38 protein-coding genes and 1 pseudogene (1 of these 39 running past the window's edge) are annotated in these 57,671 nt (G+C 63.5%); 24 read left to right on the forward strand and 15 right to left on the reverse strand.

Translation table 11 applies throughout. The features are described from left to right. A partial coding sequence (locus tag HBO24_RS26775) for a condensation domain-containing protein (protein ID WP_170060682.1) occupies nt 1-1,711 on the reverse strand: 1,711 nt, incomplete at its 3' end. Further along, complete coding sequence (locus tag HBO24_RS26780; RefSeq protein ID WP_170060683.1) at nt 1,704-13,997, reverse strand: non-ribosomal peptide synthase/polyketide synthase; 12,294 nt, start codon at nt 13,995-13,997, stop codon at nt 1,704-1,706. The genes HBO24_RS26775 and HBO24_RS26780, both read right to left, overlap by 8 nt. Nucleotides 13,998-14,193: 196 nt before the next feature. Between HBO24_RS26780 and HBO24_RS26785 the strand changes: the two genes are divergently transcribed. Both HBO24_RS26785 and HBO24_RS26790 read left to right on the forward strand, forming a co-directional pair. After that, entirely contained in the window at nt 14,194-14,445 is a 252-nt protein-coding gene (locus tag HBO24_RS26785; RefSeq protein ID WP_057439099.1) for a type II toxin-antitoxin system HicA family toxin, read from the forward strand. Continuing rightward, entirely contained in the window at nt 14,442-14,807 is a 366-nt protein-coding gene (locus tag HBO24_RS26790; protein WP_057439100.1) for a type II toxin-antitoxin system HicB family antitoxin, read from the forward strand. Before HBO24_RS26785 ends, HBO24_RS26790 begins: the two co-directional genes overlap by 4 nt. A gap of 1 nt (nt 14,808) precedes the next feature. On the opposite strand, the gene HBO24_RS26795 is transcribed toward HBO24_RS26790, so the two are convergent. Further along, complete coding sequence (locus tag HBO24_RS26795; RefSeq protein WP_169961242.1) at nt 14,809-15,981, reverse strand: MFS transporter; 1,173 nt, start codon at nt 15,979-15,981, stop codon at nt 14,809-14,811. A 142-nt stretch (nt 15,982-16,123) separates the two neighbouring features. On the opposite strand from HBO24_RS26795, the gene HBO24_RS26800 reads away from it, so the two are divergent. Continuing rightward, complete coding sequence (locus HBO24_RS26800) at nt 16,124-16,708, forward strand: TetR/AcrR family transcriptional regulator (protein WP_170060684.1); 585 nt, start codon at nt 16,124-16,126, stop codon at nt 16,706-16,708. A gap of 33 nt (nt 16,709-16,741) precedes the next feature. Here the strand turns inward: HBO24_RS26800 and HBO24_RS26805 are convergent, their stop codons facing one another. From HBO24_RS26805 to HBO24_RS26820, 4 genes are all read right to left on the reverse strand, one after another. Next, the gene (locus tag HBO24_RS26805) at nt 16,742-18,262 is read right to left on the reverse strand and encodes an MDR family MFS transporter (protein WP_170060685.1); all 1,521 of its coding nucleotides are present in this window, start codon (nt 18,260-18,262) and stop codon (nt 16,742-16,744) included. Next, nucleotides 18,252-19,403: an HlyD family secretion protein gene (locus HBO24_RS26810; protein WP_170060686.1), complete on the reverse strand. Its 1,152-nt coding sequence runs from the start codon at nt 19,401-19,403 to the stop codon at nt 18,252-18,254. The genes HBO24_RS26805 and HBO24_RS26810 overlap by 11 nt, the downstream gene beginning before the upstream one ends. Continuing rightward, nucleotides 19,400-20,878 (reverse strand): TolC family protein, encoded by a 1,479-nt coding sequence (locus tag HBO24_RS26815; RefSeq protein ID WP_170060687.1) that lies wholly within the window; start codon nt 20,876-20,878, stop codon nt 19,400-19,402. Before HBO24_RS26815 ends, HBO24_RS26810 begins: the two co-directional genes overlap by 4 nt. A gap of 114 nt (nt 20,879-20,992) precedes the next feature. Beyond that, nucleotides 20,993-21,739, reverse strand: a complete 747-nt coding sequence (locus tag HBO24_RS26820; protein ID WP_057439104.1) for a helix-turn-helix transcriptional regulator — start codon at nt 21,737-21,739, stop codon at nt 20,993-20,995. A 162-nt stretch (nt 21,740-21,901) separates the two neighbouring features. Here HBO24_RS26820 and HBO24_RS26825 point away from each other — a divergent pair, with 162 nt between their 5' ends. The 4 genes from HBO24_RS26825 to HBO24_RS26840 all read left to right on the forward strand — a co-directional run bounded on the left by HBO24_RS26825 (nt 21,902) and on the right by HBO24_RS26840 (nt 26,271). Then, nucleotides 21,902-22,702, forward strand: coding sequence for a glucose 1-dehydrogenase (locus tag HBO24_RS26825; protein WP_057439105.1), 801 nt, complete (start codon nt 21,902-21,904; stop codon nt 22,700-22,702). Then, a complete protein-coding gene (locus HBO24_RS26830) occupies nt 22,695-24,521 on the forward strand; it encodes a glycoside hydrolase family 15 protein (protein ID WP_170045254.1) in 1,827 nt (608 codons plus the stop codon). The genes HBO24_RS26825 and HBO24_RS26830 overlap by 8 nt, the downstream gene beginning before the upstream one ends. A gap of 165 nt (nt 24,522-24,686) precedes the next feature. Then, entirely contained in the window at nt 24,687-25,301 is a 615-nt protein-coding gene (locus HBO24_RS26835) for a GNAT family protein (protein ID WP_262153095.1), read from the forward strand. Nucleotides 25,302-25,338: 37 nt separating this feature from the next. Then, complete coding sequence (locus HBO24_RS26840) at nt 25,339-26,271, forward strand: alpha/beta hydrolase (RefSeq protein WP_170045255.1); 933 nt, start codon at nt 25,339-25,341, stop codon at nt 26,269-26,271. Here the strand turns inward: HBO24_RS26840 and HBO24_RS26845 are convergent. Continuing rightward, on the reverse strand, nt 26,241-27,209 hold the full coding sequence (locus HBO24_RS26845; protein WP_115127916.1) for a DJ-1/PfpI family protein: 969 nt from the start codon (nt 27,207-27,209) through the stop codon (nt 26,241-26,243). The two genes, HBO24_RS26840 and HBO24_RS26845, sit on opposite strands and share 31 nt — an antisense overlap. Nucleotides 27,210-27,299: 90 nt before the next feature. On the opposite strand from HBO24_RS26845, the gene inhA reads away from it, so the two are divergent. Further along, nucleotides 27,300-27,980, forward strand: a complete 681-nt coding sequence (inhA, locus tag HBO24_RS26850) for an isonitrile hydratase (protein ID WP_169990418.1) — start codon at nt 27,300-27,302, stop codon at nt 27,978-27,980. A gap of 534 nt (nt 27,981-28,514) precedes the next feature. On the opposite strand, the gene HBO24_RS26855 is transcribed toward inhA, so the two are convergent. Continuing rightward, a complete protein-coding gene (locus HBO24_RS26855) occupies nt 28,515-29,144 on the reverse strand; it encodes a LysE family translocator (RefSeq protein WP_170060688.1) in 630 nt (209 codons plus the stop codon). A gap of 159 nt (nt 29,145-29,303) precedes the next feature. Here HBO24_RS26855 and HBO24_RS26860 point away from each other — a divergent pair, with 159 nt between their 5' ends. The 15 genes and pseudogenes from HBO24_RS26860 to HBO24_RS26935 all read left to right on the forward strand — a co-directional run bounded on the left by HBO24_RS26860 (nt 29,304) and on the right by HBO24_RS26935 (nt 48,924). Continuing rightward, nucleotides 29,304-29,819: a sigma-70 family RNA polymerase sigma factor gene (locus HBO24_RS26860; protein WP_057959063.1), complete on the forward strand. Its 516-nt coding sequence runs from the start codon at nt 29,304-29,306 to the stop codon at nt 29,817-29,819. Beyond that, the gene (locus HBO24_RS26865) at nt 29,806-30,774 is read left to right on the forward strand and encodes a FecR domain-containing protein (protein ID WP_169961246.1); all 969 of its coding nucleotides are present in this window, start codon (nt 29,806-29,808) and stop codon (nt 30,772-30,774) included. The genes HBO24_RS26860 and HBO24_RS26865 overlap by 14 nt, the downstream gene beginning before the upstream one ends. Before the next feature lie 98 nt (nt 30,775-30,872). Next, the gene (locus HBO24_RS26870; protein ID WP_170060689.1) at nt 30,873-33,356 is read left to right on the forward strand and encodes a TonB-dependent receptor; all 2,484 of its coding nucleotides are present in this window, start codon (nt 30,873-30,875) and stop codon (nt 33,354-33,356) included. 397 nt (nt 33,357-33,753) lie between these two features. Then, nucleotides 33,754-35,193 (forward strand): annotated as a pseudogene (locus tag HBO24_RS29745) (undecaprenyl-phosphate glucose phosphotransferase). Continuing rightward, nucleotides 35,193-36,656 (forward strand): mannose-1-phosphate guanylyltransferase/mannose-6-phosphate isomerase, encoded by a 1,464-nt coding sequence (locus HBO24_RS26885; protein ID WP_170060691.1) that lies wholly within the window; start codon nt 35,193-35,195, stop codon nt 36,654-36,656. Before HBO24_RS29745 ends, HBO24_RS26885 begins: the two are co-directional and overlap by 1 nt. Then, the gene (locus tag HBO24_RS26890) at nt 36,656-37,567 is read left to right on the forward strand and encodes a glycosyltransferase (protein ID WP_057439113.1); all 912 of its coding nucleotides are present in this window, start codon (nt 36,656-36,658) and stop codon (nt 37,565-37,567) included. Before HBO24_RS26885 ends, HBO24_RS26890 begins: the two co-directional genes overlap by 1 nt. Before the next feature lie 6 nt (nt 37,568-37,573). Beyond that, a complete protein-coding gene (locus tag HBO24_RS26895) occupies nt 37,574-38,395 on the forward strand; it encodes a polysaccharide biosynthesis/export family protein (protein WP_057439114.1) in 822 nt (273 codons plus the stop codon). A 76-nt stretch (nt 38,396-38,471) separates the two neighbouring features. Continuing rightward, nucleotides 38,472-40,451: an exopolysaccharide transport family protein gene (locus HBO24_RS26900; protein WP_057439115.1), complete on the forward strand. Its 1,980-nt coding sequence runs from the start codon at nt 38,472-38,474 to the stop codon at nt 40,449-40,451. Further along, the gene (locus tag HBO24_RS26905; RefSeq protein ID WP_170060692.1) at nt 40,451-41,629 is read left to right on the forward strand and encodes a glycosyltransferase; all 1,179 of its coding nucleotides are present in this window, start codon (nt 40,451-40,453) and stop codon (nt 41,627-41,629) included. The genes HBO24_RS26900 and HBO24_RS26905 overlap by 1 nt, the downstream gene beginning before the upstream one ends. Then, nucleotides 41,629-42,969 (forward strand): beta-xylosidase, encoded by a 1,341-nt coding sequence (locus tag HBO24_RS26910; protein WP_170060693.1) that lies wholly within the window; start codon nt 41,629-41,631, stop codon nt 42,967-42,969. The genes HBO24_RS26905 and HBO24_RS26910 overlap by 1 nt, the downstream gene beginning before the upstream one ends. Nucleotides 42,970-42,994: 25 nt before the next feature. Beyond that, nucleotides 42,995-44,209 (forward strand): glycosyltransferase family 4 protein, encoded by a 1,215-nt coding sequence (locus HBO24_RS26915; protein ID WP_170060694.1) that lies wholly within the window; start codon nt 42,995-42,997, stop codon nt 44,207-44,209. Further along, the gene (locus HBO24_RS26920; protein WP_170060695.1) at nt 44,200-45,303 is read left to right on the forward strand and encodes a glycosyltransferase family 1 protein; all 1,104 of its coding nucleotides are present in this window, start codon (nt 44,200-44,202) and stop codon (nt 45,301-45,303) included. Before HBO24_RS26915 ends, HBO24_RS26920 begins: the two co-directional genes overlap by 10 nt. Continuing rightward, entirely contained in the window at nt 45,303-46,700 is a 1,398-nt protein-coding gene (locus HBO24_RS26925) for an O-antigen ligase family protein (protein WP_057959056.1), read from the forward strand. Before HBO24_RS26920 ends, HBO24_RS26925 begins: the two co-directional genes overlap by 1 nt. Further along, nucleotides 46,697-47,518: an acyltransferase gene (locus HBO24_RS26930; protein WP_057439120.1), complete on the forward strand. Its 822-nt coding sequence runs from the start codon at nt 46,697-46,699 to the stop codon at nt 47,516-47,518. The genes HBO24_RS26925 and HBO24_RS26930 overlap by 4 nt, the downstream gene beginning before the upstream one ends. After that, a complete protein-coding gene (locus HBO24_RS26935) occupies nt 47,518-48,924 on the forward strand; it encodes a lipid II flippase MurJ (RefSeq protein ID WP_115127903.1) in 1,407 nt (468 codons plus the stop codon). Before HBO24_RS26930 ends, HBO24_RS26935 begins: the two co-directional genes overlap by 1 nt. 479 nt (nt 48,925-49,403) lie before the next feature. Here HBO24_RS26935 and HBO24_RS26940 read toward each other — a convergent pair whose 3' ends face one another. The 6 genes from HBO24_RS26940 to HBO24_RS26965 all read right to left on the reverse strand — a co-directional run bounded on the left by HBO24_RS26940 (nt 49,404) and on the right by HBO24_RS26965 (nt 57,267). After that, nucleotides 49,404-51,824 carry a TonB-dependent siderophore receptor gene (locus HBO24_RS26940; RefSeq protein ID WP_170060696.1) on the reverse strand — a complete coding sequence of 807 codons (2,421 nt, stop codon included), beginning with the start codon at nt 51,822-51,824 and terminating at the stop codon, nt 49,404-49,406. Nucleotides 51,825-51,906: 82 nt separating this feature from the next. Continuing rightward, a complete protein-coding gene (locus tag HBO24_RS26945) occupies nt 51,907-52,866 on the reverse strand; it encodes a FecR family protein (protein WP_115127901.1) in 960 nt (319 codons plus the stop codon). Beyond that, the gene (locus tag HBO24_RS26950; RefSeq protein WP_170060697.1) at nt 52,863-53,378 is read right to left on the reverse strand and encodes a sigma-70 family RNA polymerase sigma factor; all 516 of its coding nucleotides are present in this window, start codon (nt 53,376-53,378) and stop codon (nt 52,863-52,865) included. Before HBO24_RS26950 ends, HBO24_RS26945 begins: the two co-directional genes overlap by 4 nt. Nucleotides 53,379-53,507: 129 nt before the next feature. Further along, a complete protein-coding gene (locus HBO24_RS26955; RefSeq protein ID WP_170060698.1) occupies nt 53,508-54,062 on the reverse strand; it encodes a DUF4174 domain-containing protein in 555 nt (184 codons plus the stop codon). A gap of 164 nt (nt 54,063-54,226) precedes the next feature. After that, nucleotides 54,227-54,859: a glutathione S-transferase gene (locus HBO24_RS26960; protein ID WP_169961257.1), complete on the reverse strand. Its 633-nt coding sequence runs from the start codon at nt 54,857-54,859 to the stop codon at nt 54,227-54,229. A 50-nt stretch (nt 54,860-54,909) separates the two neighbouring features. Continuing rightward, nucleotides 54,910-57,267: a DNA polymerase II gene (locus HBO24_RS26965; protein ID WP_169961258.1), complete on the reverse strand. Its 2,358-nt coding sequence runs from the start codon at nt 57,265-57,267 to the stop codon at nt 54,910-54,912. A 229-nt stretch (nt 57,268-57,496) separates the two neighbouring features. On the opposite strand from HBO24_RS26965, the gene HBO24_RS26970 reads away from it, so the two are divergent. Then, on the forward strand, nt 57,497-57,671 hold the 5' portion of the coding sequence (locus HBO24_RS26970; protein ID WP_170060699.1) for a TonB-dependent receptor. The gene runs 2,048 nt beyond the window's last position; 175 of the gene's 2,223 nt are visible here — the first part of the coding sequence; its start codon is at nt 57,497-57,499; the stop codon falls past the right edge of the window.

Raw genomic sequence — 57,671 nt, forward strand, 5'->3', positions numbered from 1 at the left:
CGCTGCGTTGCACCGCAATTCCCACCAGTACATCAGGGCCGACACCGGCCGCGATCAGGCGATGGGCCAGGCGGTTGGCCTGCTGGTTGAGTCGGGCAAAGGTCAATGACTGGGTGTCGAAGACCAATGCTACGGCATCCGGGGTGCGGGCGGCCTGGGCTTCGATCAGGTGGTGGATGGCGCTGTCGCGAGGGTAGTCGGCAGTGCTGGCGTTCCAGGTTTGCAACGCCAGGTGCTGTTCAGCGGCGTTGAGCATCGGCAGTTGACCGATGCGCTGCCGTGGATCATCGACCATGCCCTGCAACAATCTCTGCCAATGCCGCGCCATGCGTTCGACGGTCGAGGCGTCAAAGATATCGGTGGCATAGGTGAGGACCGCCGACAGGCCATCAGGGCCGTCGAAGGTATTGAGGGTCAGGTCAAACGGCGCACTGAGGTTCTCCGAGTCGACTGGCGTGCACAGCAATCCGCCCAGGGGTTGGCCATCGGCAAACCGGCCAGTTTCCATCTGATGGTTGAACATCACCTGGAACAGCGGCGTGTGCAGGCTGTTGCGCTCGGGCTGCAGCGCCTCCACCAACTGCTCGAACGGCAGGTCTTGCCAGGTCTGGGCCTCGTGGGCCGCCGCCTTCACCGTCTGCACAAAGTCCGCAAAGGGCTGCTGGCTGTCGAGCGTGGCCTGCATCACCTGGGTATTGACGAAAAAGCCGATGACCCGCTCGGTCTCGGCCCGGTTGCGGTTGGCGGTGGGTACGCCGACGCGAATGTCAGACTGGCCGCTGTAGCGGTGCAACAGCACCTGGAACGACGCCAGCAACAACATGAACGGTCTCACCACTTGCTGCTGCGCCAGGCCCTTGAGGCCGTCGCTCAAGGCACGATCCAACGCCAGCGGCAGCGTCGCCCCACGCTGGTCCGGTGGCCCCAGGCGTGGGCGATCCACCGGTAGTTCAAGCAAGACGTGCTCGCTGCCCAATTTACCGCGCCAGTAATCCAGTTGCCGGCGCCCTTCCCCGGCCTCCAGCCATTGCCGTTGCCAGGCGGCATAGTCAGCGTATTGAATGATCGGTGCCGGCAACGCGCAAGGCGTGCCCGTGACCTGGGCAATGTACAGCGCCAGCAGCTCATCGATCATGATCTGCATCGACCAGCCATCGGTGATGATGTGATGCAACGTCAGTACCAACACGTGCTCATCGTCCGCCAGGCGCAACACCGCGGCGCGCAGCAGCAGATCGTGTTCCAGATCGAACGGCTGGCTGCTCTGCACCTGGACAAACGCCTTGATTACGGACTCGGGGTCGCCTGCCGGGGCAGCCTGCACCGCAAGCTCCACGGCTTCGATGGGCCGCATGATGCATCGCACCTGCTCGCCTTGCTGCACAAATCCGGCGCGCAGCCCTTCATGGCGCGCCAGCACCTGCGACAGGCTGCGTTGCAGCGCCTCGACATCCAGCTCCCCCTTCAAATGCAGCGCCGTACAGATGTTGTAGGCACTGCCCGTTGGGTCGAACTGCCAGAGAAACCATTGCCGCTGCTGGGCATACGACAGTTGCTGGGGCCCGGCTTCGCTAGCCGGCACAATCGGGAAACGCGCGACGTTGACGCCCTGCTGCTCCAGCTTGCGGAACAGTTGCGCACGCTTGGGTGCGCTCAAGTCCTTGATACGCGCCACCAGTTCTGCGGTTTTGGCCCCGCCTTGCTTAAGCATTGGTTTCCTCCAGGTTTTCCTGCTCCAGCTCATCAAGGGCATCGAAGATCAGGTCAAAGTCATCATCCAGGCCATCGTCCCGGGTCGCATCGACCAGCGATTGGGCCAAGGCCCCGAGGCTGTCCTGCGCGTAAAAGTCCTTCACGGCCACGTCTACCCCAAGCACTGCCCGCACACGGGACAGCATCACCACCACTTGCAGGGAGTGCCCGCCCAGGTCGAAGAAGTTGTCGCCAAGCCCCACGCGCTCGACCTTGAGCACCTCTTGCCAGATCCCGGCCAGTTGCTGCTCAAGTTCCGAAACCGGCGCCACATAGGCTTTTTGCGTCTGGCTGACATCCGGTGCCGGCAAGGCCTTGCGGTCCAGTTTGCCGTTGGGGGTCAAGGGCATCTGCGCGACGAATACCAGGTGCGCAGGGATCATGTAGTCGGCCAGATGCTGCTTGAGCCCGGCCTTGATCAACTCGCGCAACGCCGTATGTTGCTCGGTGCTGTCCGTCGATTCGGCGAGCACTACGTAACCCACCAGTTGCGGGCCGCTGGGTCCATCGAGGGCCACCACGGCCGCTTCGCGCACAGCATCCTGGGCCTGTATGCGCGCTTCGATTTCCCCCAGTTCGATCCGGAAGCCGCGAATTTTCACCTGGTGGTCCAAGCGCCCGAGGTATTCGATCACCCCTTCGGCGCGATAGCGCGCCAGGTCGCCGGTGCGGTACAAGCGCTGGCCGGGCGCACCGAACGGGTCGGGTAGGAAACGTTCGGCAGTCAGGCCTGGGCGCTGGAAGTAGCCGCGCGCCAGGCCATCACCGCCGATCAACAGCTCACCGGGCACGCCGACCGGGGCCAAGGCACCGTCCTGGCTGACGATGTACAGGCCGGTGTTGTCGATCGGCCGCCCCAGCCATGGCTGGCCGTCGAGACGATGGGCGGCTGACCAAATGGTGGTTTCGGTTGGCCCATAGAGGTTCCATACCGCTCCACCGAGGGCGAGCATGCGTGCCGCCAGTTCATCGGCCAGGGCTTCGCCACCGCAGAGCAAGGTGCAGCCCTGCAACGCCGCCACCTGCGGGCTGTCGAGCAACATGCGCCAGGTCGAGGGCGTGGCTTGCAGGGTGTTGACACGCTGGGTAGCCACGGTGGCGAGGATCGCGTCCGGGTCGAGGGTGGTGTCTTTGTCCACCAACACCGCACAGGCGCCAACGGTCAGCGGCAGGTAGATCTCCAGGCCGAAGATATCGAACGAGAAGGTGGTCAGAGACAGGATCCGCTCTCCCACCGCAAGCCCCGGCTGGCGGGCCATGCTCGCAATGAAGTTGCCCAGGGCGCCATGGGGCACCATTACCCCTTTGGGCTTGCCGGTTGAACCGGAGGTGTAGATTGCATAGGCAAGGTTGCCCGGCCCGGCCGATGGCTGCGGGTTGTGGCTCGGATAGCCCGCGAACCAGCCCGCCTCACCGTCCAGCACCAGCGCCTCAACACCGCCTGGAATTGGCAGCGCCCCCAGCAGCGGCGCCTGGGTAATCAGCAACCTCAGGCCGCTGTCTTGCATCATGTACGCCAGGCGATCAGCCGGGTATGCCGGGTCCAGCGGCACATAGGCGCCACCGGCCTTGAGTATCGCCAGCAGGCTGATGATCATCGGCAAGCCGCGCTCCACCGCGATCCCCACCAGACGATCCGGCCCGACACCTTCAGCCAGCAACCGATGCGCCAGTTGGTTGGCCTGTTCGTTGAGCTCGCGATAGGTCAGCGACTGCTGGCCGAACACCAGGGCGACGGCATCGGGAGCGCGCTCAGCCTGGGCCTCGAACAGTTGGTGGATGCATTGCCCGCGCGGGTAATCGACCGCCGCCGGGTTCCATTGCGCGACCATCTGTTGTTGCCGCGCAGCGCCTTGCATCGACAAATCACCCAGCGCCAGCTCGGGCTGATCGAGCATACCCAGCAGCACGTGGCTGAAATGCCCGCTGAGCTCGCTGATGGTGTCGGCGCTAAAGTGCCCATGGCTATAGCGGTAATGCACACTCAGGGTCTGCCCCAGGCTGACCGACAGGCTCAACGGATAATGGGTCTGCTCATGACTCTGCACTTCGCCGAACACCAAGCCTTGCGGCGCGCCGCGCTTGAGGGTTTCGGCCACCGGGTAGTTCTCAAATACCAGCAGGCTGTCGAACAGTGCGTCACCGCTCTGCCCGGCCCAACGCTGGATATCGAACAACGGCGTGTGCTCATGCTCGCGCAGGGCCAGGTTTTGTCCCTGCACGACCTGTAACCATTGGCTGACGGTTTGCTCGGCGCGCGGGCTGGCAACCACCGGCAAGGTATTGATGAACAGCCCAACCTGCTGCTCGATACCCGGCAAGTCAGCCGGGCGACCGGCGACCGTGGCACCAAACGCCACGCAGTCCTGCCCAGTGTAGCGCTGCAACAGCAACAGCCACGCGGCCTGCACCAAGGTGTTGGAGGTGACTTTTTGCTGGCGGGCAAACTCGCTCAGGCGGCGGGTTTGCTCCCCATCCAACATCAAGTGATGGTCGCCGTGACCGGCGGCGGCCTGCCCCTGGCCACTGACCGTCTGTGCCAGCAGGGTCGGCTCCTCCAGTGCCGTCAGGTTGGCGCTCCAGAATTGTTCACTGGCCTGTTGATCCTGGCGTTGCAGCCAGGCGATGTAATCGCGATAGCGCCCAACGGACGGTCCCGGCGCCTGGCCGTCATAACGCTGCAGCACCTCACCCAGGAGTTGCGAATTGCTCCAGCCGTCCATCAGGATGTGATGGTTGGTGTAAAGCAGTTCGCAACGACGGTCATCCACGCGCACCAGTACCAGGCGTAATAGCCCAGGCCGGTTCAAGTCAAAACCCTGAGCCAGTTCGGCAGCAGCCAGCGCTTGCAGCGCAACTGATTGATCGTCGCGCGCGCGCCAGTCGAGCACGGTAAAGGGCACATCAAGCTGCTTGTGCACCACCTGCATCGGCTGCGGCAAACCGCCCTGCCAGGCAAAGGCCGTGCGCAGAATGGCGTGCCCATCGACCACCGCCTGCCACGCTGCGCGAAAGCGTTCTGGGTCCAGGCCGTCCACCGATACTTGCATCTGATTGACGTAATCGCCGCCGCTTTGCTCCAGCAAGCTGTGGAACAACATGCCTTGCTGCATGGCCGAGAGCGGGTAGATGTCTTCGATGGCTTCAGGCGCGCCGGCAAGCACATCCACGTGGGCCTGTGTCAACGCCGCCAGCGGGAAGTCCGACGGTGTCACGCCGTGATGACCGGTTGTGGTGCAGTGCTCGATCACAGCCTTGAGCTCTACAGCCAGGGCATCGGCCAGTGGCTGGATGGTCGCTGCGTCGAACATCTGCTGGCTGAACGTCCAGCCCAGGCACAATTGGCCTTCAAATACCTGGCCGTTGAGGGTCAACCAGTTACCCAGTGGTGCGTCCGGATGCTGCTCAACCCCGGCATGCTCGCCACTGGGCACAAACAACGCCGTTTGCTCGCCTTCAACGGTGCTGTCGAATTGGCCCAGATAGTTGAAGGTGATACGCGGCGCCGGCAGTGCCGCCAGGGTTTGCTGCACGGCAGCGTCACCCAGGTAACGCAAGGCGCCAAAGCCTGCGCCCCGGTTGGGAATGGCGCGCAGTTGTTCCTTGACCTGCTTGATTGAATCTCCCAGCGCCTCGGCAGGCGCCAGACGCACCGGGAACAGGCTGGTGAACCAACCCACGGTGCGGGTCAGGTCCTGATTGTCGAACAGCTCTTCACGGCCATGGCCTTCGAGCTGGATCAGCACCTCGCTGCGTCCCGTCCAGCGCGTGATGACTCGCGCCAGCGCGGTCAGCAGCAGATCGTTGACCTGGGTGCGGTAGGCCGCTGGCGCATCCTGCAACAGGCGCCGGGTCAGCTCGGCATTCAGGCGTGTATCAAGCGTGACGCCGTCGCGACTGCGCAAGCTGGCATCCGGCTTGGCGCCCGGCAGATGGTTGTCGGTTGCGCCCAGTGATTGCCAAAACGAAATCTCGGCTTGCAGCGCGGGACTGCGGGCAAGACCTTGCAGTTGCTCAGCCCAAGTTTTGAACGCGGTGGTCTTGGCCGGTAATCCCAGGGCGGGCTGACGGTAAGCGTCCTGCAGATCTTGCAAGAGGATGCGCCATGACACGCCGTCGACTACCAGGTGGTGAATCGCCACCAGTAAGCGCTGGCTGCCATCGGCACGCTCAAACAACACCGCGCGCAGCAGCGGGCCTTGTTGCAGGTCCAGGCTGGCCTGGGCCTGATCGGCCACCGCCTGGAGCTGGGTTTCATCGTTGACCCGATGCTGCCACAGCAGCTCAGGGTTCGACGCCTCGCCATGGCTGGCGACCCACTGCTCGCCGTCGCGGTAGAAATTCAGGCGCAAGGCATCGTGATGGCCGACCAGCGCCTGCAAGGCCTGGGCGAGTCGTGCGCCGTCCAGGGGGTGCTGGGGCGCAAGCAGCACGGATTGGTTCCAGTGATGGCGCTGGGGAACATCCTCCTCGAAGAACGCCTGCTGCACCGCCAGCAACGGCATGACGCCGGCCACCGGCCCTTGGTCGATGGTCGGCACGCCTTCACCGCTGCGCGTTACGCTGGCCAAACCTTGAATCGTTTGCTGCTCGAACAACGCTTTGGCAGTGAAGTGCAGCCCCGCCTGACGGGCGCGGCTGACCACCTGCATCGACAGGATCGAATCGCCTCCCAGCTCGAAGAAGTTGTCGTTCAAACCCACGCGCGGCAGGTTCAACACTGTTTGCCAGATATCGGCCAGTTGCTGTTGCAGTGCCGTGACCGGTGCCACGTAGTCCTGTTGCAACAGGCTGGCGTCCGGTGCCGGCAGGGCCTTGCGGTCGAGTTTGCCGTTGGAGGTCAGTGGCAAGTGGTCGAGCACCATCCAATGGGTCGGCACCATGTAGTCCGGCATGCTCGCCTTGAGACTGGCCTTGAGGCGCTCGCACAACGAGCGCTCGGCCTGCGCCGGCACGATATAGGCCACCAGTTGCTGGGTGCTTGCGCCTTGATGGGCCAGGACCACCGCGTCACGCACACCGGATTGTTGCAACAGGCGCGATTCGATTTCGCCCAGCTCGATGCGAAAACCACGGATCTTCACCTGATGGTCGATCCGCCCGCAGTAATGCACCACGCCCGCTGCGTCGCGGCGTGCAAGATCGCCAGTGCGATACACGCGGCTGCCGGCCACGGCGGCTAAAGGATCGGGAATAAAACGCTCGGCGGTCAGTGCCGGACGCTGGTGATAACCCTGGGCCAAACCTTCACAGGCAGCGAGACACAACTCACCCACCACGTCATCGGGCACCGGGTTGGCGTCGCGGTCGAGCACATACAGCGCTCGCCCCGGTAAGGCACGACCAATCGGTACGCCATTGGCTTCATCGACATCCTCGAGCTGGCACAAGTGGGTGCTGGACACTACCGTGGCCTCGGTCGGGCCGTAGGTATTGAGCAAGCGCACGCCGCCAAGGCCTGCGGCGTGCCAGAGCTTGAGCCCCTCCACCGACATCGCCTCACCCCCCACGTGCACCTGGCGCAGTCGCCCGCGACTGCGCTGCAGGTCCGCCGCCCAGTCCTGGGCCAGCAGGAACCAATAGGCTGCCGGCAAATCGGCCAAGGTCACGCCGTGTTCGATGATCTGCTCGTACAAGGTCGCCGTGTCCCAGGTTTCATCGCCGCGCAGCACCAGGCAGGCGCCTTCGCACAGCGGCGGGAAGCACTGTTCGACAAAACCGTCGAAGCTGAATGTTGCAAATTGCAGTACCCGATCCTGGGGCGTGAGCTGTGAGTACTCGGCGGCTATCGTGCAGAATTCGCGCAGCGCGCCATGGGCGATGGACACGCCCTTGGGCTGCCCGGTGGAACCGGAGGTGTAGATCACATAGGCCAGATGCTCGGCCTGCGCCAGGTTGGCCAGGTTGGTGCGTGGGTAGTCGCGCTCCGAACCGTCGAGCAGCAGGCACGGCACGCGTGCATCGGCCAGGACGTCGTCGAGTACGCCGGGTTGGCGCAGCAGCAGGTCCATTGCGCTGTCATCAATCATGTAGGCCAGGCGCTGGGCTGGGTAATCGGGGTCCAGTGGCACGTAGGCGGCGCCTGCCTTGAGGATCGCCAACAGGCTGGCAATCATCGCCCCACCGCGACGCACCGCCAGCCCGACGCGCTGGCCGGGCATTACGCCCTGCTCACGCAAGCGATGGGCCAGGCAGTTGGCGCGCTCGTTGAGCTCGGCATAGGTCCAGCGCTCGTCACCGCTGATCAAGGCCAGGGCATCCGGGGTCGCTGCCGCGCGGCGTTCGATACGCTGGTGCGCCAGCAGCGGGTCGAGTGCCGGCTGTACTGCGGTTTGCTCCAGGGTTGGCTCGCGCAGGCTCAGGTTGCCCAGTGCTTGCTGGTTATCCTCAACAAACTGCGCAAGCAGTTGCAGCAGGCTTGTGCCGATAACGCGTATCTGCTGCGGGCTGAAATCGGCCCGGGCGTAGCTGAAGCCCAGGCTCAGGGTTTCACCCAACTCGATGCCCAGGGTCAGCGGATAGCTGGTCTGTTCATGGTTGTGCAGCCCGCTGAAGCTCAAGCCGGCCGGCGCACCGGCTTGCAGCGCCTGGGACACCGGATAGTTTTCAAACACCAGTAAGGTGTCGAACAGCGCACTACCAGGCTGCCCGGCCCAGCGTTGAATGTCGTACAGCGGTGTGTGCTCATGCTCACGCAGGAGCACACTGTGCGCCTGCACGTGCTGCAGCCAGTTGGCGACGCTATGGGTAGCATCCGGGCTGCAAATGATCGGCAAGGTATTGATAAACAACCCGACCTGCTGCTCGATCCCGGCTAAATGAGCCGGACGCCCGGCCACTGTGGCGCCAAAGGCCACGCTCGACTGGCCGCAATAACGTTGCAGCAAAACCGCCCATGCCGCTTGCAACAGGGTATTGAAGGTGACCTTGTTGTGCCGGGCAAACTCACCCAGGCGCGCGGTGGTGGTTGCGTCCAGCAGTACGTGGTGACTGGCATGGCCACTGCCCTCGCGCGACGCCGGCAAGGCGTTGCCAAGCAAGGTCGGCGCGGGCAGCGCTTGCAGTTGCACGCGCCAGAATTGCTCGCTGGCGCCGGCGTCCTGCGCCAGCAGCCAGCCCACATAGTCGGCATAACGCCCGGTGGCCGGTGGCGGCACTTGTCCGGCGTACCGCTGCAAGACCTCCCCCAGCAGTTGGGCATTGCTCCAGCCATCCATCAGGATGTGGTGGCTGGTGTAGATCAGCTCATAACGCCGGGCCGCCAGCGGTACTAGCACCAGGCGCAACAACGGCGCCTGGTGCAGGTCGAAGCCTTGTTCGCGCTGTTCAAGGGCCAAACGATCGAGGTCGTCAGGAGCGCTCTCCAGCACTGTCAGCGGCAATTGCACCGAGCGCTGGATCGCTTGCATCGCCTGCGCCTGGCCTTCCCAGACACATCGTGCGCGAAGCACTTCATGGCGCTCCAGCACCGCCTCCCAGCACTGGGCAAACCGCGCCACGTCCAGGCCTTCAATGGTCAGGCGCAGTTGATTGATGTAGGCGCCGGGCTCGGCATCGTAGGCGCTGTGGAACAGCATGCCCTGCTGCATCGGCGACAGCGGATAGAGGTCCTCGATCTGCGCCAATGGCAGGCCCAGGCCTTCCAGTTGTGCCTGGTCGAGGCTGACCAGCGGGAAGTCCGAAGGCGTCGCGCCGCCCTGTTGTGGATCGAGGCAGTGTTCAATCAGTTCGTGCAAGGTGCGCGCGCAGCTGTCCACCAGGGCCTGGATGGTGTCCCGACGAAAGACTTCGCCACTGAAGCTCCAGTCCAGTTCCAGTTCACCGGCGTAGACCCGCCCTTCCACACTCAGCCAGTTAGCCAAGGGTGCGCCCAGGCTCTGGGCCTGGCCGCCGCCTTCGCTGGCCGGTACGAACAACGCATCCTCACCAAATTGCTGGTCGAACTGCCCCAGGTAATTAAAGGTAATCCTTGGCTGGGCCAAGACCGCCAGTTCATTGGCCGCCGCGCCGTAGCGCAACACACCATAGCCTATGCCCTTGTTGGGCACCTGGCGCAACTGTTCCTTGATCGCCTTGAGGGTGGCACCCAGCTCGACGCTTGGCGTCAGGCGCAACGGGTAGAGGCTGGTGAACCAGCCCACGGTGCGAGTCAGGTCGATGTCATCGAAAAGCTCTTCACGACCGTGGCCTTCCAGCTGGATCAGCGCCGAAGGGTGTCCGGTCCATTGACAAATCGTGCGCGCCAGGGCCGCCAGCAACAGGTCGTTGACCTGAGTACGGTACGCCGCTGGCGCCTGTTGCAGCAGTTGACGGGTTTGCTCGCGGTCCAGGCGCCAGCGGATATGTTCAGCCACTGCCTGGGTTTGCCGGCCCTGCGGGTTATCCCGGGGCAAGTCGTTTGCCACGCCCTGCAATTGTTCGCGCCAGTACGCCAACTCAGCCAGCAGCGCCGGGCTGCGGCTGTAGTCGTCCAAGCGTACTGCCCACTGCTGGTAGGCGCTGGTCTTGTGCGCCGTGGTCAGCGGTTGGCCGGCCACGCCTTGGCCGTAGCCGCGCTGCAAGTCTTCCAGCAACACACGCCAGGACACCCCATCCACCACGAGGTGATGCAGCACCAGCAACAGGCGCTGGCTGCCGTCGGCCATGTCCACGAGCAAGGCCCGCATCAACGGGCCGTGCTCCAGGTCCAGGCTGGCCTGGGCGAGATCACAGTGCTCACGCAATTCCTCGACGCTGGCGGCCTGGCGCTGCCACAACTCCACAGTTGCCGACGGGGCATGAGTCTGTTCCCAGCCCTCCCCGCGCTCGACAAAGCGCAGACGCAAGGCATCGTGTTGCGCCACCAGCGCCTGCAACGCGCCAGCCAGTGCTGTGACGTCTACCGGCTGACGCGGAGTCAGCAGCAGCGACTGGTTCCAGTGCTGGCGTGTGGGAATATCCTCGGCAAAGAACCATTGCTGCACCGGGGTCAACAGCACCGGCCCCTGGACCGGGCCTTGCTCGATGGCCAGCGCCGACACTTCACGCGCGGCAGCGGCCAGGCTGCGTAGGGTCTGGTGACGGAACAGGTCGCTGGGCGCCAGTTGCAAACCGGCCTGGCGGGCACGGCTGACCAACTGGATCGACACGATGGAGTCGCCGCCCAGTTCGAAAAAGTTGTCATCCAGGCCAATCTGCGACTGCCCAAGAATGTCTTGCCAGATCCCGGCAAGCAGCAGTTGCCGTGGATCCTGCGGCGCACTGAACGCCTGCACCTTGGCCTCACCGGCCCGCGGCAGCGCCTTGCGGTCCAGCTTGCCATTGGGGGTCGAGGGAAACTGTGCCAAGGCCATGGTCACCGTTGGCAGCATGTATTCAGGCAAAGTTTCGGCCAGGTACGCATGCAACGTTTGCGTGAATACCTCGTGATCCTGGGGCATTGCTGTCGGCACCACGTAGGCCACCAGCAAGCGTCCATCCTGGGCGATCACCAGTGCTTCCTTGATTTGCGGGTGACTGAGCAGGCGCGCTTCGATCTCCCCCAGCTCAATCCGCAGGCCACGGATCTTCACTTGATGGTCGATCCGCCCGACGTACTCGATCACGCCATCGGCGCGATAGCGGGTCAGGTCGCCAGTGCGGTACAGCCGTTCGCCAGTACTGGAGAACGGGTTGGGTACGTATTTTTCGGCAGTCATCGCGGCCCGGCCCAGATAGCCCCGGGTGAGCCCGGCGCCGGCCAGGTGCAGCTCGGCAGCCACCCCGGTAGGCACCGGTTGCAGGTCGGCATCGAGGATATAACCCTGGGTGTTGCTCAACGGCCGGCCAATGGACGGCTGGCCCAAGGCTTCGCGAGGGGTCCAGGTGGAATAGGTGGTGTCTTCGGACGGGCCGTACAGATCAAAGACCTGCTTGATCGACGGTTGCTGATAGAGGCGGTCCACGAGGGATTGCTTGAGCGGCTCGCCGGCCAGGTTGATGATGCGCACACTCTCGGGGATCTGCCCGGCACGCTGCAAGGCATTGATGGCCGAGGGTACGGTGTTGATCAGGCGCACCTGGTCACGGGCCGGCAGCTCGGGCAGTTCCAGGGCATTGCGGGCAAGGATCAGCGAGCCGCCGTTGGCCAGGGTGACGAAAATCTCCCACACCGAGAGGTCGAAACACACCGAAGTGGAAGCCAGCACACCCTGGATATCTTCGCGACTGTAGACCTGCTGCGACCAGTGGATCAGTGCCAGTACGTTGCCATGGGCAATGGCTACGCCCTTGGGCTTGCCGGTGGAGCCGGAGGTGTAGATCACGTAGGCCAGGTTGTTGGGCGCAACCTGGGTGACCGGTGCGCTCAACGGGTAGCCAGCCAGTTGATCCATCTGCAACACCTGGGCCTGGGTCTGAGGCAAGTCGGCGAGCAGCTCGGCCTCGGTCAGCAGCACCTGAGCGCGACTGTCTTGCAGCATGTAGGCGACGCGGTCAGCCGGGTAATCCGGGTCCAGCGGCACATAGGCGCCGCCGGCCTTGAGCACGCCAAGCAAGGCAACGATCAAGGCGTCGGTGCGCTGCATGGCCACGCCAACGCGCACTTCGGGGCCAACGCCCAGCTCGATCAGCTTGTGCGCCAGTTGATTGGCCTGGCCGTCCAATTGGCGATAACTCAGAGTCTTGCTGCCAAAGGTCAGGGCCAGAGCGTCGGGCTGGCGCTCCACCTGCTCGGCGATCAGTCGATGGATGCTGCGCGCTTGCGGGTACTCAGAGGCGGTGGCGTTCCAGCCATGAATTTGCTGCTGATAGTCGCTGGCGTCGAGCATCGGCAACTCAGCCACGCGCTGCTGTACGTTGTCGATCATGCCGCCGAGCAAGTGGCTCCAGTGGCGGGCCATACGCTCGATGGTGGCGGGCGTGAACAGGTCGGTGGCGAAGGTCAATGCAGCGCGCAGGGTGCCGCCCTTTTCCCAGGTGTCGAGGCTGAGGTCGAACTGAGTGGTGCGGCTCTGCCACTCGACCAGGCTCAGGGAGAGTCCGGATTCCAGCACCAGCGCTTCTAGGTCTGCCACTTGTGGCTGGTGGTTGTAAAGCACCTGGAACAGTGGCGTGTGGCTCAGGCTGCGCTCCGGCTTGAGCGCCTCGACCAGGCGCTCGAACGGCAGGTCCTGGTGGGCCTGGGCGCCATTGACCACATCCTTGAGCCCCTGCAACAGGTCGCTGACCCGCGCCTGCCCATCAACGTGGGCAGCCATGACTTGAGTGTTGACGAACAGCCCGATCAGGCCCTCGGTTTCACCGCGATGCCGGTTGGCAATCGGCACGCCTACCCGCAGGTCAGTCTGGCCGGTGTAGCGAAACAGCAGGATCTTGAACGCTGCCAGCAGCACGGTGAACAACGATACGTTCTGCTGGCGAGCCAACAACCGCGCACCGTCGGCCAAGGCTGCCGGCAAGGCGAACTCATAGCGCTGGCCCTGATGGCTGGCCACGACTGGGCGTGCAAAGTCCGTTGGCAACTCCAGCACCGGGTGTTCATCGCCCAACTGTTCGCGCCAGTAATCCAGCTGCCGCGCCTGCTCCCCCGCCTCCAGCCAGCGGCGCTGCCACAAGGCGTAGTCGCTGTACTGGATCGGCAGGTCTGGCAGTTGCGGCGACTGGTTGCGTTCAAAGGCGTCATAGCATCGGATGAACTCGTCGATCAGCACGTTCATCGACCAGCCGTCCGAGACGATGTGATGCAGGGTCAGCAGCAACACATGCTCTTGCTCGGCGAGTTTGAGCAATTGCACGCGCAACAAGGGGCCATTGGCCAGGTCGAAGGGCTGCAGCGATTGCGCGGTGGCGGCAGCCATCACCGCCTGTTCACGCTCAACCGGCGGCAAGTTGCCAAGATCCAGTGGTTCAATCGCTAACGCAGGCTGGCAGGGCACTTGCACCAGGCGCTCATCGGCCTGGCGCTGGAACACTGTGCGCAGGGTTTCATGCCGCGCGATCAGGCTGGCAAACGCCTGCTCGATGGCCGGCAGGCTCAAGGTGCCCTTTAGACGCACCGCTCCCGGCAGGTTATAGGCTGCGCTGGCAGGATCCAGTTGCCAGAGAAACCACATACGCTGCTGGGCGTAGGACAACGCCTGGCGATCCTCGGCATCGACCTGGGCCGGAATCGGAAAACGCGAGAAGTCGATCCCTTCCTTTTGCAGCGCCTGGAGGAACAACTGGCGTTTTTCCAGGGGCAACCCGATAAACCGGCGAGCAAGTTTCAAGGAGTCTTCAGCGTTCATTTCTTGGGATCCGGAGCAATAGGCAGGAAGCACAAAGGCACGTCGTCCCTATAAAACGAATCCAGGCGGGAAAAATTAGCGCAGGCGATTGCAGTCATCGGGCGTTACATCAAACCCGGGAGAAGTCCGCGAAGCGGCCCTATCATTGACGGAGCACTGTATTTGCAACTACATTTAGTTACACGCAGGGAGCGCCGTGTCCAAAAATGAAAAGCTGCTCGCCAAACTGCTTAACCTGCAGATGGCATTTACCTGGCCTGAGCTCGTGACATTGTTAGGCTGGCTGGGTTACCGACAAATCGAAGGGGCTGGGAGCCGCGTCAAGTTCGACATAGGCGACCCGAGTGCAATGATCACCTTGCACAAGCCCCACCCTGGCAATGAACTGAAGTACTACATTCGGCGCCAGATCATTGAACAGTTGGAATCAGGAGGCTTGATTCAGTGAGCAACCAGTTGAAACACAAAGGTTACATCGGCTCCATAGAAGCCAGCGTCGAGGACAATTGCCTGTTCGGCAAGCTGCTGTTTATCCGCTCCCTGGTCAGTTACGAAGGGCAGACCGTGGCCCAATTGGAGGCCGCCTTTCGCGAGGCCGTGGAGGATTATCTGGCTACTTGCCAGACCCTGGGCCAGGCACCGGAAAAGCCCTGCAAAGGCTCCTTCAATGTACGGGTCGGCCATGATCTGCACCTGGCTGCGGCCCTGGCGGCGACGCAGAAAAAGGTCACGCTCAACGACCTGACACGCCAGGCGCTGAACGAGTTCCTGCGCCATCACCGTACAGACAGCCACCCCGCCCTGGGGTGACTCATCCCAGGCGGCGGTAGCCCAATAAAGCGGACACCAGCACCACTGCCCCGGCCATCAGCGCCACCCAGAACCCGCTGGCGGCGCCAAAGTGGTCGATCATCCAGCCGGAACTCGCGGCACCGATGGCCACGCCGATACTCAAGCCGGTGATCAGCCAGGTCATGCCTTCGGTCAGGCGGCTGGGTGGCACGACCTGCTCCACCAGCGCCATGGACACAATCAAGGTCGGGGCAAAAAACAGCCCGGACACAAACACCGCCAATGCCAGCCCGAGGATATCCCCCACCCACAGCAGTGGCAGGGTTGTCAGGGCAGTGGCCAGGCCACAGAGCAGGAACTGCCGGGGCAAGGGCATGTTCAGCTTCAGCGCACCGAAGGCCAGCCCCGCCAGGCACGAGCCGATGGCATACACCGACAGCACGATACTCGCGGCAGCCGGCTGGCCCTGGTGCTGGGCGAACGCCACGCTGACCACGTCTACCACCCCGACAATGGTGCCCATGGCCACCAGTAGGATTATCAACACCAGCACCGACGGCTGGGTGATCAACCAACTGCCCTGGTGCTCAAGTTGCGCGTGAATGGCAGGCTCGGTCTGTTTTTGCAGAACAAAGGCGGTCACACCAACCGCCAACAGGATCGCCCCCACCAGCGGCCCCGCCTCGGGAAACAGCAGCACACACAATCCCACCGACAGCGGCGGGCCGAGGATAAAGCACACCTCGTCGAGCACCGATTCCAGGGCAAAGGCTGTTTGCAAACGTGGCTGGCCACGGTAGATCTCGGTCCAGCGCGCCCGCACCATGGCCGACATGTTGGGCATGCAACCGGCCAGGGCGGCAAAGATAAACAGGGTCCAGTCCGGCGCCTGCAAACGGGTACACAGCAACAACAGCAACAACGCCCCGCCGCCGATCATGGCTGCCGCCGGCAAGACGCGGCCCTGGCCATAACGGTCTACCAGTCGCGAAACCTGCGGGGCGCAAAAGGCCGTGGCCAGGGCAAATGTTGCCGCCACCGCGCCCGCCAACCCATAACCGCCACGCAGTTGGGACAACATGGTGATCAGCCCGATACCGGTCATGGATATCGGCATGCGAGCGAGCATGCCGGCCGATACAAAAGCCCTGGAACCTGGCGCCTGGAACAGCTCGGCGTAGGGGTTTGCCATGGTGCGTGACCTCTTGCTGGGAGCCCTGGAGCTTGCCATTCAATGCAATCCGGGGAAAAGATATACGGTGCGTATGTGACAAATCATGAGTAACATACGCGGCGTATGTCAACCACTCACCCGCAACTAGCGAGCGTTTTCCATGAGCCGAGCCCGCGCCGAGATGATTGAAGAAACCCGCGCCCGCCTGTTGGCCAGCGCCCGCCATGCCTTTGCCACCCAAGGCTTTGCCAACACCTCGATGGATGATTTTACCGCCCGCGCCGGCCTTACCCGTGGGGCGCTGTACCATCACTTTGGCGACAAGAAAGGACTGCTGGCCGCGGTGGTCGCGCAACTCGACAGCGAAATGGATGACCGTCTGCAACAAATCAGCACTCAGGCCAACAACCCCTGGGACGGTTTTTGCGAGCGCTGCCGCGCCTACCTGCACATGGCCCAGGATCCCGAGATCCAGCGGATCGTGCTGCAAGATGCACCGGCGGTGCTGGGTGCAGACGTGGGGGCCCAGCAGCACTGCATCGAATCATTGCGTCGGCTGCTGGATGAATTGATGCAGGCCGGGCTTATCGAGCATGCCCCCAGCCTGGCACTGGCCCGGTTGATCAATGGCAGCCTGGTAGATACGGCGCAATGGATTGCCCATGCCGAACGCCCGGACGAATGCCTGGAGCAAGCGCTGCAAGGCCTGGAGTTGCTGCTGCGGGGGCTGAAACCCAATCGCTGAATTGCTCGCCACAACACGAACCCGCGACAGCCATCAAGTGCGACGAAGCAGCAACGCCGCCACCGCACACAAGGTCAGCGCCACACACGCCAGGTAGAACGCGTCGCTGTAAGCCATCAAAAATGCCTGGTGCCGCACGCTCTGGTCGAGCAACCCCAGCACTTGCTGCTGCTCCGGCCATTGCTCCTGCAACAATCCGCCGCCCGGCAAATGTTGCTGCAAAGCCGGTTCGAAAATGCTCAACGATTCACCGATGCGCGCCGAATGCACCTGCTCGCGCACCACCACCAGTTGCGCCAGCAGGGCCGTGCCCACCGCGCCGCCCAGGTTGCGCAACATCGAGAACACTGCCGAGGCCGAGCCGGACTGTGCCTTGGCCAGCCCATGCACCGCCAGCACCGACAGCGCCACCATGATCAGCGGCTGGCCAATGCCGCGCACCACGATCGAGGGGATGATCACGTTGCTGGCGCTGTCTGCCGACAAGTGCGCGCCCATCCAGCAGCCCAGGGCCATGATCGCAAAACCGGAGGCCACGAGAATTTTTGCGCTCAACCACTTCATCAGTCGTGGCAGGAACGGCGCCAGCACCAGTTGCACCAGGCCATAGGCAATCAGGCTGACGCCAATTTCGCTGGCGTTGTAGCCCTGCATCTGTGACAGGTAATTGGGCACCAGGAATACCAGGCCGTACGTGCTGGCACCGAAGATAAACATCGCCACACTGGCCACGCCAAAGTTGTAGTGCGCCAACAACCGCAGATTGATAAAGCTTTTGCGGCCCCACAATTGCCGGCTGACAAAGCCCACCAGGCCCATCGCCGCCGCCACGCTCATCCAGCCGATAAACGCCGAACCGAACCAATCCTTGCGCCCGCCCTCCTCCAATACGATCTGCAACGCCCCCAGGCCCAGGACCATGCAGGCGATGCCCAACCAGTCGCCCTGGCGCAACAGCCCAAGGTTCATCGGCTGGCGATCAATGGACCAGGCCACTGCCGCCAACAGCGCGATACCGGGAAACAGTTGCAGGTAGAAGATCCAGCGCCACGAATACACATCGGTCAGCCAGCCACCAATGGACGGCCCTGCGGCCTGGGCCACACTGTTGGCCAGGCTGAACAGGGCCATGCCCAGGGGGATCTTGCTGGCGGGCAGTTCGGTGATGATCAACTGAAACGATAACGGAATCAGCACCGCCCCCGCCGCCCCCTGAATGACCCGGATGACGATCATCACCGGCAGGTTCGGCGCCATCGAACAGGCCACCGAGGCCACCAGGAAAACCCCGGAGCCCCACAGCATCACCCGCCGCAACGAGAACACCTGCACCAGCCACGCGGTGAGCGGGATCATGATGATTTCCGCCACCAGATAGGCCGTGGAAATCCACGAGCCCTCCTCGAACGTGGCCCCCAGCGCACCTTCGATTTCCGGCAGGGCGGCGCTGGTGACATGCACATTCATGCCGGCCATGAAGCAGCCGAACAAACCACCGATCACCGCGACCCAGGCGCGAAACGAAACGTTCGAGGTGCGCCCATCAGCCTCCATGGGAACCGTCCTGCTGGCTGGCCGGGCGGGTGTCCACCGTGGCGATCACGGACATCCCCGGCAAGATCACGGGTGCATTCGTCTCGTCGGCCACCAGGCGGATCTTCACCGCAAAGCGCTGCACGATCTTGGTGAAATTGCCGGTGGCGTTGTCCGGGGGCAACAAGGCGAACACCGCACCGGAACCGGGGGCGATGCTTTCGATCTGGCCGCGCCAGTGCTGGCCGGAAAAACTGTCCACCGCGATATCGACCGCCTGCCCCGGCGCCATGTGCTGCAACTGGGTTTCCTTGTAGTTGGCGATCACATAGGCCTGTGCCACCGGCACCACCGCCAACAAAGGCAGACCCGGCATCACATACTGCTGGCGGCGGACCTTGCGCTGGCCCACTACGCCGTCGAACGGCGCGCGGATCGCTGTGTCATTCAAGGCATTCTGGGCCAGGGCCAAGTTGGCCTGGGCCTCACCCACCCGGGCCTGGGATTCGGCGATCCGCGCCTTCGCCTGCTGGCGGCGCGCCTGCAGCACCTGGCACTGGGCCTGCTGCCGGGCCACTTGGGCACGGGCTTCGGTCACCGCTGCCAATGCCTTGGCCCGCCCGGCGCTAGCGGTTTCCAGGCGCTCGCGGGTGGCGATCTGTTGATCCACCAGATCGCGGTAGCGCTGGAAGTCCAGGCGCGCACGATGGGCCTCGGCCTCGCTGCTATGCAGGGCAGCCTGGGCCTGGGCGATACGTTGCTGCTGCTCGTCGAGCCGTGCGTCGAGAGTGGTCAGGCTGGACTGGCGGGCGTTCGCCGCCGCCCGGGCTTGCTGCAACCGCGCCTGGGTGCTGCGCAGCTGCTCGACAAAATCACGCTCATCCAGGCGCACCAGCACATCCCCGGCCTTGACCGGCTGGTTGTCCTCCACCAGCACCTGGGCCACATAGCCGGCAATCCGCGGGCTGACGGCGACCCAATCAGCGCGCACGTAGGCGTCGTCGGTCTCTTCCAGAAATCGCCCCAACTGCCACCAATACGCGGCAAACAGCCCCGCCCCCAACAGCGTCACCAGTGATGCGCCCGTCAGCAGGGCGCGGCGATGGCGCTGCATCAAGCTGGAAGTGGATGGCAGGATCGCGGGTTCAACAGCCTGGTTCATGGCTTGGCTCCAAGGGCAGCAAGGGGTGAGGGGTGAGGTTGATCATTGCGTTGCCAGCCACCACCGAGCGCCTGGAACAGGTCGATCTGGCGGTTGATCAAGCGCAGGTCGGCCTGGGCCACGCGGGCCTGGAGGTTGACCAGGTTGCGCTCGCTGTCCAGCAGTTGCAGGGCATCAAGGGCTCCGGCCCGATAGCTGCGGGTGGCCAGCTCATGGGCCTGCTGGCTGTTGTCCAGCGCGGCCTGCAGGGCTTGGCGGCGCTGTTGTTCGCCCTGGTACAGCGCCAGGGCTTGTTCGACTTGTTTCAAGGCACGCAGTACCGTGCCGTCGAAACGCGCCTGGGCCTCGCGCGCCTGGGCCCGGCGCTGGCTCACTTGGGCCTGGGCAACCCCGCGCTGGGGAAAGCGCCAGGACAGCAACGGCCCCACGGAGTACACCAGCGCTTCACTGGTCCCCAGCTTGCCCAGGCTGCTCGCGGAGGACTCCAGCGCGGCACCGAAGGTCACCCGTGGATACAACTCGGCGCGAGCGACACCAATGGCCAGCGTGGCCGCTTGCAGCTGGCGCTCGGCACGGCGAATATCGGCCCGTCGCTGCACCAGCGCCCAGCCATCGCCCACGGGCAGCGGCGCCTGCAATTGTGGGCGCCGGGCACAGGTTTGCCGGGCCACCTCCAGGGGCGGCACGCCACTGAGCACCGCCAGCTCATACAGGGCCGCCTGATAGCGCGCGGTCAACATCGGCAGCGGAGCACGGGTTTCTTCCAGCAGGCCATTGAGGCGCGCCAGGTCCAGCGCCGTCGCCGCGCCGGCCTTCTGCAGTGTGCGAGTGACGTCGACACTACGCTCCAACACCTGCACCGAATGACGCTGCACCTGGCGGCTGAACGCGTAGACACAGGCCTGGCCATAGGCCCGGGTGGTCTGCGCGGCCACGGTCACCCGCCATTCGTCTTCCAGCGCCCGCGCCGCATCCGCATCGGCACGGGCGGCGGCCAGGCGATAACGCACCTCGCCCCAGAGGTCGAGGGTGTAGCTCAGGGAAAATCCAGGGGCGTGGCTCCACTGGGTCTCGGCCCGCTCATCGCGGGCCTGGGCCAGGGTCTGGTCGTCTCGGCTGCGGCCGTAACCGACGCCGTAGGTCAGAAGAGTCGAGGGTTGGCGTTCGCCATCTACCTGCTCCAGGCGCGCCAATAGCGCGTCGACATGGGCGGCGGCGGCGGCAAGGTCTTGGTTATGGTTCAGGGCCTGCTCTACAAGCCGGTCCAATTGCGGGTCACGGTAAAGCTGCCACCAGCGCTCGGGCAGCGGTTGGGCCGCTGACCCGCTGGACAATTGCGGCGCCGCCCGGGCCGTCAGCTGCGCTGCGGGCTCGTCGGGCAGGCCACGGCATCCGGCTAGCGCACCCAGCAAAAGCAGGGTCAGAACTGCCGGGGGGTGACTGCTGGTGGAGGGATGAACGACAAGGCTGGGCATCACAAAGCTCGCTGAAGAATGAGCTTTGCAGATTAGGCATGCGCCCTGGCGGATTCGCCCGCGCCAGGGCCATCTATCGTCGCCAAACGGACAATTGGGTTACATGAAGCAACATCAGGCCTGGGGACGAAAATGACTCGGCGGATAACCCAGTGAGCGGCGAAACATCGCGCTGAACGCACTCGGGCTCTGATAACCATGTTCCAGCGCCACCTCCAGGATCGAGGCGCCCTGGGCCAGCAGCTTCAGGCTCAGGGCCAGACGCGCACGCTTGCGCCATTCGCCAAAGCTCATGCCCAGTTCCCGCTGGAAAATCCGGCTCAGGGTGCGCGCACTCATGTTCAGGGTGTCGGCCCAGGATTCCAGGCTGCTGTCATCGGCCGGGTTGCGGATAAACCGGGTACACAACCTGGCCAGGCGGGCTTCGCCAGGCACCGGCACATGCATGGCCACCACCGGCGCGGCCAGCAGCTCCATGCGGATCACTTCCACCATGGCCTGCAAGCGTGGGCTGTTGACTTCACCGGCGATCAGCGTCGCCGCCACGATCAGCTCGCGCAGCAGTGCCGAGACCTCGATCACCTGGCAGGTGCGGCCCAGGCTCGGCTCGACCTCGGGCATCAGGAACAGGGTGCGCATATGCACTTCGCCGGCCATGCGAATCTCGTGGGGCGTCCCGGCGGGTACCCACAACGCATGCCCGGACGGCACCAGCCAACTGCCCTGGGCCGTACTGACCACCATCACCCCGGTGACGCCGTGGATCAATTGCGCCTGGGTATGACAATGGGGATGGACCACTTCGTCGTTGCGGTAGTTGTCGGCATAAGCCTCAAGCCAAGGCCGGTGCACAGTTGTCATGGGCTGCGTCTCACGTCGTTAAGCCACTGATTCTAACTAAAAGCCCGCTGGCGAAAACGATAGATATAGACAGCCATCGTCGCATTCCAGACAGGCCACTGAACTTGTGCCCCGCGCCGTCAGTCAGCTGAATGGACTTCTGGAATAAAGGCTGGATGGACAATGCGCATCTCGTTGGAACAACAAGTCGCCGTAGTCACCGGCGCCAGCTCCGGCATTGGCGCGGGGGCCGCCAGGGCGCTGGCTGCGGCCGGCGCGGCAGTCGTGGTGAACTACAACAGCCAGGCAGAACCCGCCCAGGCCCTAGCCGCGCAGATCAACCAGGCCGGTGGCCGGGCCCTGGCGATCGGCGCCGATGTGTCCAGGGAAGCCGATGTCGAGCGCCTGTTCGCGCAGACCCTCGACGCCTTCGGCCACCTCGACATCCTGGTGGCCAATTCGGGCCTGCAGAAAGACGCCGCCATCAGCGACATGACCCTTGAGGAGTGGAACGCGGTGATTGGCGTCAACCTCACCGGCCAGTTCCTCTGCGCCCGCGCCGCCCTGCGTATTTTTAACCGCCAGGGCGTGCGAGCAGGCGTATCCCGGGCCGCCGGCAAGATCATCCATATGAGTTCGGTGCACCAGTTGATCCCCTGGGCCGGCCACGTCAATTACGCGGCCTCCAAGGGCGGCGTCGAGATGCTGATGCGCAGCCTCGCCCAGGAAGTCAGCCACCAACGGATCCGCATCAACGGCATCGCGCCGGGGGCGATCCGCACCGCCATCAACCGCGCCGCCACCGAGGGCGATGCCGAACAGCAGTTGCTGAAATTGATCCCCTATGGCCGCGTCGGCGACGTCGAAGATGTGGCCAACGCCGTGGTCTGGCTGGCCAGTGATGCCTCCGACTATGTGGTGGGCAGCACCTTGTTTATCGACGGCGGCATGAGTCTCTACCCGGAGTTCAAAGACAATGGTTGATCTGAAAAACGAAGCGCAAAGCGCCATCGACGCCCACGGCATTATCGGTGACATGCGCAGTGCGGCGCTGATCAACGACCAGGGCAGCATCGACTTTTTCTGCTGGCCGGAATTCGACAGCCCGTCGATCTTCTGCTCGCTCCTGGACTCCCCCGCCGCCGGGATTTTCCAGTTGACCCCGGACCTGCCCCAGGCGCGCCGGGAACAGATCTACCTGCCGGATACCAATGTCCTGCAAACCCGCTGGCTGAGTGATGACGCCGTGGTGGAAATCACCGACCTGCTGAGTATCAGCGATGACGTTGATGACCTGCCCCTGCTGATCCGCCGGGTGCGCGTGGTGAGCGGCAAGGCCACCCTGCACCTGCGCTGCGCGGTGCGCCATGACTATGCCCGGGCACCCACTCGGGCCACCGCCGATAACGCTGATGTGTGCTTCGAGGCGCCGGGCCTGCCTGGGTTGCGCCTGGCCAGCAGCGTGCCGTTGCAGATCGCAGATGACGCCGCCGTCGCCTGCTTTACCCTGGACCAGGACCAGGGGGCCGAATTTGTCCTTGGCGGCCGGGAAGACATACGCGTGGCCAGCGACGGTACCGACCTGCACCTGCAGCACACCCTGAAATTCTGGCGCGGCTGGCTGGCCCAGTCCAACTACCGCGGCCGCTGGCGGGAAATGGTCAATCGCTCGGCCCTGGCCCTGAAGCTGCTGACCTCGCGCAAACACGGCGCGATCCTCGCAGCGGCCACCTTCGGCCTGCCGGAAGCCCCCGGCGGCGAACGCAATTGGGATTACCGCTACACCTGGATCCGCGACGCCTCGTTCACCGTCTACGCCTTTATGCGTCTGGGTTTTGTCCAGGAAGCCAATGACTACATGCGCTGGTTGCGCGGGCGCGTCAGCGATTGTTGCGGGCAACCGATGAAAATCAACATCCTGTATGGCATCGACGGCCGCCAGCAATTGCCGGAAACCGAGCTGAGCCACCTCAGCGGCCACGGCGGCGCGCAACCGGTGCGCATTGGCAACGAGGCCTTTGACCAGGTGCAGCTGGATATTTTCGGCGAACTGATGGACGCGGTGTACCTGGTCAACAAGTACGGCGAAGCCATCTCCCATGAGGGCTGGAAACACACCCTGGAAGTGGTGGACCAAGTGTGCGAAACCTGGAACCAGAAAGACGTCGGCATCTGGGAAATGCGTGGCGAGCAACATCACTTCCTGCATTCGCGGCTGATGTGCTGGGTGGCACTCGACCGCGCGATCCGCCTGGCCTCCAAGCGCTCGCTGCCGGCGCCGTTCGCCCGCTGGGACCAGACCCGCCAGGCGATTTATGAAGATATCTGGAGCAACTTCTGGAACGCAGAACGCGGGCATTTCGTGCAGCACATCGGCAGCACTGCCCTGGATGGTTCGATGCTGTTGATGCCGCTGGTGCGTTTTGTGGCGGCCACCGACCCACGCTGGTTATCGACCCTGGACGCCATCCAGAAAAGCCTGGTGCGCGATGGCATGGTCTACCGCTACCGCAATGACGACAGTCAAATTGACGGTTTGCAAGGCACAGAGGGGGCGTTTACCGCCTGTTCATTCTGGTACGTCGAATGTCTGGCCCGCGCGGGGCAAGTGGAAAAGGCCCATCTGGAATTCGAGCAACTGCTGCGCTATGCCAACCCGCTGGGGCTGTATGCCGAGGAATTCGACAGCCAGGCGCGACATCTGGGGAATACACCGCAGGCATTGAGCCATTTGGCCTTGATCAGCGCGGCGACGTTTCTGGATCGCAAGTTGAGCGGGGAGAAAACCGTGTGGCAACCTTGAGAATCGAGCAGCGAAGTGAAACCCTTGTAGGCGCTATCAGGCAACTTCAACATTGGCTGTACTGACGTCATCGCAGCCTCGCTAACGCTCGACAGCTCCCACCTTTGATCTTTGCGACCTTGAGCGAGCTATCTGCCTGCCTCCTCCTGTATTCAAGGAACGAATATGAACCCGCCCCTGGCGCCCGAAAATGTTCAGTCGATACCTATGCCAACCGCACCACACCACGTGGATACTTTCCCCACCCTGCACACCGAACGCTTGCGGCTCCGGGAGTTGACCCCCCACGACGCCCCGGCGCTGTTTGCGATCTATCGCGATGCCGAGGCCATGCCTTGGTTTGGCATCGACCCCATGACCGACATATCCCAGGCCCACGCCCTGATCGCCACCTTCGCCCACTGGCGAACCCAGGCCAATCCGGGCACGCGCTGGGTCCTGGAATACGCCGGTGAGTTGATGGGCACCTGCGGGCTGTTCAAATGGAATCGCCAGTGGAACAGCTGCGCCCTCGCCTGCGAACTGGCGCCGTCAGCCAGGGGCAGCGGATTGATGAGCGAGGCTTTGCGCAGCGTGCTCGACTGGGGCTTTGCGCAGATGCAACTGCACCGTGTCGAAGCGCTGGTCCATCCGCGTAACCTGCCGTCCCAGGCACTGCTGGGCCGGCTGGGCTTTACCCGCGAAGGCGTGCTGCGCGAGGCCGGGTTTTGGGCCGGTGGCTACCAGGATCTGCACGTGTTTTCGCTGCTGGCCCATGAACACGTAAAGGTTTCGCGCTAAAGTCCAGGCTCCCTGCTGTGACCCGAACGGAGTCCCAATGAGCCCCTCGATCGCGCTGCTGTATATCCGTACTCCCATGCTCGATATCGCCTACGAAGCCCATGGCCCGGCCGACGGTGAAGTGGTGATTCTGCTGCACGGTTTCCCCTATGACCCTCGCGGCTACGATGCCATTGCGCCGGTGTTGGCCGAGGCTGGTTATCGCGTGCTGGTGCCTTACCTGCGCGGCTACGGCCCGACCCGGTTTGTGCACGCCCAGGTGATGCGCTCCGGCCAACAGGCGGCGCTGGCCAAGGATCTGCTGGACTTCATGGATGCCCTGGCCATCGACCAGGCCGCCCTCGCCGGTTATGACTGGGGTGGGCGCGCCGCGTGCATTGTCGCGGCGCTTTGGCCCGAGCGCGTGCGCTGCCTGGTCACTGGCGACGGTTACAACATCCAGGACATCGCAAAGTCCATCCAGCCCCGCGCGCCAGTCACCGAGCATCGGTTGTGGTACCAGTTCTACTTCCACACCCAACGGGGTATCGATGGCCTGACCGCCAACCGCCGCGAGTTGTGCGAACTGTTGTGGTCGCTCTGGTCGCCCTCCTGGGCTGCGGGGCCGAGCCTTTACCCGCAGACGGCACCCTCGTTTGATAACCCGGACTTTGTGGAGGTGGTGATCCACTCCTATCGCCATCGCTTCATGTATGCCGAGGGTGATCCGGCGCTGGAAGTGATTGAACAGGCGCTGGTGCAACCACCGCCGATTTCGGTGCCCACCATTTCGCTGTGCGGTGCCGACGACGGTGTCGGCCCGGCTCCCGAGGTGGATGACGACGTGGGTAATTTCAGCGGATTCTATCGGCGCCGGGTGCTCGCCGGGGTGGGCCACAATATTCCCCAGGAAGCACCACAGGCCACGCTCGATGCACTGTTTGAACTGCTTGAACAGACTCAGGCCGGCGCCGAAAACCGCTCGCGATAAAGCTGCGGGGTGATCGACAAGGCGCGGATAAAACTGCGGCGCATGGTTTCTTCGCTGCCAAAGCCACATTGCGCGGCGATGCGTTTGATTGCCACGGCGCTGTCGGCCAGTTGCCGGCGTGCGGTTTCCACGCGGATCAGTTCCACCGCCCGGGCCGGGGTCTGGCCGGTTTCGGCGCGGTAATGGCGTACGAAGCTGCGTTCGCTCATGCCGCACGCGGCCGCCAGGGTCGCGATGTTCAAGTCCAGGTGCAGGTGCTCGGCAATCCACCCATGCAATTCGCTGAAGCGGCTGCCGCCCTTTTGCAGGGACAGGGTGACGCTGAACTGCGACTGGCCACCGGGGCGCTTGAGAAACACCACCAGGTGCCGCGCCACTTCCAGCGCCACCGCGCGGCCCAGGTCCTGTTCCACCAGGGCCAGGCACAAGTCGATGCCGGCCGTGACGCCCGCCGAGGTCCAGAGCGAGCCCTGCTGGATAAAGATCGGGTTGGCCTCGACCTGCAACCTGGGGTATTTGCGCGCCAGTTCCTCGCAGCGCGTCCAGTGGGTGGCGACCCGACAGCCATCGAGCAGGCCACTGGCGGCCAGCAGGAAGGCGCCGGTGCACACCGAAGTCATGCGCCGCGAGTGCCTGGCTTTTTGCCTGACCCACTCCACCAGTTGCGGATCCTCGGCCGCCCCATACACGCCCCAGCCGCCAGCAATCACCAGGGTGTCGCAGGGCGTGTCGGCGCCAGGCAACGGCTCGGCCACCAGGGCCAGGCCGGCGGAGGTCATCACCGGCTCGGCCTGGGCGGCAATCACGTTGACCGCATAGGGCAACGGCAAGCCTTGCTGGCGCGCCAGGTCGTTGGCCGAGGCAAACACTTGCAACGGTCCGGTGACGTCGAGCACCTGCACATTGGCGAAGGCGAGCACATGGATGATTTTCGGCATGATTGGCGTGATTAGTGGGCTCAATGGCGTATGCGCCAAAGCCTAGGCCACTAGAGTGAAGCCGTCCATCCCTCTTCCTGGAGTTTGACCATGACCTTGCAGATCGGCTTTGTGTTGTTCCCCGGTATTCAGCAACTGGACCTCACCGGCCCTTACGACGTGCTGGCGTCGTTGCCGGAGGTGCGACTGCATCTGATTTGGAAAGACCTGGCGCCGATCACTTCCAGCAGCGGGTTGGTGCTGTCGCCGACCACCACCTACGACGACTGCCCCACCCTGGATGTGATCTGCGTGCCGGGCGGCTCGGGGGTTGGGTCGTTGATGGAAGATGAGCCGACCCTGGACTTTCTGCGGGCGCAATCCCAGACCGCACGTTATGTGACGTCGGTGTGTACCGGCTCGCTGGTGCTGGGCGCTGCGGGTTTGCTGCGCGGGCGGCGGGCCACCACGCATTGGGCCTACCACGACATGCTGGCCACCCTCGGCGCCACGCCGGTGCAGGAGCGCGTGGTGCGCGACGGCAACCTGTTTACCGGGGGAGGCATCACTGCGGGGATCGACTTTGCCCTGACCCTGGCCGCCGAGCTGTACAGCGAGGCGGCGGCGCAGTTGGTGCAGTTGCAGCTTGAATATGCGCCGGCCCCGCCTTTCAATGCCGGCCGCCCGGACACTGCACCACGGCAGGTACTGGACGAGGCGAATAAGCGCACCGCTGAATCACGCAAGACCCGGGGCGAAATTGCCGCACGGGCGGCGGCGCGGCTGGGCTGAAGGCCGAACTATTTTCCCCTGTGGGAGCGGGCTTGCTCGCGAAGACGTCGGCCCAGCAACCATTGATGTTGACTGACCCACTGCTATCGCGGGCAAGCCCGCTCCCACAGGGGATGTGCGTCGGAGCAAAAGCTTGGGCCACACCACAAATCAAAGGTGGGAGCTGGCTTGCCTGCGATCGCGGTGTGCCAGCCGCCAAAAATAGTGGCTGAACCGCCGCTATCGCGGGCAAGCCCGCTCCCACAGGGGATGTGCGTCGGAGCAAAAGCTTGGGCCACACCACAAATCAAAGGTGGGAGCTGGCTTGCCTGCGATGACGGTATACCAGCCGCCAAAAATAGTGCCTGAACCGCCGCCATCGCGGGCAAGCCCGCTCCCACAGGGGTGTGCGTCGGGGCAAAAGCTTGGGCCACACCACAAATCAAAGGTGGGAGCTGGCTTGCCTGCGATGACGGTATACCAGCCGCCAAAAATAGTGGCTGAACCGCCGCTATCGCGGGCAAGCCAGCTCCCACAAGGAGAGGCACCTGCCGTCTACAAGGTGCGTGGCATCAGCGCCAGGCGCACGGCCAATACTGTCAGCACCGTGGCCAACCCCCATTTCTGCAAGCCGGCGGTTCTTTTACTGCCGGCGAAAAACCGGCTGATCGCCCCGCCAAAAACCCCGAGCACGGCATGAAACACCCCTGCAATCAGCGTCAGGACCAGGCCCAACTGCACCAATTGCAGGGCCATGGGCCCGGCCTCGGGCTTGACGAACTGCGGCAGGAACACCATGAAAAACAGCAGCGCCTTGGGGTTGAGCAGGCTATTGAGCATGGCGCGCATAAACACCCCGCCCAGGCGTACCCGCACAACCTGGGCGGTGTCCAGGGATGGCTTTTTTTGCAGGGTCTTGAACGCCAGCCACAGCAGGTAGACCACGCCGGCATAGCGAATCAGGTCAAAGGCCGGCGGCCAACTGGCCACCAGGGCGGTGACGCCGGTGGCGGTCAAGGCAGTCAGCAGCAGGTCCGCCACCCCGATCCCCAGGCCGGCCGCCACTCCACCCCGCCAGCCATAGCTCACGCCATGACTGATGACAAAGGCCATGTTCGGCCCGGGCGACAGCAGCAACAGCAGCACGGAACCAGAGAAAACCGCGAGGGTTGCGAGATCGATCATGCTCAACTCATCCGCCAGGGAAAACCCAAGATTAGTCTCACCGCGCCCCCCGCGACCAGCCTCCAGGCACAACACCTGAAGATAGGTGATTGCCCAATGCCACAGGCCACGTCTAGAATGCGAACCGTTATCAATTAAGACGCCTGCGCCAGGACGACTATGTCGAGCGAATACCCAGCGGATCATGCGGCAATCGGCCAGCTCTACCAGGCCCACCATTCCTGGTTGCATGGCTGGTTGAAGCGGCGCACAGGTTGTCGCGAGCATGCCGCCGACCTGGCCCAGGAAACCTTCGTCCGCCTGCTCAATAGCCGCAAGCAGCACAGTTTGCTGCAACCCCGGGCCTACCTGAGCAGCATTGCCCGCAGCCTGATGATCGACCAGTATCGGCGGCGCGAACTGGAACGCGCCTACCTCGACAGCCTGGCCCATTTCCCCGAACACCAAGCCCCTTCGCCAGAAACCCGCCTGCTGATCCTCGACAGCCTGGAGCGCATTGACCGCCTGCTCGACCAACTCAAGCCACGGGTGCGCGAAGCCTTTTTGCTGGCGCAACTGGACGGCCTGACCTGCCCGCAGATCGCCCAACGCCTGGGCGTGTCCAAGGCCACCGTGGAGCGCGACCTGGCCAAGGCCCTGCACGCCTGTTATCGGTTGCGCTATGCCGACTGCTGACCCGCGCCTGGTGGACCAGGCCATCCAATGGATGATCAAGCTGCGCTTCAACACCACCGATGACGCCAGCACCGCCGCGTTTGAACGCTGGCTGGCCAGCAGCGCCGAACACCAACTGGCCTGGCAGCGGGTCACGACGATGAATGATGATTTTCGCCATCTGCCCGCCCAACTCGGTCGCCAGACCCTGGACAGCGCGCGCCGACGAATCAGCCGCCGCGAGGGCTTGAAGCTGCTGGGCCTGGTGGCCGGGGGCGCCGGGTTGACCTGGCTGGGCCGCGACTACACGCCGCTGCCGGGGCTGCTGGCCGAGTACCGCACGGCCACCGGAGAGCAGCGCTGGATCAGCCTGGATGACGGCAGCCGTATCCAACTCAACAGCGCAAGCGCCATCGACACTGCGTTCAACCGCGAACGGCGCCTGGTGCAGCTGCGCCAGGGCGAGATGCTGATTGATACCGGCAGCGATGGTCGTTCGCCCCGGCCCTTCTGGGTACAGACCCACAACGGTTATCTGCGGGCCCTCGGTACGCGCTTTATGGTCCGCGAAGAACCCCAGGGCACGCTGCTCGCGGTGCAACAGGGCCAGGTCGCGGTGTTTGCTGGGCACGCATCGGGCGCTGCCCGGCAAGTCGTCGCGTACGGCGAACAGGTGTTGTTCAACCGCCTCGCAATTTATCCGCCACCCGCCACCGGCCTCGACCCCTGGGCCTGGAGCGACGGCGTGATCAGCGCGCGCAATATGCGCCTGGATGACTTCCTCAGCGAACTGGGTCGCTACCGCCACGGCGTGTTGCGTTGCAGCGAGGCCGTCGCCGGCCTGCGTGTGTCCGGCACTTATCAGGTGGGCGACACCGATCAGGTGCTGGCGTTGGTGGCCCAGGCATTACCGGTCAGTGTCACTTACCGCAGCCGCTATTGGGTCACGGTCACCCCGCGCACCGCCCGCTCCTGAAAAATAAATGAGGTGAATTCTCATTGCCGTTCGACCTGTAAGGAAAGGCCGATCAACAGGCCCGTTCTGTCCACTTCCTTCAGGAGCAACCCGCGGTCATGCAAGCGTTCCCCTCAAAAAAATCCCCCCTGCGCCAAGCCGTCAATGCCGCCCTGCTGGGTGCCTGCCTGGCAAGTGCCCTGCCCGGCGGCGCCCTGGCCCAGGAGCCGGCGCGCGACAGCCAGACCCGCGCCTGGAACATTGCCCCTGGCCCACTGTCCAGCGCCCTGGATCAATTCGCCCGTCAGGCCGGCATCAGCCTGTCTTTTGACGCCAACAGCGTGGCCGGCAAGCACAGCGCGGGCCTCAACGGCGCACTCGACAGCGAGCAGGCCCTCGGCCAACTGCTCCAGGACCAAGGCCTGCAAGCCCAGCGCCAAAGCGATAACAGCTGGTTGCTGCTCCCGTCGGTGGGTGAATCCGGCGCGCTGAACCTTGGCGCCACCACCGTCACCGGCGAACGCCTGGGGGCCACCACCGAAGGCAGCGGTTCCTACACCACCGGCGCGGTGACCATCGGCAAGGGCCAGCACAGCCTGCGGGAAACCCCGCAATCGGTGAGTGTGATGACCCGCAAGTTGATGGATGACCAGAACATCCACACCATCGACCAATTGCTGGAGCGCACGCCGGGGATCACCACCTACGAATCGCCCATGGGCGGCAAGTATTTCTATTCCCGCGGCTTCAAGATGCTCGGGCAGTACCAGTACGACGGCGTGCCGCTGGATATGGGCAAGGACTATGTCCAGGCCGACAGCTTCACCGCAAACATGGCGCTGTATGACCGGGTGGAAGTGCTCAAGGGCGCCGCCGGCATGCTCAAGGGTGCCGGCACCGCCAGTGGCGCGGTGAATTTCGTGCGCAAGCGGCCCCAGGACAAGCCCACCACCAGCCTCACGCTGTCGGCCGGCACCTGGGACAACTACCGCGCCGAATTGGATACCGGCGGCCCGCTGAACGACAGCGGCACCGTGCGCGGCCGGGCAGTGGTCAGCCAGCAGAATCGCGGTTCGTACATGGATATTGCCAAGCGCCAGGACCAGGCTATCTACACCGCCCTGGACATGGATATCAGCCCCGACACCACCCTCGGTTTCGGCGCCAGCTACGAAGACGTCGACGCCACGCCGTGCTGGGGCGGCATCCCGCGCTACAGCGACGGCAAGAGCATCGGCCTGAGCCGCTCCACCTGCCTGGGCCAGTCCTGGAACGACTGGCAAAGCCGGCGCACCACGCTGTTCGCCGACCTGACCCACCACTTCAATGACGACTGGAAACTCAAGGTCAGCGCCGTTCACAGCCGCAACCTGCAAGACATCAAATACGCCGCCAGCGAAGGCACCGTGGCCTATGGCGATCCGGCCCCCACGGCCAACAGCTACGCCGCCCTGTTTGACTACGATCACAAGGACTATGGCCTGGACGCCTACATCGACGGCAAGTTCGAAGCCTTTGGCCTGGAGCATGAGCTGATCCTCGGCGCCAACGGCAGCCGTGGCAGCCAGGACGATGTGTACGCGATCCGCAACCTGCCCCAGCGCCAGACCATTTACCAGCCCAACCATCACTTCCCGGAGCCGGCCGACGACACGTTCTGGCCGAACATGTACCGCGGCGGCACGGTCAAGGAGACCGCCACCCAATACGGCACCTACGCCACCCTGCGCCTGCGGCTGGCCGAGCCGTTGCTACTGGTGGTCGGCAGCCGCGTCAGTTGGTTTGAAAACCGCCGCCAGTCCAACAACCTGGCCTGGGGCGAGTGGAGCGTGCAGGATGCGCGCACCAAGGAAACCGGTGAAGTCACGCCCTTTGCCGCGCTGATCTATGACCTCAACGACAACCTCTCGATCTATACCAGCTACGCCGATATCTTCCAGCCACAAAGCTCCTACGCCACCGTCAGCGGCGCGGCCCTGAAGCCGAAGATCGGTGAGAACTACGAGCTGGGGATCAAGGGCGAATGGTTCGACGGGCGCCTCAACAGCTCCCTGGCACTGTTCCGCGCGATCGAGAAAAACGCTGCCGAGACCGACTACATCGCCCACTGCGGCACCTCGGCCGACGGCTTCTGCTACAGCGACACCGGCAAGGTCCGCGCCCAGGGCGTCGAGGCCGAGATCAGCGGCGAACTGCTTGAACGCTTGCAAGTCTTCGGCGGCTATACCTACACCCAGACCAAAACCCTGAACAATATCGACAGCCAGGCCGAGGGCCGGGCCTCCACCAGCTACGTGCCACGCCATATGTTCCGGCTGTGGGGCGATTACCAATTGGATGGTGCCCTGTCGAAATGGACAGTGGGCAGCGGCGTCAGCGCCCAAAGCAGCAACTATCGGGTCCAGACCATCAAGCTGGAACAACCCGGCTACGCCTTGTGGAGCGCGCGCCTGGCGTATCGGGTCGATAACACCTGGACCGTGGCGTTGAACGGCAACAACCTGTTCGACAAAAACTACTACCAGACCGTGGGGACCGCGTCCTGGGGTAACTTCTACGGCGAGCCGCGTAACGTCACCGTGAGCCTCAAGGGCGACTTCTGATCCCCATCCCCCTGTAGGGGCCGGCCAGCCGGCTCCTATCCCCGTCAAAAAAGCTTTGCCCGCCCAGCAGGATAATTGGCGTTTTTGTTCCTACACTGCAAAAAGCCATCACTCATTCTCAATAAATCTGAAAAACCAATAACAAATGTCAACAAACCGTCACGACAAGAGTATCTTATGACACTCGACGGCGAAACCCTTGCGAAATGTCAAAACCTTGACATGGCACCCATAATGAGCCATCATTTAGCCACTATTTAGCAAAGCACCTGCACCTAGACAGGTCATTGCGCGTTACCCAGCGAAAGCAGTCGTTCGCATTGCGCCACTTATAAGCAACTGCCTTATGGATGAGCGAACGAACAGGAAGTCCTGGTGGTGCATTGAGGGATGATTTATGCGTGAGAAGTCGTCAGTCGATAGCCTGTTTCTGACTCGTACCGGTTTTGTTGAATTCTTTGTGGTTTTCGTCAAGTTAATCCACGGCCTGACAGCGGTCCTGCCGGCGATGATCCTGTTGTTCTACCCGGATCCAGTCGACCCGCAAATGCGTGGCCACTACCTGGGCCTGCTGCTGTTTTTTGCGATCCTGACCATTATTCTGTTCCAGGCCCTGGGGGTGTACTCCGAGGACCTGTTCAGCAACCGCCTGCGTTTTCGCGTGATGCTGGTCGCGTGGATCTCGGCGTTTTGCATCCTGCTGTTCATGTACCAGATCCTGCTCCTGTTCCCGCAGTTGAGCCCGCGCAACCTGATGTTCTGGTTCAGCCTGAGCCTGGTGCTGTTTGGTGTGGAGCGCATCCTGATGCTGCGCCTGTACCGCAACCTGATGAAGAACGGCAAGTTCCTGCAGCGCACGGTGATCCTCGGCTTTACCGACACCGCCATCCATGTGGCCGAACACCTGTCGCGCAACAGTGATATCCGCTCCGGCCTGATCGGTTTTATCGACGACCGCACCGAACGCATTCCCAAGGAACTGAGCAGCCTGCCGTTGCTGGGCAACACCCGCGACCTGGAAAAGCTGATCAGGTCCGAACAGGTCAACCAAGTGATGATCACCCTGCCCTGGGCCGCCGAGCAGCGTATCAACGGGCTGGTCAAGCGCCTGCGGCAGATGTCGGTCAACGTCATGCTGGTGCCGGACATGGCCGCCCTGCGGTATGGCCACAACCGCATTACCGATGTCGGCGGCATCTTGATGTTCAACACCTAGCAACTGCCGCTGCGCGGTTGGTCACCCTTTATCAAGCGCTGTGAAGACCTGCTGCTGGCCGGTGCCGGCCTGCTGCTGTTGTCACCGATCATGTTGGTGACCGCCATTGCCATCAAGCTCGACTCCAAAGGCCCGGTGCTGTTTCGCCAGAAGCGCTACGGCTACAACGACAACCTGATCCGGGTGTTCAAGTTCCGCTCGATGTACGTCGACCAGACCGACTTCAACGCCGAGTGCCAGACCACCCGCAGCGACCCGCGCATCACCCGCGTCGGGCGGATTATCCGCAAGACCAGCATCGACGAGCTGCCGCAACTGTTCAATGTGCTGCTGGGCAACATGTCGATGGTCGGCCCCCGCCCCCATGCCACCGCCACCAAGGCCGCCGGGATTCCGTTCGAGGAAGCGGTCAGCGAGTACAGCTCGCGGCACCGGGTCAAGCCGGGCATCACCGGGTGGGCGCAGATCAATGGCTACCGGGGTGAAACCGACACCCTGTTCAAGATTCAGAAACGGGTCGAATACGACCTGGAATACATCGCCAAATGGTCGGTGTGGTTTGACCTGTACATCGTTTTCATGACGGTCCCGGCCGTCCTTTCCACCAAGGAAGTCTATTGATGAACCCTCTCAACGGATTGATTCCCTGCATCATTTCCGGTGGCTCGGGCACGCGGCTGTGGCCGGTTTCGCGGCAGAACATGCCCAAGCCGTTCATGCGCATGCGCGACGACCAGAGCCTGTTGCAGAAAACTTTCCTGCGCGCCAGCCACCTGCCGGGGGTCGACAGCGTGCTGACGGTGACCAACCGCGACCTGCTGTTTCGCACCCTCGACGATTACCGCGCGGTCAACACCGGCCAACTGGGCCTGGACTTGCTGCTCGAACCGTTTGGCCGCAACACCGCAGCGGCCATCGCGGTCGCCGCGCTGCATGTGCAGGAGTTTTTCGGCGGCGATGCGCAGTTGCTGGTGATGCCGGCCGACCACCTGATCCTCGATGAAAGCGCCTTCGCCCAAGCCGTGGCCCAGGCCCGCGAATTGGCCGACGCCGGCTATCTGGTGACCTTCGGCATCCAGCCCGATCGCCCCGAGACCGGCTTTGGCTATATCGAACAAGGCACAGCCCTGGCCCAAGGCTTCCGTGTCCAGCGTTTCGTCGAAAAACCCGACCTGGCCACCGCCCAAGGCTACCTGGACGGCGGCAAGCACCTGTGGAATGCCGGAATGTTCTGCTTCAAGGCCGCCACCGTGCTCGACGAGCTGGCGACCCACGCCCCGGCCGTACTGGACGCGGCCAAGGCGGCGCTGGAGCACAGCACCAGCCTGCAGAACAGCAGCAGCCGCCAGCGCGAACTGAACCCGCAAGGCTTTGGTACCGCGCCGGACATCTCCATCGACGTGGCCCTGATGGAGAAATCCGCCCAGGTCGCCGTAGTGCCCTGCGATATCGGCTGGAGCGATATCGGCTCCTGGGAAGCCCTGCGCCAGCTGACCCCCAGTGACAACAACGGCAACCAGATCAATGGCGAAGCGATCCTGCACGACGTGCACAACTGCTATATCGACTCGCCCAAGCGCGTACTCGGTGCGGTCGGGGTGCGTGACCTGATCATCGTCGACACCCCCGACGCGATCCTGATCGCCGACGCCAACCGCAGCCAGGATGTGCGCCATATCGTCGCCGAGCTCAAGCGTCAGAACCATCCCGCGTTCAGCCTGCACCGCACCGTCACCCGGCCCTGGGGCACCTACACGGTGTTGGAGGAAAGCACCCGTTTCAAGATCAAGCGCATCGTGGTCAAGCCCAAGGGTTCGTTGTCTTTGCAAATGCACCACCACCGCAGCGAACACTGGGTGGTGGTCAGCGGCGCGGCAATGATCACCAATGGCGAGCGCGAGATCCTGCTCAACATGAACGAGTCCACCTATATTCCCGCCGGGCACAAACACCGCCTGACCAACCCCGGCATCATCGACCTGGTGATGATCGAGGTGCAGAGCGGCGAATACCTGGGTGAAGACGACATCGTGCGCTTCGACGATATCTACGGCCGCACGCCCGCCAGCGAGCCCAAGCCCTGATGCGGACTTCCCTGATCATCCCGACCCGCAACGCCGCCAGCCACCTCGACCGGCTGCTGCCGGCGCTGCGCATGCAGACCCTGCAACCCGACGAGATGCTGGTCGTGGACAGCGCGTCGAGCGATGCCACGGTGGCGCGCTTTCGCGAGTTCGGTGCGCGTGTCGAAGTGATCGCCGCCCGCGACTTCAACCACGGCGGCACCCGTCGCTGGGCCAGCGAGCACGTGGGCGGCGACGCCCTGATCGTGATGACCCAGGACGCGATCCCGGCCGAGCCCGAGACCTTTGCCAAGCTGCTCGCCGAGCTGCAACAGGACCCACTCAACGGTGTCGCCTATGGCCGCCAACTGCCGCATCCCGGTGCGGGGGTGTTGGGTGCGCAGTCGCGCCACTTCAATTACCCGGCCCACAGCCGCAGCAAAAGCCTGGCCGATGCGCCGCAGCTGGGGATCAAGACCTGCTTTAGCTCTGACTCGTTTTCCGTGTACCGGCGCAGCGCCCTGGAGGCCGTGGGCGGCTTCCCCGCCGATGTGATCGGCAGCGAGGACGCCTACGTCGCCGCACGCATGCTACTGGCGGGCTGGAAGGTGCAGTACGCCGCCAGCGCCCAGGTCTATCACTCCCACGATTACCGACTCATGGATGAGTTTCACCGCTACTTCGACATTGGGGTGTTCTACGGCCGCGAGCCGTGGATCCGCCAGGCGTTTGGCGACGCCGGCGGTGAAGGTAAACGCTATGTACTGGCCGAATTACGTGCCTTGCGCGAGGCCAACGCCTTGCACCGCGCCCCCGAAGTGGTGGTGCGCAGTGCCTTTAAATTGCTGGGCTATCGCCTCGGCCACCTTGAACGCTACCTGCCCAAATCGCTCAAGCAGCGCCTGGGCATGTTTTCCACCTACTGGACTTGAGCCGTCATGAAGACTACCAACCGACGTTCCCGTCTTACCCTGTTCAGCCTGTTGAGTGCCTCGATCTGGCTGGCTGGTTGTTCGACCCCTGCGCGGGTGCCGCTTCCTGACAACAACACGCTCAAGGCCGGCCACCAGGCGGCGCTGACCTTGGCCGACCTGCCGCCCCCGCAGGTGCTGATCCAGAGTGGCGACCTGTTGCGCATCGTGCGCGATGCCCAGGAGCCGGCGGCGGCCGACGACATGACAGTGTTCGTCGTACGCCCCGACGGCGTGATCTCCATCCCCAACATCGGTCGGGTCAAGGCGGCATTGCGCACGCCGGAAGACCTGGGCAAGGAAATCACCGACAAGTACAAGCGCATCTACCGCGAGCCGGCAGTGACGGTGAACATCGCCAGCGCCCCGAGCAACAAGGTGTTTATCGGTGGTGCGGTGCCGAACCCGGCGTTTTTCGACCTGGCGGGGAATGTCAGTGTGGAGCAGGCGTTGCTCAGTTCCGGGGGAGTGTTGTCCTCGGCGGATGCCTCCAACGTGGCCCTGATGCGTACGGGTCCGGATGGCAAGTACAAGACCTACTTCATCAGCTTGAACAACATGCTGACCGATCCCAATCACCCACGGGTGGCCCTGCAGCGTGGCGACCTGATCTATGTGCCGCAGTCGGGTATCGGCGCCACTGTGGAAGCCGTGGATATGTACTTCACCCGCCTGTTCCCGATCAACAAGGGCATTGGTGTGGGCCTGAACTACGACCTCAACGACAGTGGCGTGAAGAACAGCGGCAACACCATCTACAACAACCCAGTCATCAACGCAGGCCAATGATTATGGACCAGGCTTCGTATCACTCGAACCGACTGTTCCCGTCTGGCGTACACCACATATTCAATGGAGTGATCCTGTGATCGAAATCCGCTCTCTACGCGACCTCTTGCGGTTGTTTTTCATCTTCCGCCGCGAGTTCAAACTGGCCGTGATCACCACGATTGTGGTGGCCGTGTTGGGTGCCTTCCTGTTGCCGGCTCGCTACGAGTCCGACGCGCGCTTGCTGGTCAAGCCGGGACGGGACAACACCACGTTGCCGATCGAAGCCGCCAACCGCCAGACGCTGATTGCGCCTAGCACCCAGCACGACCCGATCGTCGATGAGGAGAAGATGCTCACCGGCCGGCCCATCGTGCACATCGTTGCCGAGCGCTACCTGGCAATGACGTCCGAGCCGCCACAGGGCTTCTGGAAAGTCACCAAGTTCTACGTCAAGAAAGCCGCCGGTGAAGTACTGGATGCGGTGCGCAGCGTCCTGCAATTCGTCGGCCTGGCCGAGAAGCAAAGCCCGCTGGAACGCCTGGCGACCAAGCTGGAGAAGAACTTCGAAGCCGGCCACGAACCGGGCTCCTCGGTGATCGAAATTTCCTTCACCTGGGACGATCCGGCCATCGCGCAGAAAGTCGTCGAGACCTGGGTCGATGCCTACCTGGAAGAACGCGCGCGGATTCTCGGGCGCAAGAGCCTGCATACCTTCTATGAAACCGAACGCAGCAAGGTCGCGACCAACATCCAGGGGCTCAAGGATGAACTGCAGGGCCGCTTGAAGCAGATCGACTCGATCAGCGTGGACGCGCGCCTGAAAAACCTGACCAACCAGATCGACCGTGTCACCGACGCCAAAGTCACCGCGCAAAACCAGATCGCGGGGATCCGCAGCTTCCTGGCCAACGCCAGCCAGCAGATCAAGAACCAGCCGGCCGAAGTGGTCACTGGCCGGGAAACCAGCCTCAACCCGACCCAGCTGGACCTCAAGCGCCAGCTCAATGCCCTGCAAGTAGAACGGGCGCGCCTGCTGCGCACCTATCTGCCGAACACACCGCAGGTCAATCAGATCGAGCAGAACATCCGCGACATGGAAGCCCTCAGCGCCCAGGAAGCGACACGCCTGGAACGCTCGCAAAACACCGCGCCCAACAGCCTGGTGATCAACGTCAAGCAGCAGATCATCGACGCCCAGTTGCAGGAGCGCAAACTGGCCGGGGAAATCGAGAACTACGACAAGACCCTCGCCGAACTGCGCGCCCAGCGTGACCAGGCGATGACCGATGAACCTGAACTGAACAAGCTGACCCAGCAACTGCGCACCGCAGAGAAAAGCTACGCGTTGTACTCGGAAAACCTCGAACAGGCGCGCATCGACCACGCACTGGACAGCAGCCAGATCAGCAACATCGCCCTGATCGAACACGCCACCCTCAACCCGGCGCGCGTGTTTCCCAAGAGCCTGCTGATTCTGCTGTTCACCATTCCTGCCGGCCTGGCCGTCGGTTTGCTGACCATCTACGTGCTGTACCTGCTGGACCAGCGCATCCACGACGGCGCGCGCTTGCAGGAAGTGTTCGGTGTACCGCTGTGGAGCAGCATCCCCGATGTGCAGCACGCGACACCGGCCGCCCTCACCGCCAGCATCTATCGCTTGTACAGCCTGCTACCCGCCGAGCGCATCGCCAGCGAGGGCTTTGCCCTGGGCCTGACCTCGGCACGGCACGGCGAAGGCGTGAGCTTTATCATCGAGCAACTCAAGCGCCTGCTCGAAGAGCGTGGCCACCGGGTCTCGGTCAACGGCACTGAAGCGGCGAAGCCGGGTGAAGTATTGCTGTTGGACGCCTCGGCCTTGTCGTCCAACCCGCAGGCGTTCCTCACCCTGCGCCGCGCCGAGCAGATTGTGCTGGTGATCGAAGCCCGCACCAGCACCGTACCGACCATCGAGAACGCCCTGTCGCTGCTGACCACTGCGTTCGGCAAAGTGGATGGGATGATCCTCAACCGCCGCCGTTTTGAAGTGCCGGCCAATGTCCTGGCACGGCTCAACAGCTGGCGCGGTGCGGCCTGATGCGCATTGCGTTGCTGGCGCCACTGCCACCGGAGCAGACCGGGATCGCCGACTACGCTGCGCACTTGCGCAGCGCGTTGCGCGAACGGGGCCTGGAGGTGCTGACGCCTCTGGAAGGTTGCCTGGACCTGGCTGAACAATTGCGGCGCCTGCAGGCCTTTGACTGGCGCGGTGTGGACCTGGTGCATGCCGAGCTGGGCGGCGGACGCTTTGCCGAGTTCCAGGCCCTGGACTACTTGCGCCGGGCCCAGCCGCAATTGCCGCTGACCGCCACTGTGCATGATCCGGAGCGCCTGATCTGGCGCCGGGCCAAGCTGTTTTTCCCGCTGACCCTGCTCGAACGCCTGCCCCACCCGCTGCCCCAGGCGGCGGCGTTGCTCGCCGATCCATTGACCCTTTACGAAGAACGGCGCCTGGCCAAAAGCATGCGCCGCCTGATCACCCTCACCCGCCTGGGTGGCGATTGCTTGCGCCAGCGCATGGGGCTAAAAACTGAGCAAGTGGCGGTGATTGCCCACGGCAACCTGCCCATTGCCCCTGTGGCCTTGCCGCCGTTGCAACCGTTGCGCCTGCTGTATTTCGGCTTTATCTACCGCGGCAAGGGCATCGAAGATCTGCTGCAGGCCCTGGCCCGCTCCCTGAGCGCCCACCCGCAATGCCGTGGCCAGGTGCGCCTGACCCTGGCCGGTGGCACCGCGCCGGAGATGACCTTCGACCCCGCCGGCAATTACCTTGAGGGCCTGCGCCAACTGATCACCACCCTGCACCTGGGCGATGTGGTGGACTGGCAACTGGACCTGCCCTCAGCCGACATTCCCCATACCATCCAGGCCCACCATGTGATGGTGCTGCCGTACCGTGAATCGAAAAAACTCGGTTTCCTCGGCCAGATGCGCGGCACCAGTGGCGCGCTGTCCTGGGCCAACGCCTGCGGGCGCGGGGTGATTACCTCCAATGCCCGCGCCTTCGCCGAAGAAGTCGCCGGTGGCAATGGCATCACCTATCAACAGGGGGATATCGCCTCGTTGAGCGATGCCCTGAACCGCCTGATCCTCGACCCGCAACAGGCCCGCCAATGGGCCGACCACGCCGCCGACATCGGCCGGAAGCGCCAGTGGGCCAGCACCGCGCAACGCTTTGCCGAGTTGTTCCAGGCCGCAGTCAAGGAGCCTTTGTGATGAATGTTTCGTCAACTCGCCGGATGTGGCGCTACCTGCCACTGGTCATTGCAATGGCCGTGGGCGGCGCACTGCTGCTCAGTGAAAACGTCGACGCGGAGCCCGTGAACCTGGCGCCCCAGCGCACTGTGGAGTGGCGCGAGTTTCTCGGGGTGAACGCGCATTTTCTGTGGTTCAAGCCCGAGCAGTACCAGAAGCAGATCCGCCAATACCAGAAACTGGGGCTGGACTGGGTGCGCGTCGACCTGCACTGGGACCGCCTGGAGCCCAAGGAAGAAGATTATCAACTGAGCACCTTCGATGAATTGGATCGCACCCTGACTGCCGAGAAAATCCGCTCGGTGTTCTACCTGGTGGGTTCGGCGCCGTTTATTACCACCGCCCCCAAAGGCGCAGAATTCCAGGACCAATACCGCCCGCGAGACGCCAGTGTGTATGCCCTGCGTCTGGCCCTGTTGGCCAAGCGCTACCCGAATATCAACGCCTGGCAGGTGTGGAACGAGCAGAACCTGCCGAACAACTGGCGCCCGCAAGTGAATGCCGAGGAATACGCGCGCTTGCTGCTGGCCAGTCACCAGGCACTGAATATCGCCGCACCAGACAAGATCCAGGTGATGGGCGGCATGGCCTACTACAGCCAGATGCCCCCGCGCGGCAAAACCCTGATGTTTGAAGCCCTCGGCGCGCTGGGCGTGCAAACCCTGGGCATGGTCGCGGCGTATCACCCGTACTCGATGACCCCGGAAACCGACGAGCCGGGCAAGAATGAAGTACTGCTGCGCGGCGACCAACTCAACGCCGTGCTGCACGGTGCCGGAGTCAAGGATGTGTGGGCCACCGAGTGGGGCTGGTCCAGCTATGCCGGGCCCAAGGAGATGCAGGACCTGATCGGCGTCGACGGCCAGGCCGATTTCACCTTGCGCCGCCTGGCGCTGATGGCGTCCCAGGATTACCAGAAGATTTTCCTGTTTGCCCTGTCCGACCTGGATGAACGCGCCTCCGTACGTGACCAGCACTATGGCCTGCTGGACCTCAACGGTGAACCGAAGCCGGTCTACAGCGCCCTCGCCCGCTTCCTGGAGATCACCGGGCCGACGCTCAAGCCGGGGGTCACCCCCGTGCTCGAGGACATACCCAAGACTTTTTACAGCGTGGCCTGGACCCGCGAAGACGGCAAACACCTGTTGATGTACTGGAGCGCGGAAGGCACCCGCATCACCTTGCCCAAAGTGCAGCACGCCGAACTGCTGGACCCACTGACGGGCGCCAGGCAGCCCCTTAACGATTACAACGGCATTCGCCCCGTGGTGAAACCGTCGTTGCAGATATTGGTGTGGTAGCACGCCCAGGCATGGAGAGCTGCACGTGAGAATCCTGTGGATTGTGCCCTATCTGCCGTGGCCGATGACCAGCGGCGGCAAGACCCGGCAGTACCATTTGCTGCGTACCTTGAGTGAGCGCGGGCATCGCATCACCTTGCTGGTGCAATCGAAGACGCCGGCCGATGCGGCTGTGCACGCGGCCCTGGAGCCCTTGCTCGAGCGCCTGATCGTGGTGCCGCGCCGCGCCCTGAAACACCCCATGACCCTGCTCGCCGGGGTGTTTGCGCCCTGGCCGCTGCTGACCACGGTCAACGGCCTGTCGCCGGTGTTGCAGGCGCGCTTTAGCGAACTGTTGAAGGAAACCTGGGATGTGATCCAGGTCGAGCACAGCTACAGCCTGCAACCGTACTTCACCCTCTTGCAGCAGCAAGCGCGGGATTTCGTGCTCACCGAGCACAACCTGGAATCGAGCCTGGGCGGCGCCACCTATGACCGCTTTCCAAAATGGGCCGCGCCGTTCGCGCGCTACGACCAGTGGCGCTGCCAGCAGTGGGAGCGCAAGGCGTTTGACGCGGCGTGCCATGTGGTTGCCGTGACCCAGGCCGATGCCCAGGCTATCGGGCAACTGACCACGACCCCGGTGAGCGTGGTGGTCAATGGGGTCGACAGCCGGGCCTTCAGCGACGTCAGCGCCGACCCGCAGAGCCAGCGCCTGTTGTTTGTCGGCAACTACGAATACGCGCCGAACCTGGACGCGGTGCAGTGGCTGCTCGACGACATCTTCCCGCGGGTCTGGTTGCAATGCCCCAACGCCCGCCTGGCGGTGGCCGGCTTCGGCTTGCCCGCACACTGGCGCGAGCGCTGGGCGGACGATCGTATTGAATGGCAGGGTTTTGTTCCCGACCTCACCGCTTTGCAGCGCCGCTGTGCAGGGTTTGTCGCCGCGCTGCGCCATGGCGGCGGCTCCAAACTCAAAGTGCTGGAGGCAATGGCAGCCGGCCTGCCGCTGGTGAGCACCGCCCAGGGTGTGTCCGGGCTGGCGGTTGAGCCGCAGGTGCATTACCTGGCCGGCGAAAGCGCCGAGGCCCTGGCCGATGGGATTGTGCGCCTGCTGGACGAACCGACGCTGGCCCGGCAACTGGCGCAGGCTGCGCGCGACTATGCGCGCAACCATCACGACTGGGCGGTGGCCGGTAATGAACTGGAGCAGATCTACCGCACCTTGCCCACCCAACAGGAGCCTCAAGCATGCGCGTAGCCCTGGATTACCGCCCGGCCACGGTCGCGCCTTCGTCGGGCATCGCCCGCCAGGTGCTGGCCCTGGAACACGCCTTGCGCGCCCGGGACAACACTGAAGTGGTGCTGTTTACCGAAGCGCCGCTTGATCATCCCCAGCGCGACACGGCGGTTTGCCCGGCCTGGGCCAGCCCCCTGGAGGGCCTGCAACGGCCTCAGGTGCGCTGGCGCTTCGAGCGCGGCTTCCTGCCCCGGGAAATCCACCAACAGCAGATCGACCTGTACATCGCCACGGCCAACATGGGCCTGCCCTTGTGCCGCAAACCCGCCGGCACCCGCTATGTGCTGGTGCTGCATGATCTGTTTCAACTAACCCACCGCAACTTCCATCGCTCCCGCCTCAAGGCCCTGGCCTACCGCCTGATCGACGGCGCGTCGATTGCCTGGTCGGTGTGGCAAGCCGACCGGGTGTGGTGCCCGTCGCAGTTCTCGTGCGATGAGGCTGCGCGCCTGTTTCCCTGGGCGCGGGCCAAGTTCCGCGTGTTGAATAACCTGGTGCCGGAGTTCACCGAGGCCCCCGAGCCGTTGCCCGAAGGCATTCCGCCGCGCTACTGGCTGGTGGTGGGTACCCGTGAGCCGCGCAAAAACATGGCGTTTTTCCTGGCGCAATGGCAGGCCAGCCGCGCCCAGGACCCGAACGTGCCCGACCTGGTACTGGTCGGCCACGGCAGCGATGTGCCGGCGTCCCTGGGCGAGTTGCCCGGCCTGCATTGGCGCAGTGGCTTGTCCGACGGCCAGTTGCAGGCGCTGTACCGGCATGCCGCGTACCTGTGGCAGCCGTCCTATGCCGAGGGGTTTGGTTTGCCGGTGGTGGAAGCGCTGAGTGTCGGCACGCCGGTCGCGGTTGCCCGTGGCTCGGCCCTGGATGAAGTGGCGCCGCCCACCGCACAGCGTTTTGCCCCCGACGACGCCGGTCAACTGCAAACGTTGATGGTGTCACTGGCTGCACCGGGGGGCACGGTCGACCCCGAACTGCAACGCACATGGGCCCGGCAATTTGCCGAACCGGCCTATCGCCTGCGCCTGGATAAACTGCTCAAGGAATTGAACCGCTAATGCTGCCAGGAAAACTCGTTAGCCTGCTCCTGGGCCTGGTCTTCGGCGGCCTGCTGTTGGCACTGCCGCCGATGAAGGTCTTTATGATCGTGGTCGGCCTGGGCGTGGCGCTGACCCTGATCCGCAAACCGCTGTGGGGCTTGCTGATCTTTGCCGTCTTGGCCACCAGCATTCCCTACACCACCTTGCAACTGGGGATCCGCACCACCATCAGCGAGGCGGTGCTGGGCCTGACCTGGGCCGGGGTGTTCTGGCAATCGTTTATCGGCAAGACCCGCGGTTTCATGGTCTGGCGCCCCACGGAACGGGCGTTGATGTGGCTGATGCTGTTCAGCACCATACCGTTTATCTGGGGCATGATCATCATCCACGCCGAGGGCAACGGCCCGGTGAACTGGGTGCGCTGGCTGATGAACCTGTCGCTGCTGTTTATCGTGCCGCTGCTGCTGCGCACCGATGCCGACCGCGACAAGGTGGTGGTCGCCCTGCTGCTGGGCAACCTGGCGATGCTGTTGCTGTCGATTTTCATGTTCCTCAAGACGCGCAACGCGATGTCGATGATCGACATTCTCACCGACCTCAAGTACGCCCACCCGGAGGCGGTGAAGGATATTTTCTCGGCCAACTACAAGCGCATGGCCTCGCCCTGGGTTCACCCGAACCTGACCGGTGGCGTGCTGGTGCTGTTTATCCCGCTGGCGCTGTTCTACGGCTGGACCCGCACCGGCTGGCGCCGCGCCCTGGGCCTGGCGGTGGCGGTACTGGGTTGCGCCGGCCTGCTGCTGAGTATCTCCCGGGGCGCGATTGTGGCCCTGGCGCTGATCCTGATCTGGCTGACCTACAAGCGCGTGCCTCACAGCGGGCGGATCATCGGTATCGGCGCGGCTTTTGTGATCGCCCTGGTGCTGTTCTATCCGCCGCTGCAGGACCGTTTGATGACGATGTTCTCGACCACCAACGCCAGTACCGAGATCCGTTTCGACGAGTACGCCGGGTTCCCCGATGTAATGGCCAAGTACCCGTTGGGGATCGGTTTCAAAATCGACCCACCGGTGCCGGGCAGCAACTTGTTGGGGATTTCCAACCTGTGGCTGAACTTCATCTACAAGATTGGTATTCCGGGGATGCTGCTGTTCATCGCCGTCACCGTATTGTGGTGGCGTGAAGTGCGACCGCTGGGCATGGTGCGCAAGGTCACCGCCGACAACGCCCTGTGGCTGGGTTGCGTGTGCGGCGTGCTGGCGGCGCTGCTGACCGGGATTTTCGACCACTACTTCAGCTTCACCTTTGTATTGATCGCGCTGTTTTGGCTGTTGATGGGCATCAGCCTGCAACAGGTGCGCCTGAGCCCGACCATTACTGCTCCTGTTTCCGTGCCAAAGGATGACCGACCATGAAACATCGCACTATTCACTCCCCCGACCTGCGTGACCGCCTGCCCGCCCTGGCCAGCGAACTCGGTGCAAGCCTGGAAGACTTGCAGGACGGCCTGGCCTGGTGCCTGGCCAACGAGGTGGTTTTTGAAGAGGGCGAAGGCGAGAACAAGCGCTTCTGGATGACCTCTTTCGATGTGGAGCCGACCATCGAGCATCCGGTGGCACGTCGGCTGTTCCATCGCATGAAACAGGATATCCCGGCGCAGTTCCTGCCGATTTATGGCAAGAACTGGGCTACCCTCAAGGACCGCTGGCGCAGTGCCTGGGACATGGCCTACAACATCCTGATCAACAAGATCCCCAGCCACCACATACGCATCGGCTGGCTGCGCCTGGGCGGCGCGAAGATCGGCAAGGGGTCGAGCCTGTGGCGCAACACTGAGGTGCTGGGCATCCACAACCTGAGGGTCGGCGACGACACGGTGATCGGCTGGCATTGCCAGGTGGATGCACGCTCTGGGCTGGTAATCGGCAACCATGTGGCGATTGCCTCCCATGTGCTGATCATCGCCGGCAGCCATGACTTGCAGGCGCCGGAGTTCTGGTCGATTTCCGGGGCGATTTATATCGACGACTATGTGTGGATCGGCAGCCGTGCGCTGATCGGTTTCGGCACCCACCTGTGCGAAGGCTCGGTGGTGACTGCCAATACCGTGGTGGCGAAAACCGTCGCGCCGTACAAAATTGTCGGCGGCACCGGTGCCAAAGTCATGGGCGAACGCGTTCGGGGGCTGAACTACAAGGTGGGTGGCAAGGGCCTGTTCACCCTGTTCCACTGATGTTTGGCAGCACCCTGTGGCTGACCCTGGCGACCCTCGCCGGGCTGGTGGCCGGCTTTGCCCGGGAATGGCTGCTGGTCGCAGCCTGGGGTGCGGGCAGCCGCAGCGACGGGTTTCTGGTGGCGGTGTTTTTGCCCGAGGCGCTGCGCATGACCCTGGCCGCCGGTTTGCTCGCCGCTGCGGCCCTGCCCCTCTATCAACAACGGGATGCGCAACGCCAGCAAGCCTGGTTGGCCAGCCTGTCGCCGCGCCTGCTCGGCGTCGGCCTGGGCCTGTTCGCCCTGCTGGCCCTGGGCGCGCCGCTGTGGGTACGCCTGATCGGCCCGGGGCTGGACGCCGCCGCCCACGACCAGGCCGCCGCCAATCTGCGCTGGCTGGCCGCCTGTGCACCGGGGCTGGTGATGCATGGCCTGTTCAGTATTCCGTTGCAGGCGCGCCAGCGCTTTGTGCTGCCGGGGCTGGGCTCGCTGCTGTTCAACCTGCCGCCGGTGCTGTACCTGTTTATCCGCGGCACGGCCAGCGACAGCGCGGAACTGGCAATGTGTTTTTTTGCCGGCAGTGTGTTGATGTGCCTGCCCTTGCTGGCACCGGTCTGGTCGTTCGGCTGGCGCCCCTGGCAAGTCAAGGGTGATGCCCTGGCCGGTCGCGAACTGCTGGGGCGTATCGGTCCGCTGTTGGCGAGCAATCTCGCCAGCCAGGGCCTGGCCTTGCTCGAACGGCTGATCGCCAGCTACCTGGGCGAAGGTGCGGTGACCTGGGTCAACCTGGCGCGCAAGCTGATCAACCTGCCGCTGATTGCGCTGATGAGCCTCAACCAGGTATTGCTGGGGATGATGAGCGGTGAACAAGGCCAACAACGCCTGGCCTTGCTGCGCCGTGGCCTGGACGCCGCCACCCTGCTGAGCCTGCCCGCCGCCCTCGGCCTGATTGGCGCCAGCCCGGTGCTGATTCACCTGCTGATGCCCGCGCAAAGCGCCGACGGCCCGCTGCCCGCCCTGCTCGCCTGGTTCGCCACACCCCTGGTGTTCGGCGCCTGGAACGCCATGCTCGCACGCTATGCCTACGCCAGCGGCGACACACGCCTGCCACTCAAATGTGAACTGCTGGGCAGCCTGGTCAACGCCGGCCTGCTGGTCTTACTGCCGTACTTCTTCGGCCTGCCAGGCATTGCCTTGGCGGCCCTGGGTGGGGTGATCGTCACCAACCTGCTGCTGATGCAACGCCAACACCTGCTCGGGCAACTGGGCTGGCCGTTGCAGTGGGGCTTGAGTGTGGTGTTGCTGGGCGTGGCGGCGCTGGTGCTGCACCCGCTGCATAACGATGGCTGGCAGCTGGGCTTAAGTACCTTGGCGGGCGCCGGGGTACTGGTGGGATTGGGGCTGTGGTTCAAGCCGTGGAAGGCTTGAGCTGCGAAAGCAAAGGCATAGCAAAAGCCAGCGCGCGGAGGTGCTGACTGCGATGGTGGTGTGTCAGCTAGCAGAAACAGTGCCTGGACCACCGCTATCGCGGGCAAGCCCGCTCCCACAGGGGGGTTCTGCCGGGCATAGAGTTTTGGCCATACCACCGTTCAAATGTGGGAGCTGGCTTGCCTGCGATGGCGGTGTGTCAGCTAGCAGAAATGGTGCCTGAACTACCGCTATCGCGGGCAGCCCGCTCCCACAGGGGGGTTCTGCCGGGCATAGAGTTTTGGCCACACCACCGTTCAAATGTGGGAGCTGGCTTGCCTGCGATGGCGGTGTGTCAGCTAGCAGAAATGGTGCCTGAACTACCGCTATCGCGGGCAAGCCCGCTCCCACAGGGGGGGCTCTGCCGGGCATAGAGTTTTGGCCATACCACACTGCGAATGTGGGAGCTGGCTTGCTCCCACCGGGGATAGTGGGCAGGTCTAGAAGTCGTACTTGACGCTGGTCATCAGGTTGCGCGGCGCACCATACATCCCATGGTTACCGGCATAGCTGAAATACTCACGGTCAAACAGGTTGTTGAGGTTGACCGACGTACTCAACTGCGGCGTCACGTCGTAGCGCAGCAGCAGGTTGGTGATGGCGTAGCTGCCCTGGCTGAATGTGTGCAGGTCCTCACCAACCTTGCTCTGCCAGTTCACCCCGCCGCCAACCGTCACTTTGTTCAAGGCCCCCGGCAGACGGTAAGTGGTGAAGGTTTTCAGGCTCTGGCGCGGCAAGGTGGTGACGATGCGTTTGTCGTCGGCATCGGTACTGACCGCATAGGCGTAGCCCGCGGAGGCTTGCCAGCCTTCAGCCAACTCACCGTTGAGTTCCAGCTCGACGCCCTCGGTAGTGGTGCCCTTCTCGTTGCGATAAGTATTGCCGCCCGGGGTGTCGATCCAGATCGCCAGGTTGTCCTGTTCCAGCTTGAACAGCGCCAGGCTGGTGTTGAGTTTTTCGTCGAAGAAACTGCCCTTCAAGCCCAACTCGTAGCCCTTGCCTTCCATGGGTTCCAGGGCCTTGTTGTTGATATCGCGCACCCAACTGGCCTGGGGATTGAAGATCTTGGTGTAGCTGGCATAAGCCGACCAGTTGTCAGTCAGGTCGTAGACCACGCCGGCATAGGGAATGTACACGCCGGTTTCCGACTCATCGGTGCGGGTGGCGACGCCGCCGTAGGGGCTGTCTGCGGTTTCGCGCTTCCAGTCGATGACACGGCTGCCGAGGATCACGCTCAGGTCGTCGGTCATGCGCAGGCGGGTACTCAGGTAAGCGGCGTATTGGCTTTCATCCACCGAGGATTTGCCGGTCACCGGGAAGTCCGGCTTGGCCGAGTGCCCGTCCCAGTTGAACAGGTTGTCGATGGCGCCTGCCGGGGAGCCGGAATACGCGTAGTTCCAGCCGCCATGGCTGGGCACGTTTTCCTTGTATTTGGACAGAGTCACGCCGGCGATCAATTCGTGCTCGCGGCCCAGCAGGTCGAACGGCCCGGTGGCGTATAGGTCGAGGTTGTCCTGGCGCGGCGTACCGGAGAAGCGCACCGGCAACTGCGTGGTGCCGCTGCCATCGCTGTTGAGGCTGCCGTTGACGTAGTTGAACACCTCATCGAACTTGTTTTGCGAATGGGTGAACTCGGCCTTGGCGCTCCAGCCGCTGTCGAACTTCTGCTCAATGGAGGTAAAGAAGCTGGTCTGCTCATGGTCGTTATAGGACCAGGCCGGCGCAGTATTCAGGGAGCGGCTGAGGTTGCTGCGCGAACCGTCGGTAAAGCGCGTAGGCAAACCGGAGCGCGCCGGGGCATCGACGTCGGTACGCAGGTAGCTGAAGCCCAGGGTCAACAAGGTGTCTTCGGTCAGGTCGAATTCAGTGATGCCGTACAGCAATTGGGTCTGCTGCTTGTAGCGGTCGACCCAGGCATGTTCGGTCTTGTAGTCGGCCACCAGGCGCCCGCGCACGTTGCCGGTTTCGGTCAGCGGGCCGGACACGTCGAGGCCACTGCCGTAGCGGTCCCAGTTGCCCGCTTCAGCAGTGACACTGGCCCGCGCCTCGGCCGTCGGGCGCTTGCGGATCAGGTTGATGGTGGCCGAGGGGTTGCCCATGCCGCTGATCAAACCGGTGGCGCCGCGCACCACTTCCACCCGGTCGTACATCGCCATGCTCTGGGTGTAGTTGTCCATGCGCGCAACGGTAGGCACACCGTCGATTTCGAAGTTCTGGATCTGGAAACCACGGGAGAAATAGCTATCGCTTTCCGCCCCCAGGCCATCACGCAACACGATGATGCCGGGGGTGGCATCCAGGGTATCCGACAGGTTGGTCAGGCGCTGGTCATCCAGGCGCTGGCGGGTCATGACGGTCAGCGATTGCGGGGTTTCCCTCGGGGTCAGGTTCAGGCGGGTGGAGCTGCTGGACGACTGCGTGGTGTAGGAACCGGTGCCTTCGGTGGTCGACCCCGGCGCCTTGCCGGAGATCGACACGGTACCCAGTTGCAATGCGCCGTCGGTAGGCCGGGGCTCCAGGGAATAGTTACCGCCACTGCCGCGCACGGCTTGCAACGAGCTGTTACTGAGCAGGATCGCCAGGCCGCTGTCGAGATCATGCCGCCCTTGCAGGCCCGGGCTGGTCTGCCCTTGCGTGAGCGCGGCCGGGTAGGACAGCAGGATCTGCGCAGCCTGGCCAAACTGGTTCAACGCGCCGGCCAGTGAGCCTGGGGCAATATCGAACTCCTGCTGTGGCGCGGCCATGGCCCAGGCCGGCGCCAACAGCAGCGGCGCAGCCACGCCGAAGCTGGCGATGCCACGGACGACGGCCACGGCCAGTGATTTTTTCAGTGTTGCCCGGATGGTGCGTTGCGGGTGCATGCCCTGTTCCCCAGATAAGTGAGTGTCTGGGGATACAAGTCTCGTGAGATTCGGAAACGGACCACCTGCATGCGAAATAAATTCATACCTGCGCCCGCCGCGGTTTCAACGTCACCCATAAGCGCGTGAAATGCTGCACATCCAGCTTGAGGGTCTGTTGCAGCGCCACCAGAATGCGGTCGGTGTCGGCCAGTGGATAGGTGCCAGACACCCGCAGTTCGCGCACGCTCGGGTCACAGTCCAGATGCCCGCGCCGGTAGCGGCTCAGTTCCTTGAGGAAGTCTTCCAGACGCAGGCCCTCAGCGACGATCATGCCGCGGCTCCAGGCCAGTTCGCCGGCGCGCTGGGGGCGCCGCGCCAGCAGGGTCTGCGGGTCAAAGCTGATGATTTCGCCGGGTTGCAGGCTCAGGTTGCGCGCTGGAATCTGCGCCGCCAGCGGCTGCTGGTCAGCCCCCAACTGGGTAAAACCCTCACGCTGGCGCACGCTGAAGCGACCGCCTGTGACATGGATCAGGCCTTCGGCGGTTTTCACCCACAGCGGGCGGGCGTCCAACGGGTTGGGCAGCACCAGGATCTCCCCGCGCAACAGGTGGATCTGGCGCTGCTCGGGGCGGTAATTCACATCGACGGCGGTGTCGGTATTGAGCTGGATTTCGCTGTTGTCCGCCAGTTCGATGCGCCATTGCTCACCGACCGAGGTGCTGAAATCGCTGGTCCAGGGTTGCAGCAGGCCGGCGTCCCGGGCGGTCCACGCCACACTGCCGGCCGCCAGCAACAGGGCCAGGTTTTTAATCACCCGACGCCGGGATATCGCCGGCGACAGGGTGGCGCTGACCAGCGCCTGGTGTGCCGGGTCGCGCACCTCGTGCATACGCTGGAAAAATCGCTGGGAATGCTGCCAGGCCTGCTCGTTGAGCGGATCCAATTGGCGCCACGCCAGCCACTGGGCGCGGGTCTGTTCGGTGACATCCGGCGCCTGCAACTCCAATTGCCAGTGCATGGCCTGCTCGGCGGCTTCCAGGGTCAGGGGCAACGGATTCATGGGCGCTGGCTGTCGAGCACAATGCACTGGGCGCCGGCCTTGACGATGTAGCGCTTGACCGTGGTGATGCTGGTGCCCAGGCGCTCGGCAATCTCGCCGTGGCTCAAGCCGTCGAGTTGCGACCAGAGGAAGGCCTGGCGCACCGGTAATGCCAGGCGGCTGAGCACTTCGTCGAGGGCCATCAGGGTTTCCAGGAGCAGCCACTGCGTTTCGGCGCTGGGCGCCACGTCTTCCGGTAACAGCGCCAGGGCTTGCAGGTAGGCCTTTTCCAGCTTTTGCCGACGAAAGTGATTGGACAACACGCTTTGTGCGACTTTCGCCAGAAAGCTGCGGGGCGCCTGGACTTCAAGGGGTTGGTTCTTGGCCAGAAGACGCAGGAACGTGTCCTGGGCCAGGTCGGCGGCGCTCTGCGAACAGTTCAGGCGACGCCACAGCCAGTGCTGCAGCCAGCGATGTTGCTGCTGATACAGCGTGGACAGGTCAGTAGGGCTTGTCGCAGGGGTCGGGGGCATGGAGGGCGCGCGCAGAAGGTAAGCCGTAAATGATAACGGTTATCATATGCTTCATGGCGCAATGCCTGCAAGTGCCATACGACTTGTAGGGATCGCTGGCACCTCCCCTGTAGGTGCCAGCGAGGAGCATCAATCTTCCAGCGGTTGCGGCGCGTGCTTGCCAGGCTTGGCTTTGGCGCCAGGCTTGCTCGCTGCCGGGGCGGCGGGTTCAGGCTCGGCGGGGGCGGCGGCTTCTTTTTCTGCCATGGGCATCTTGTCGACAGCCGCAAAGAACTCTGCAAGGTCAAGGGAATCGGGTGGCACAGTCTTTTCGACTTTCTTCTCGCCGTCCTTGCCCACCAGGATTACTTTGGTGCCGGCACTGGCCCCCAGCTTCAAGGCGCGGATCAACGCATTGGTGTCCTGGGCGCCGAGGTCCTTGCCGTCACGCTGGCCGACGGTGCCGATGCTCGTGTAGTTCACGGTGTAGAGCACCATGTTGCGCTCTGTGAACTTCTGTTTGTTCTCAGGCTGTTCAAGATCTTTCTTGAGCTGGACCTGAGTCGGGTCTATGGAGCTGGGTGCAATCACGATCAGCGGGCGGAATTTGCCTTGATCCTGTTCCAGCGGGCCTCGGTTATCCGCAGCCAACAACGGCCCCGTAAACGCCATCAAGGTAGCCAGGGTCAGCGACCGGACGAGCATGCGTACCTCCTTCCAATTCCATGCAGAGTTTTTGAGTTTCATGTCTGCGACAGTCAATTTCAAGGATGATTCCTACGCGACTATCAGAAAGAGTAGGCCAGGACGCCCGTGACGCAAGGGCTCGAGGTGCTTCGAGGCTCATTGTTTCTTCTGATTGCCAAGGCTCACTCCTCAGGCCAATCCGGCCAGTGCCAGGCGAACACCGGGGCCACCTGCGGGTCGGCGTCCACCTGCGCCAGGGCCTGGGCGCATGCAGGGTGGGAGTGTCGCAGGACGTCGCGTCCCCCCTCCCAGCGGGACACCGCCGCCGCCATGATGCCCAGGGCATTGGGCAGCCCCTGCGGGGTAAAGAGTTGCCCGGCAAATTGCTCGGCAAATACCTGCCAGGTCCGGTGCAGTTTCTGCTGGGTGCCCGCGATCAGTTGCGCCTGCACCGTCTCGTCGGCGTCGGCGAGAAAGCGTTGCGGGTAGTCGATGATGGTGATCGCCGAGTAGCAGTTGGCGGCGATATACACCAGGCCGCGAATGATCTGCGCACGGTGACCGGACAGCAAGTCGCTGGCCGGATACGCCAGGCCCAGGTGGATCAGGATCGCCGCGCTTTCCGTCAACACGCTGCCGTCGGGCAGTTGCAGGGTGGGGATCTGCCGCAGCGGGTTGATCTGCCCAAGGGCCTCAATCCCCGCCCCATCACCCCAGGGGCTGGCATCGACCTGCTGCCACGGCACGCCGCAGCGTTGCAGGGCGATTTCGACGATGCATGAACCAGAACTCTGCGTGCCGTAGAGCGTGTACATGGGCATTGCTCCTGGAGACTCAGCGTCCAGAGTGAAACGTTTTCCCGGGGTTAAAACAAGCCCATCTGACCACCGACCAGGGTGCTGAAATCATCATCGACAAACGGCAGGATCGCATCGGCCACCGGCTGCAATTGCCGGGTGACGTAGTGGTCGTAGTCAATTGGCGCCTGGCGCACTTCCAGGGGCTCGGGGCCGTTGACGGTGATCACGTAGCGAATCCAGCCACCGTTCTGATACTGGCGTGGGCGGCCCTGGCGGTCGTTGTATTCATCCGCCAGGCGCGCGGCCCGCACATGGGGCGGCACGTTGCGCTCGTAGTCGCCCAGTTGCCGGCGCAGGCGTTTGCGGTAGATCAGCAGCTCATCGAACTCGCCACTGAGGGTGCGGCGCACGTAGTCACGCACATAATCCTGGTGGGGCTGGCGGTGGAAGATGCGCTGGTACAACTCCTGCTGGAATTGGCGGGCCAGGGGCGACCAGTCGCTACGCACAGTCTCCAGGCCTTTGTAGATCATCTCTTCACTGCCATCGGCACGGCTCACCAAGCCGGCATACCGTTTCTTGCTACCCTCCTCCGCCCCGCGAATGGTCGGCATCAGGAAGCGGCTGAAGTGGGTTTCGTATTGCAGTTCGAGGGCGCTTTGCAGGCCGAATTCGTTGTGCAGGCGTTCGCGCCACCATTGGTTGACGTGTTGCACCAGGTCCTGGCCGATGCGCGTGGCATCCTCCTGGGAATGGGCACTGCCGAGCCAGACAAACGTGGAGTCGGTATCGCCATAGATCACCTCATAACCCTGGGCTTCGACCAGTTCGCGGGTCTGGCGCATGATCTGATGACCGCGCAGGGTGATCGACGACGCCAGCCGCGTGTCGAAAAACCGACAGCCGCTGGAACCGAGCACGCCGTAGAAGGCATTCATGATGATCTTCAGGGCCTGGGACAACGGTGCGTTGTGCTCGCGCTTGGCCACCTCGCGGCCTTCGGAGACCCGCGCCACAATCGACGGCAGGCAATGCCGGGTGCGGGAAAAGCGCGCACCGCGAAAGCCTTCCACCGACTCGTTGTCGTCGGGGTGGCGCAGGCCTTCGATGAGGCCCACGGGGTCGATCAGGAAGCTGCGGATGATCGACGGATACAGACTTTTGTAGTCCAGCACCAGCACCGACTCGTACAGCCCCGGCCGCGAGTCCATGACAAAACCGCCGGGGCTGGCCTGGGGCGGCTTGTCCCCCAGGTTGGGCGCGACAAAGCCCTGGCGATGCATCAGCGGCATGTACAAGTGGGTGAACGCCGCCACCGAACCACCGTTGCGATCCGCCGGCAGGCCGGTGACGCTGGCCCGCTCCAGAAGAAACTTGAGCAGCTCGGTCTTTGCGAAAATCCGCGTCACCAGCTCGCAGTCCTTGAGGTTATAGCGCGCCAGGGCGGGCTTGTCCTCGGCGAACATGCGGTTGATCTCGTCCATGCGCTGGTAGGGCGTGGAGATCGACTTGCCTTCCCCCAGCAGGGTCTGGGCGACGTTTTCCAGGCTGAATGACTCAAAGGTCCAGGTCGCCGAGCGCAGGGCCTCGATACCATCAATGATCAGCCGGCCGGCAGCGGCGGCGAAGTAATGGTTGCGGCTTCCGTGCTCGCGCCAGGCCATGGCCTCGCCGCCACGGCCGAGCAGCAATGGCACGTTAAGGCGTTGGGCATGCTCGTGGAGGACCCGCAGGTCGAACTGCACCAGGTTCCAGCCGATGATCGCGTCAGGGTCGTGTTGCCCCAGCCACTGGTTGAGGCGCTCCAGCAGTTGGGCACGGCTGTCGCAGTATTCGAGCTTGAAATCCACCGCGCAGGTTTTGTTCGGCGGGCCGAGCATGTACACCTGGCGCTCGCCACAACCTTCCAGGGCGATGGAGTACAGCTCGCCGCGCGCGGTGGTTTCGATATCCAGCGACACCAGTTTCAATGCCGGGCGGTAGTCGGGCGCGGGCTTCATCTGCGCCTCCAGCAACATCCCGCCCTCGCCGGGGGTGCCGTCAAATGCCACCGGCGCGGTGATGAAGCGCTCCATCATATAGCGCTCGGGCGGGCGCACATCGCCTTCGTAGACATCCACGCCGGCCTGGCGCAGGCGTTTTTCCAGGTCCATCGCCTGGCGATGCTGACGGGTATAAAGGCCCAGGACCGGGCGGTGGTGGAAATCACACAGTTGCAGCGGGCGCAGTTCCACGTCGCGCTCGCCCTTGAGCACCCGTTGCGCGTGCTCGCGGTGGGCCAGCGGAATAAACATCACCGAAGGCTGTACCGGTAGACGGATATACCGCGGCCCCTGGTCGGTCGCCAGCCAGAAGCTGACCTCCGTGCCCGCCGGGGTGTCGCGCCAATGCCGGGTCAGGACAAAACCCTGCTGTAAATCCACCTTGCCGCACCTCAGGAATCTCTTTCAGGGCGCGATTCTACTCGGCATCCGCCATCAGGCCTTAATAGAAATTTCTGGCCTTCAGAAAAGTCATACATCACAAATCAGTTTGTGAAATATCATTTAGCATTTATTATCATTTGCACTGGAGTCGTATTCGCGCAGCGAGGAAGCGCAACGTTGTTGCCCCCTCTTTCCTCACACTGACGCTTCGCCGTCCGGATCGACCATGCCGACTTGTACTCGCCCGACCCTGCTCGCCCTGTGCTGCTCCCTGAGCTTCACGGCCCATAGCGCCCCTCAACCCGCCCCGCAGAATGCGAACGACAGTCAGGCTGGCCAGGCCCTGGAGCTGGGTGCGACCAGCATCAGCGCCGAGAGCATCATGCCCGGCTCCCTGCCCC

Source organism: Pseudomonas sp. WS 5410, assembly GCF_012985645.1.
In the GTDB taxonomy this organism is placed as follows: domain Bacteria; phylum Pseudomonadota; class Gammaproteobacteria; order Pseudomonadales; family Pseudomonadaceae; genus Aquipseudomonas; species Aquipseudomonas shahriarae.

What these genes read in the sequence shown, in the direction of transcription:
- HBO24_RS26780 (WP_170060683.1), bottom strand. Translation starts at nt 13,997, where the DNA reads ATGAACGCTGAAGACTCCTTGAAACTTGCTCGCCGGTTTATCGGGTTG.
- HBO24_RS26795 (WP_169961242.1), bottom strand. Translation starts at nt 15,981, where the DNA reads ATGGCAAACCCCTACGCCGAGCTGTTCCAGGCGCCAGGTTCCAGGGCT.
- HBO24_RS26800 (WP_170060684.1), top strand. Translation starts at nt 16,124, where the DNA reads ATGAGCCGAGCCCGCGCCGAGATGATTGAAGAAACCCGCGCCCGCCTG.
- HBO24_RS26805 (WP_170060685.1), bottom strand. Translation starts at nt 18,262, where the DNA reads ATGGAGGCTGATGGGCGCACCTCGAACGTTTCGTTTCGCGCCTGGGTC.
- HBO24_RS26810 (WP_170060686.1), bottom strand. Translation starts at nt 19,403, where the DNA reads ATGAACCAGGCTGTTGAACCCGCGATCCTGCCATCCACTTCCAGCTTG.
- HBO24_RS26815 (WP_170060687.1), bottom strand. Translation starts at nt 20,878, where the DNA reads ATGCCCAGCCTTGTCGTTCATCCCTCCACCAGCAGTCACCCCCCGGCA.
- HBO24_RS26820 (WP_057439104.1), bottom strand. Translation starts at nt 21,739, where the DNA reads ATGACAACTGTGCACCGGCCTTGGCTTGAGGCTTATGCCGACAACTAC.
- HBO24_RS26825 (WP_057439105.1), top strand. Translation starts at nt 21,902, where the DNA reads ATGCGCATCTCGTTGGAACAACAAGTCGCCGTAGTCACCGGCGCCAGC.
- HBO24_RS26830 (WP_170045254.1), top strand. Translation starts at nt 22,695, where the DNA reads ATGGTTGATCTGAAAAACGAAGCGCAAAGCGCCATCGACGCCCACGGC.
- HBO24_RS26835 (WP_262153095.1), top strand. Translation starts at nt 24,687, where the DNA reads ATGAACCCGCCCCTGGCGCCCGAAAATGTTCAGTCGATACCTATGCCA.
- HBO24_RS26840 (WP_170045255.1), top strand. Translation starts at nt 25,339, where the DNA reads ATGAGCCCCTCGATCGCGCTGCTGTATATCCGTACTCCCATGCTCGAT.
- HBO24_RS26845 (WP_115127916.1), bottom strand. Translation starts at nt 27,209, where the DNA reads ATGCCGAAAATCATCCATGTGCTCGCCTTCGCCAATGTGCAGGTGCTC.
- inhA (WP_169990418.1), top strand. Translation starts at nt 27,300, where the DNA reads ATGACCTTGCAGATCGGCTTTGTGTTGTTCCCCGGTATTCAGCAACTG.
- HBO24_RS26855 (WP_170060688.1), bottom strand. Translation starts at nt 29,144, where the DNA reads ATGATCGATCTCGCAACCCTCGCGGTTTTCTCTGGTTCCGTGCTGCTG.
- HBO24_RS26860 (WP_057959063.1), top strand. Translation starts at nt 29,304, where the DNA reads ATGTCGAGCGAATACCCAGCGGATCATGCGGCAATCGGCCAGCTCTAC.
- HBO24_RS26865 (WP_169961246.1), top strand. Translation starts at nt 29,806, where the DNA reads ATGCCGACTGCTGACCCGCGCCTGGTGGACCAGGCCATCCAATGGATG.
- HBO24_RS26870 (WP_170060689.1), top strand. Translation starts at nt 30,873, where the DNA reads ATGCAAGCGTTCCCCTCAAAAAAATCCCCCCTGCGCCAAGCCGTCAAT.
- HBO24_RS26885 (WP_170060691.1), top strand. Translation starts at nt 35,193, where the DNA reads ATGAACCCTCTCAACGGATTGATTCCCTGCATCATTTCCGGTGGCTCG.
- HBO24_RS26890 (WP_057439113.1), top strand. Translation starts at nt 36,656, where the DNA reads ATGCGGACTTCCCTGATCATCCCGACCCGCAACGCCGCCAGCCACCTC.
- HBO24_RS26895 (WP_057439114.1), top strand. Translation starts at nt 37,574, where the DNA reads ATGAAGACTACCAACCGACGTTCCCGTCTTACCCTGTTCAGCCTGTTG.
- HBO24_RS26905 (WP_170060692.1), top strand. Translation starts at nt 40,451, where the DNA reads ATGCGCATTGCGTTGCTGGCGCCACTGCCACCGGAGCAGACCGGGATC.
- HBO24_RS26910 (WP_170060693.1), top strand. Translation starts at nt 41,629, where the DNA reads ATGAATGTTTCGTCAACTCGCCGGATGTGGCGCTACCTGCCACTGGTC.
- HBO24_RS26920 (WP_170060695.1), top strand. Translation starts at nt 44,200, where the DNA reads ATGCGCGTAGCCCTGGATTACCGCCCGGCCACGGTCGCGCCTTCGTCG.
- HBO24_RS26925 (WP_057959056.1), top strand. Translation starts at nt 45,303, where the DNA reads ATGCTGCCAGGAAAACTCGTTAGCCTGCTCCTGGGCCTGGTCTTCGGC.
- HBO24_RS26930 (WP_057439120.1), top strand. Translation starts at nt 46,697, where the DNA reads ATGAAACATCGCACTATTCACTCCCCCGACCTGCGTGACCGCCTGCCC.
- HBO24_RS26935 (WP_115127903.1), top strand. Translation starts at nt 47,518, where the DNA reads ATGTTTGGCAGCACCCTGTGGCTGACCCTGGCGACCCTCGCCGGGCTG.
- HBO24_RS26940 (WP_170060696.1), bottom strand. Translation starts at nt 51,824, where the DNA reads ATGCACCCGCAACGCACCATCCGGGCAACACTGAAAAAATCACTGGCC.
- HBO24_RS26945 (WP_115127901.1), bottom strand. Translation starts at nt 52,866, where the DNA reads ATGAATCCGTTGCCCCTGACCCTGGAAGCCGCCGAGCAGGCCATGCAC.
- HBO24_RS26950 (WP_170060697.1), bottom strand. Translation starts at nt 53,378, where the DNA reads ATGCCCCCGACCCCTGCGACAAGCCCTACTGACCTGTCCACGCTGTAT.
- HBO24_RS26955 (WP_170060698.1), bottom strand. Translation starts at nt 54,062, where the DNA reads ATGCTCGTCCGGTCGCTGACCCTGGCTACCTTGATGGCGTTTACGGGG.
- HBO24_RS26960 (WP_169961257.1), bottom strand. Translation starts at nt 54,859, where the DNA reads ATGTACACGCTCTACGGCACGCAGAGTTCTGGTTCATGCATCGTCGAA.